This is a genomic window from Polyangium sp. 6x1, from assembly GCF_029946515.1.
Taxonomy (GTDB): Bacteria; Myxococcota_A; Polyangia; order Polyangiales; family Polyangiaceae; genus Polyangium.
In genome coordinates, this window is sequence record NZ_JARZHH010000077.1 from 1 (window position 1) to 52,833 (window position 52,833).

Here is a 52,833-nt window from a genome sequence, read left to right on the forward strand (position 1 = left end):
CGGGCGGCGCGGGCGGCCAGGGCGGCGAGGGCGGCGCGGGCGGCGCGGGCGGCGCAGGCGGCGCGGGCGGTGCAGGCGGTGGAATGGGGGGCAGCGGTGGAATGGGGGGATCGCCCGAGGAAAAGGTCGCCGAGCAGCTCGAGGCGGTTCGCAACGATCACGCTGCCCTCGTGGGGTTCTTGCGAAAAATGCCGAAGGGCGCCGATTTGCATAGCCACACCTCGGGCGCCGTGACGCCCGAGAGCATGATCGAGTGGGGAGCGGCGGACGGGGCCTGCTTCAACGCGACCACGGGTTTTGCCTCGGCCGGGCCTTGCATGGGCGAGGCCGTGCCCATGTCGAATGCGCTGAATGACCAGGCCCTCTACGACAGCATGCTGATGGCTTGGTCCATGGAGGGCTTCATGGGCACGCTGCTCCAGGGCCACCAGCACTTCTTCGATGCGTTCGGGAAGTTCGGCGCCGTCCTCAACGAGTCCCGCGGGGACGACATGCTCGCGCAGGTCCGCTCGACGGCGGGGCACAACAATCAGGTTTACATCGAGCTGATGCAGGGCTTCGGCTCGGGCGCCGTCGGCACCATCGCCGAGTCCAAGGTCATGCCGGGCGACGCGTGGGATGAGCCCTACCTCTTGCAGAAGCGAACCGAGATCCTCGCGGAGCCCGGCTTTCAGACGGCCATCAACAACGCGAAGGCGAGCATCGCGAGCGCGCTCTCCGGCTCCGACGTGCTGCTCAACTGCGGCAGCGCCATGGCCGACCCCGGCTGCAACGTCGAGGTGCGTTTCATGGTCGCCGGCACCCGCACCCGGTCGCGCGCGTACGTCTTTGGCCAGTGGGTCTTCGGATTCGAGCTCGCGCAGGTCGTCCCCGAGCTCGTGGGCGTCAACCTCGTCTCGCCGGAGGAGGATGCGAACTCCCTCCTTTATTACAACGACGAGATGCTCGCGGTGAGCGTCCTCCGCAAATTCAATGATCAGGATCCGAGCCGGAAGACGGTCCACGTCGGCTTGCACGCGGGCGAGCTCATTCCCCAGGTCCTGCCCATGACGCCGGCAGGACAGGCGGAGCTCACCTATCACATTCGCAGTGCCGTCGACATCGCGGGGGCGGAGCGAATCGGCCACGGGGTCGACGTGCTGGGGAGGACGGCAGGCGAGGGCGCCGACCAGCTCCTCGCGACCATGGCCGAGAAGGGGGTCATGGTCGAGATCTGCTTGACGTCCAATGACACGCTGCTCGGCATTGCGGGCAACCAGCATCCGTTTGGCGCGTACATGGCGAAGAATGTGCCCGTGGCGCCGTCGACCGACGACCAAGGCATCCTTCGGATCGAGATCACGGACGAGTATGCGCGCGCCGTGGAGGAGCACGGCCTCGGCTACGTTGCGCTGAAGAAGCTCGCCCGCACGAGCCTCGAGCACGCGTTCATCGAGGGCAAGAGCATCTGGAAGACGCGCGACGATTTCACCACGCGTGTCGACGAATGCGCGGCCGACGTCCCGGGGTCGACGGTGTCCGCCGCGTGCGACGCCTTCCTCGCGGCGAACAACAAGGCACGCGTCCAGTGGCAGCACGAGAGTGATACGGCCGCGTTCGAGCAGTCCATCGTGCAGCCGTGACGCCTGGCCTGCCGAGCCGCCTTTCCTGGGATGAGCTGATCATCCGCCGCGGAGAGGCGGCTCTCTCCCTCACCACGAAACGCACGCGAGCGGCACGGTCGCGTTGACGTTCGACACAAGCTGCGACGAGCCGTTGCTGCTCGTCACGGTCCATGTGTTCGCGTCCCCCGCGATGGTGAAATACGGGCTGATGAAGGCCGACCGCCATAGAGCGATCACGTCGAGCCGCGAGGCTGCCCGGAATCCAGCGCCAAACTCCGTCACACACGCCGTATCCTTCGACGCGTTCGTCAGCACGCTGTTGACGGTGCTGCGTGTGAACTGAATCGGTGCGGCCAATCGAACACACGCGAGGGGCACGGTTGCGTTGACGTTCGACACGAGCTGCGAAGAGCCAGTGGTACTCGTCACGGTCCATGTGTTCGCGTCCCCCGCGATGGTGAAATACGGGCTGATGAAGGACGACCGCCACAGCGCGATCACGTCGAGCCGCGAAGCTGCCCGGTAGCCAGCGCCGAATTCGGTCACACACGACGTATCCTTCGACGCATTCGCGAGCACGCTGTTGACGGTGGCGCGCGTGAACATCAGGTCGTTGCCCGAGCCTGCGGCGCCCGTCGGCCCCGCGGCGCCCGTGGGCCCCGCGGCGCCTTCCGGCCCCATGGGTCCCGTCGGCCCTGTGGGCCCGTCCGGCCCCTGCAATCCCATGGGACCCATGGGCCCCGCAGGCCCCGTGGCTCCCGTGGGCCCCGTGGCTCCCGCGGGGCCCATCGCTCCTGTCGGCCCCACCGGACCCGCCGGCCCCGCGAGCCCGGCCGGATCCCCGACCCATTTCCCATTTTCGTCGATCACCACGCCCACGCCGTCGATCGAGACCGACCGAGGCGTGATGTCCCCCGTCACGTTCCCCGCGAGCATGGCGTAGGGAACACTGCGGATCGCAGCCCGCGGCGACATCTCCGGGTCCGCGCCGACCTTGATGCCCAGCCAGCGGACGGAGCCATCGAACACATCGGCTCCGAATGTGGTGGTCTCCCCGAGCGCCACCGAAAAATAACCCTCGTCGAACGTGACCTCACGCGTCTCGGTCCACAGGGCGTTGGAGCTTGCCGGGTCGGAACCGTCGTAAATGGTGAAGACGATATCCAGCGTGCCGTTCACGGCCGTTCCCGCCGCGTCGTAGAGCCGGCCCTGCTGCGTGATCTGGGAAGGGACCGCGGCCGAGGCCGCGGGCGATACGAGCATGGCGCCGAGCGCCACGAGACCGACCGAACACCAATGCTGGAGGGTTCTGTTCTTCATTTCGAGCTCCCATTCGAGCCAGCGAGCCCGCCCTGCAAGCGGTGGCTCTGTCCCTTCATCGTTTCCTGGGCCAGCGATGGCTGGCCGAGCGTGAACACCATTTGATACCCCGGACTCTTGCTCACGGTACCCGCGTTGACGACCTCCACGGCCCCCGGCCCATTGTTGGCCATGGGCCCGCCTCCCGTGCCACTGCCACTGCCACTGCTCGCGCTCGAGCTACCACCGCTCCCCCCCGAACCACTGGTCGAGCTCGAGCTGCCTGCAATCCCGCCCGTGCCGCTCGATGTCGCTCCTTCCGAGCTACAACCTGGTGCACAAGCACTGGCCAGCAGGACGAAGCCTGCCGCCGCCCGCGCCAGGTATCGACCGTGGGGCCAGGACTGAATCGTCATTGCCACGATGCCTCCATCCCAAAGAGTCGAAGACGTCCTTGACGGGGATGTGCGCTCTTCAGGATTGAAGGAGGATACCCGCGACGGCGCCCGACCGAAAGGCCGGCCTTGCGTCGCTGTGGCATTGGTTGACCGATCACGCGCGGCTGCGACAGGGGAACGGGCCGGAGCCGCCGCTTCCACGGATGGATCCGACGGCGCTTTACGCCGCGGCTCATCCGTGGTGAATCGGGGGCGCCCAGAGCATGTCGCACGACAGCGCGCAGCAGCCCCCCACGGACGACATCGAGCGGGACGTGTCCGCCTTGAAGCCGGTCGGGCGCGGGCGTGTCGTCGCGCGGATTCTTGGTGGCATTGCACTGGTGTTGCTTGCCCCCGTTCTGATCCTCTTCGTCGCCGCGAACGGCGTGACGATTTTCACGCTGGCCCTCGGGGCGCTGTTCGTGGCGATGGGCCTGATGACCATGATCCGGCCTCCGCCTGCTGGACCCAGGCGGGTCGCATGGATCACAGCCACAGCACTCTGCTCGATGGGTGTCTCGACGTTCATCGTCGCGAGATTCGTCGTCGCGCCTCCGCCTCAGGAATTTCACTTCGTCGAGGAAGGCCGTCGTGATGCGTCGCCGCCATGGCTCAGCCGGCTCGTGGAGGAACGGGAGACGGTCCTGGCTGGATTGTACTTCTCGGATGCGCTGGGGCTCATCAAGGGGCCTGAGCGGGATCACCTCGATCAGCTCCTTCGCAACGCTTACGCGGAATCACCGCCTCCGTGGCCCAATGCTGTTCTCATCGAGTCCTCTTCCGATGCTTCGAGACACCTCGAGCATGTTCCAAAGGGCTCGATGGCCGTTCCGTGTTTCGTATTTCTCCACGGCTTCGGCGGTCAACTCACGGCCTATGTACGGGTGCTCCACCAGGCGTTCGGCGACCGGTTCGTGATCGTCGCGCCGTTCCTCGACTCCACGGGCGCATTCTGGACGCCGCGCGGCAAGGCGGTGGTGAGCGCTCTCGTCACCAAGCACTTGCCCCCCGAGGTCGATCGATCACGTGTCTTCCTCGTCGGCCTGTCGAATGGCGCGGTGGGGGCGACGGCGATCCTGCAAGATCCAGAACTGTCACGGCAGTTCCGCGGATTCGTCCTCGTCTCCGGGATCGGCGAGGTTGCGCAGCCGAGCGCGGGGGCGAATGTCCTTCTGATTGCAGGTACCAAGGACACGCGGTTTCCGCTGGACCACATGCAGAACACGGCCGAATCGCTGCGAGGGAGCGGGGCTCGGGTCGAGATCGAGACGTTTCCGGCAGACCATTTCCTGTGGTTGAGCCACGCACGAGAAATGACGGCGGTCATCGACGGGTGGCTATCAACGCAGTTGCGAGAATGATGCGCGGCTGGCCTTGTCCGTACCCTCGTGACGTCGTGTCCTGACGCAGCGTCCTCTCCTTATCAACGGCACGCATTCATCACCCCCAGCGATAGCGTCGTAGGTTTTCAACTACGCCCTCGTCGCACTCGCCGGATTGCCGCGTCCGTCATCCAAACGAACTCGCGTCAGAGACGGGCCCGTCTTCGGGGTGGTCCGATATCGCATGACGGCGGGTATCTCCGAGATCCCGGCCCACGTGTGCGTGGCTTGGCCCGGTGAGCCCGAGGGGCTTTCTTCTTCATGGCGGCGGCGGGGGGGAGGGCCAGGGTACGGGAGGTCGGGGACGGGGCTCAAGCCCCTCGACGCATGGCCGGATACATTTGCGATGGGCTGCCGCCTCCTGCCACGCGTCCGGGCTGTTGCCCGAATGTTGTGTATTTCGCTCCCGGTTTTTACGATGGCCTCATCGCAGAGGTGGGGGCATGAGAGCGCTCGTCGTCGGCTTGCTTTTCGTGTGGTTCGCCGTGCTCGGCCCGGCTTGCTGGGATCCCGAGTGCAAGAACCCGAAGAGGGGAGCGCCGAACGGCGAGGCGGGCGCCCGCGAGGGGGTTCTCGTCCAGTGCAACGTGGTGCTGACCTGCGCGCTGCCAGGCGGAGGTGACAGTCGATTCCCCTTGGTGGGAGTGGAGGACACGCAGATCATCGACCGCAGAAGCTCCGTCGACAACGAAGATGCGTGCATCGAAAGGACCAAGGAGCGCGGGATTCAGGCGCGGTGCGGCATCCTCGAAGTTGCACCCAAGGTCGTTTGCCTCGACCCACCAGGTTCGAATGGCTGTGGTTCGAGCCCGGGAAATGGCACCGTCATCATCGTCGGGAGTGCGGCCAGCGGCGATTTCAAGGGCGACCCGCCGGGCGAGGGAGGAACGGACGACTACGGTAGCGGGTATGGGGCGGGGGATCAGGGGGGGCTCTGATCTGCCACGAACGAAACATCAATCCCTGCGATCAGGCGGCAGATACCACTGCGTGCCGACGAGGGCCGGGCATCTCTTCTCCACCTCCACGTTGAGGCAACCGAAGTAGGCGTTGATTCCCGCCAACGTGTTCGTGTGACGAGCCAATGGCTCGCATAGACGCTCCGCCTCGAACTGGAGGCTCCAGAAGAGCGCCCCCTCTTCATCCTCGCACGGCTTGCACCAGATTGGATCGAGCTCCGTGCATGCCACGTGATTCGGGCATTTCGCCATCACGCAACCGGCCTGGCAGGCTTCCTCCTGCCCCGCGGGTGGCTTCTGGCAGATCTCCCCGCCCGCCTCGCACAACTCGAACACCGCGGCGAGGTCCTTGTCGCAGGCGTCCGCCCCGAGTGTGTCCGACGAGGCGCGCCGGACCTTCATGCCGACACCGACGGCCACGGCGATCGGCAAGGTGATCGCAGCGGCGAAGAGCTTTTTTTGGCGGGTCATGTGCCGTATCCCCCGTGTGCCCCTGGCCACTCTACAGGAGCCGACGCGCGTGCGCGAATGTTCCGCGTCTCTGGAAACACGCCCCCGTCACCCCCAGCGATGATCTCGTAGGCCTTTGTCCCCCGCCCACGCCGCCCTCCCCATCTTCGCCCGTCCCTCGCCCACACGACCGCCCCTCGCCTCCCCACCGCCCCCGACCCTCGCCGGCCGCGTCTCCTCCTCTCCCGCGCCACGCCCTCGTGTCTCCGGAGACTCGGCCCCGCCTCGTCCGCCCCTCGCCCCCATCCCCCCGCGCACACGTCCCCGTCGCCTTCTTGCTCGACCTCCATTCTTGAAGACACGGCCTCGTCCAACACGCGCACTGCAATCATGCAGCCCGACAATACAACCCTATACCCCCCGCATTCGGGGAGGAGTCTTCCGATGTCCGATCCCAAGCATCCCGAGCCGAACGATCAGATCATTGACGTCTCGGACCTTGCCCTCGTCGACATCACGCCCGACCACATCAACCGTCTGAGCAAGCTGCGCGAGGGGTACGACGTTGCCGTCAAGACCGTCGTGACCGCCTCGCCCCTCGCTCTCCAGCGCGCGGCCATCCATCCGGGTGAGGTCGCGGCGCTCGCTGCGAATTGGGCCGATGTCCAGCGCATCGACGAGGTCGTGCCCGCCGTGGAAAAGCTCCTGGAGCTCCTCCACGAGACGCGCCTCATGCGAGGTCACGAGATCGCCATGCGGCTCGGCGAGATGGCGCAGCAGATCCGTCGCCGTGCCGATCGCTCTCCCGGCGGCGCCGAAATCCTCGCGCCCTTCGAGGCCTTGCTTGCCTACCAGTCGGGCCCCGCGCTCAAGGCCGTCGCGACCAAGGAAAAGGCCCGCGCCAACGAAGAGGCGCCAAGCCCCTCTGTGGGTTGATGACCGAGGGCGTCTCGCTGGGGCGTTGCCCCAGGCCCCACCAGGAGCTGTCCGCTCCTGGACCTGGACCAGCGCCCGCGCTGGACTGAGGGTCGATGAACTGCGCTCCGCGCAGTTCATCGAACAGCCGGGGTCAAGACCACGAGCGATCCTGCCAGCCAAGACGGCAGCGCTGATGATTCAACCGGCGGGGCGGTCCCACCGGCCTGTGGGAAGAACTGCGCATCGCGCAGTTCTTCCCCAAATGGTCCAGGGCTGGCCCTGGTCCGGGTCGAGGGGCGGATAGCCCCCGCGGGGCCCGGGGCAGCGCCCCGGCGCTACGCCGCCACTGCCTACCGCAACACCCGCGACCGATGCTGGTCGACCCACGGGGACAGGCGGCCGCGGTCTTCCAGCGCTTGGCCCTCTGTCCTCTGCGCTTTCCGCTCGGCGCGCGCTGCGGCCACTGCGATGGCTGCGGCCAGGGTTGCTTCGTCTTCCTCGCGTACGTCCGAGTAGCCGAGCAGGGTTTCCTTGTTTTCTTCGATGAAGCCTGTCGTGTAGCGGCCTTCGATGAAGGCTGGGTGGGCGAGTAGCTTCTCGTGGAAGACGATGTTCGTCTTGATGCCCGTCACTACGTACTCCGAGAGTGCGCGGCGCATGCGGTGGAGTGCGGTTTTTCGGTCTGGACCCCATACGCTCACCTTCGAGACGAGGGGGTCGTAGTGGCTCGGCACCGTTGCTCCTTCGTAGAAGCCGCCGTCGTCGCGCACCCATGGGCCTGCGGGCGTGCGGAGTGCTTCGATCTTGCCGGGGCTTGGCAAGAAGCCGATCGGGTCCTCGGCGTAGATGCGGCATTCGATCGATGCGCCTCGACGCACGATCTCCTCCTGCCGCCAGGAGAGTTTTTCGCCTGCGGCCACGCGCACCATCTCGGCCACGAGGTCCGTCCCCGTGATCCACTCCGTGATCGGGTGCTCGACCTGCAGGCGCGTGTTCATCTCCAGGAAGTAGAAACTTCCGTCTTCGCCGAGAAGGAATTCGAATGTGCCGGCGGAGAAGTAGCCGACCGAGAGGGCGCCCTTCACGGCGACTTCGCCCATGCGGCGGACGAGCTCGGGGGTCGCGACGGGGCAGGGGGTCTCTTCGACGACCTTCTGGTGGCGACGCTGGATCGAGCAGTCGCGCTCGAAGAGGTGGACCATGTTGCCGTGGCGATCGCCGATCACCTGGATCTCCACGTGCCGCGGCCGGAGGATCGCTTTCTCGATGTAGACCGTGGGATCGCCGAAGGCGCGCGCGGCTTCGCTCTGGGCGCGCTCGAAGGCGCTCGGCATTTCGTCGGCGTTGTGCACGAGGCGCATGCCTTTGCCGCCGCCGCCCATCGCTGCCTTGATCAGCACCGGGTAGCCGACGCGCTCGGCTGTTGCGCGTGCTTCCTCCACCGTCGAGGCGTCGCCGCCGGGGGTGATCGGGACGCCTGCGGCGGCCATCTTGGCGCGTGCGGCTGTCTTCGAGCCCATCGCTGCCATCGCGCGGGAGGGCGGGCCGATGAAGGTGATGCCGGCGCGCTCGCAGGCTTCCGCGAACTCGCTCTTTTCCGAGAGGAAGCCGTAGCCGGGGTGGATCGCGTCTGCGCCGGATTTGCGCGCGGCGTCGAGGACACGTTCGATGTCGAGGTAGCTCTCTCGTGCGGGCGCGGGGCCGATGCAGTAGGCCTCGTCGGCGACCCTCACGTGGAGTGATTTGCGGTCGGCTTCGCTGTAGACGGCGACGGCGGCGATGCCCATCTCGTGCAGCGTGCGGATGATGCGGACGGCGATCTCGCCGCGGTTGGCGATGAGGACCTTGCGGATCACGGACGCCACGTAGCACGGCTCGGGGCGGGGCGGGTGGGGGTTCGGGGCGCAGGGCGCCGAAGGCGAGCTCGGTGCCCCGAGCGTCAAGGAAACGGGTTCGGGGCGCAGGGCGCCGAAGGCGAGCTCGGTGCCCCGAGCGTCAAGGAAACCCTTTCCCTCTGGCCAGTTACGAGCTACCTCTCGCCCCCCGTGGAGCGACGCGAATCGGGCCCTGCCCTCTCTTTTCACGGGGCAGGCGACCCCGACGAGGTGGCGGCCTACCAGCCTCGGGCGAGCTCCTTGGAAGGCCGCGCTGCCGCGGACGAGCCCGAGGTCCTCTCCGTGGCCGCGCTCGATCAGCGGCTCCGCCGCGCCGTCGAGCACGCGTCGCAGGACGCGCGTGTGCTCGGCGAGGTCGGGGGCTTCCGGCTGCATTCGAGCGGGCACGCGTACTTCACGCTGAAGGATGAGCGCGAGGACGCCCTCATCAACTGCGTCATGTACAAGACGGCCGCGCCGCGGGCGCGGAAGCTGCTCGCGGATGGGGTGCGTGTGGTGCTGACCGGGCGCGCGACCGTGTACGCGCCCCGCGGGCACCTCCAGTTCTCCGTGACGGACGTGCGGCCGGTCGGGCGCGGCGCGCTGCTCGAAGCGCTCGAGCGGCTCAAGCAGAAGCTCGCGGGCGAGGGGCTCTTCGCGGCCGAGAGGAAACGCGCGCTGCCCGCGGATCCGGCCGTGATCGGGGTCGTGACGAGCGGCAATGGCGCGGCCATCCACGACATCGTGACCGTGTCGTACCGGCGCGGCGCGCCGCGGATCCTGCTCGCGCGGGCGACGGTGCAAGGGCCGGGGGCCGCGCAGTCGATGGCACGCGCGCTCGATCAGCTCGCGCGCGTGCCCGAGGTGGAGGTCGTGATCCTCGGGCGCGGCGGCGGATCGGCCGAGGATCTCTCCGCGTTCAACGACGAGGCGCTCGTCCGTAAATTGGCGAGTTTTCCGGTGCCGGTCGTGAGCGCCGTCGGGCACGAGGTCGACGTGACGCTGACGGATCTCGCGGCCGACGCGCGCGCGGCCACGCCGTCGCAGGCCGCCGAGATGCTCGTCGCGGATCGGCTGGAGCGGCGCAAGCACCTCCGTCACCTGTACACGCGCATCGCGCGCGCCACGCGGCAGGCGCTCGAGCGGCGGCGCGTCGTCGTCGACAGGCTCGCGCGGTCGATCGGCTCGCCGGGGGATCTGCTCGCGGAGCGGCAGCAGAAGCTCGACGAGGCGACGATGCGGCTCGAACGCGCGATGGAGCGGGCGACGTCGCGGCGCAAGGAAGGGCTGTCGGAGATCGAGCGGCGCCTCGGCGCGCGGCACCCGCGGGCGGTGATCGCCGGGGCGCGCGCCGCGATCGGACCGCTCGAAGTGCGGCTCGTGGCGGCCGAGCGCCGGAAGGTCGAGGGGCTGCGGACGACGCTCGGGCGGCATGTGGCGCGGCTCGACGCGCTCTCGCCGCTCGGCGTGCTCGCACGCGGGTACGCCATCGCGACGACTGCGTCGGGGCGCGCGGTGCGGGCCGCGAAGGAGGTCGGCGTGGGGGAGTCCATCACGGTGCGGGTGCACGAGGGCGCGCTGCGCGCCGAGGTCACGGCCGTGCTCGATGCCGAGGGCGAGGGCAACGATGGCTGATGGAAAGGTCTTCGCGGTCCTCGGGCACCCGGTGGCGCACTCGCTCTCGCCGGTGATTCATACGGCCGCGTACGCTTCGCTCGGCTTGCCGCACGTGTACCGGGCGATCGACGTGCCGACCGCGGCCGAGCTCGTCGCGGTCGTCCACGAGGTGCGCGTGGGCGCGATCGGCGGGGCGAACGTGACCTTGCCGCATAAACGCGCGGTGCTCGATCTCGCGGACGAGGTCGACGCGAGCGCGACCGAGCCGGGGGCGGCGAACGTGCTTTGCCGCGGCGAGGACGGCCGGCTCCGGGCCTACAACACGGACGCGGACGCCCTCGCGGACGACATCGCGGCGCTCGCGCCCGACGCGTCGCGCAAGCGGGCGATGGTGATCGGCGGGGGCGGAGCGGGGGTCGCGGCCGTGGCTGCGTGCAAGCGGTTGGGGTTCAAACTGATCGCCGTGACGTCGCGCTCGTGGGCGCGGTCGGAGAACGTCGAGACGGCGCCGTCGGCCGAGCAGGTGCGGCGGATGGGGGCGTTGCCCTTGCCCTGGCCGGGGCCGGGCGAACCCGCGCCGGACAGCTTTGCCTCCCAGGCGTTGCGGCTCCAGTGGTGGGATCTCGCGCGTGGCGCCTCGCTCGTCGTGCAGGCCACGAGCGCGGGCATGCTCGGCAAGGATCCGGGCGAGTCGGTCCGGGATGTCGTTCCGTGGGACGATCTCGGAAGCGACGCGTTCGCCTACGACGTCGTGTATACCCCAAGAATGACGCCGTTCCTGCACGCCGCCGCCTCGCGAGGCCTCCGGGCCGAAGGGGGGCTCGGGATGCTCGTGCGACAAGCCGCCCGCTCGATCGTGCTGTGGACCGGGCAGGAGCCCCCGCTCGACGTGATGCGAAGGGCCGCCGAGGACGCGCTCGATCGAGGAGGGCACACGGTATGAGCGGGAGCGGAGGCGCCTCGGGCGCGTCGATCTGGCCGCACGTCGAGGTGAGGCGGGATCTCGGGCGCGCGATCTTCCGCGAGTGGGTCGCGAGCAACGGCGCCGGCACCTACGCGAGCTCGACCATCGCGAACATGCACACGCGGCGCTACCACGGCCTGCTCGTCGCCGCGCTGGAGCCGCCGCGCGCGCGGCACGTGGTGCTGTCGCACGTCGACGTGGCGCTGAAGTCGCTCGCGCCGCGCGGGCTGTGGGATCTCGCGACCCATCAGTTCCCGGGGATCAACCCGGAGCGCGGGCCGTTTTACCTCGATCGCTTCGATCAAGATCCGGTGCCGCGCTGGACCTACGCCGTCGGCGGCGGCGAGCTCGAAGTGTTGCTCGCGCTCGTGCGCGGCGAAAACGCGGCCGTCCTGCGCTACACGTGGCGCGGGCCGCATCCGGTCGTGATGACGCTGCGGCCGCTGCTCGCGATGCGGCACATGCACCAGCTCATGCGCGAGCACGGGGCGATGGAGCAGCGCGTGGAGCTGCGCGCAGGGGAGATGCGCGTGCGCCCGATGCGCGCGCTGCCGCGGCTCTGCTTCCGCTACGAGGGCACGTTCGTGGGCTCGCCGGACTGGTGGCGGCGTTTCGAATATCTGCTCGAACGGGATCGCGGGCTCGAGTTCCAGGAGGATCTCTGGACGCCGGGCGTGTTCGAGATCCGCGCGGATGGATCGGGCGCGCCGAGCTTCCTCGTCGTGGGCGTGGACAAACTGCCCGAGGGCAAACCCGAGGAGCTCCTCGCGGCGACGGTCGCGGCGCTCGAAGCCGAGGATCCGGGGCCCGAGCGGCCGGCGCTCGAGCGCAAGCTCTCGGTCGCGGCGGAGCTCTACCGCGCGGACCTCGCGCCGGAGCCGGCGATCATCGCGGGCTACCCGTGGGCCGAAGGCTGGGGGCGTGATGGGCTCATCGCGCTGCCGGGGCTCTACCTCGCGACGGGCAAGGTCGAAGAGGCGAAGCGCGTGGCGCGCGGGATCGTGGCCAGCATGGAGGGCGGCCTCGTGCCGAGCCGGAGGGCCGATGAAGACGGTCGCCCCGACACGGCGTCGGCCGACGCGACGCTCTGGCTCTTCGAGGCGGCGCGGTGCTTCGCCGAGGTGCTCGGCGCGTCGGACCCGTTCCTGCAAAGCGAGCTCGTGCCGGCGATGACGGCCGCGTTCGAGGCGATCCTGCGCGGAGACGCGCCGAACGGGATCCACGTGACCGCAGACGGGCTGCTCGCCGCGGGCAAACCGGGCGACGCGCCGACGTGGATGAACGCGCGCGCATTCGGGAGGCCGGTGACGCCGCGCGTGGGCTGCGCGATCGAGCTGTCGGCGCTGTGGTCGCGCGGCTGCCACACGCTCGCGCAGCTCGCGCACACCGCGGGCGCGGGCTCGCTCGCCGACCGGGCCGACATCGCTTGCCGGCGGGCGCGCGCGGCGTTCCACGCGCGGTTCTGGTGCGAGCAGACGTCGTACCCGTTCGACGTGATCTCGGAGGCTGCCTCGGGCGAGGGCGCCTTCCAGGACGCGTCGATCCGGCCAAACGCGATCCTCGCGCTGGCGATCGATCCGGCCTGCTTCTCGCCGGAGCACGCGCGCGCGACGATCACGCGAGCGCGGACCGAGCTCGTGACCCCCGCGGGGCTCCGGACGCTCGCGCCTTCGGATGCGTCGTACTGCGCCTACTACGGCGGCAACGTCGCCGAGCGCGACACCGCATATCACCAGGGGACAGCCTGGCCGTGGCTCCTCGGGTTTTACGCGCGCGCAGTGCGAAACCTTCTGCCGGCGGAGGATCCGCTCGTGGTCGAGATCCCGGACCTGATCGCCGCGGCAGCCGATCGGGAGATCGCCGTGGGGCAGGTGCCCGAGCTCGCGAGCGGCGCCATGCCGTTCTCGCCGAACGGCGAGCCGGCGCAAGCCTTCAGCGTGGCGGAGCTCCTCCGCGCCCTGAAGAACGTGCTCGGCTGAGCTCGGCGAGGCCCGCCTTCGCGAGCGTCTTCCACGGGCGCGCATCGAAGCGCAGGCCGAGGTCGATCGCCTTCCGCGCGAGCTCACGCGCCCTGCGTGGATCCGTGGCAAGGTTCGCCTCGGCCGAGCGCAGGTAGGCAAGGGCGAGGAAGCGGTCACGCCGCCGCGGATCCGCAAAGAACCGCGGGTGCCGCTCGACCATGATCTCGTGCGTCTCGTGGTAGCGGCGGTCGTAGCTCTTCGAGACCTTCGCGGCGTTGCCGACGCGGTAGCGGTAGAGGATCTCGCCGCAGTGATAGCCGCGTCGCCCGGCCTCGGCGGCGCCGATGAGGAAGTCGTAGTCGCCGTTGCCGCGCGCAAGCTCGGCCGCGTAACCACCGAGCTCGACCCAGAGATCCTTGCGGTAGGCGCAGGGGCCAGGCGTGGGTTGTCCCGGGATGAAGTCGTCCCACGTGACCTCGCGCCGGTGTTTGTGGACGAGCGCGTAGGCGCCGAAGCGCTCGTTGTCGCCGTAAACGAAGGCCGCGTCGGGGTGGCGCGCGAAGGTGTCGAGGACGAGCGCGACGCTCCTCGGCACGAGCTGATCGTCGCCGTCGAGGTAGAAATGAAACGGCGTGTCGGTCAGCTCGAAAGCTTTGTTGCGCGTCGGATACGGGCCCATGTTCGAGGGCATCGCGTACTTCACGAGGCGCGGGTGTTCGAGCGACGCGAAGATCTCACGTGTCCGCGCGTGCTCAGTGCCATCCATCACGAGCACAGCGCGCCAGCGAGGATCGGTCTGCGCAAGCACGCTGTTCCAGCAGTCGAGCAGCCAGTCGCCCTCGGCGTAGCAGGTGATGCCAATCGTGATGAGCGGCGCGCTCGACGCGGGATCGTTCATGGCGTGTCCTCGGGTTTCATCTGGGGGCGCCTCGCTGGGGCTTTGCCCCAGGCCCCACCGGGGCTGTCCGCCCCTGGACCCGGACCAGCGCAAGCGCTGGACTCGGGGTCGATGAACTGCGCGATGCGCAGTTCATCGAACGAGCCGGGGCAAGACCACAGGCGATCCTGCCAAGCAAGACGGCGGCGCTGACGGTTCCGCTGGCAACGCGGTACCAACGGCCTGTTGGAAGAACTGCGCGCAGCGCAGTTCTTCCCCAAATGGTCCAGGGGTGGCTCAGCAAAGAGGGGGCGGACAGCTTGAAAAATTTTCCCCGCATCGACTGCGCTTCGCGCAGTCGATGCCCAGAGGTCCAGGGCTGGCCCTGGTCCGGGTCGAGGGGCGGATAGCCCCCGCGGGGTCCGGGGCAGCGCCCCGGCGCGGCGGTTCAACACTAGACGCGCACGTGGGCGAAGGTCGCTTCGATGTTGAACCAGCCGATGGCCTGGAGGACTTCGGCGGCGAAGAGGCCGACGCGGGGGAGGGGGACGATGCGCTCGGCGACGTCGCGGCGCAGGTAGTCCCGCTTGAAATACCGGGGACGACGACCGCCGAGGTAGCCTTCGAGCTCCGCGTACGTGAGCTTCTTGTAGTTCGGCGTCCCTGGATCCTCGCGGCGGGTCATGAGGTCGTAGAAGAGCAAGGTGCCGCCGGGGCGGAGGAGTGACAGGCAACGCTCGACGATCTTCTGCTTCGTCTCGGCGTTCGTGACCGACGTGAGCACGGCGAAGAGCATCACCACGTCGAAGGGGCCGCCTACGTCCGTTTCGAGGATGTTGCCTGCGAGGAAACGCACGCCGGCGCATCGCTGCCGCGCTTGCTCGATGCGCTCGGGCACGAGGTCCACGCCCACGAGCTGCGTGGGATCGGCGCCCATTTCCACGAGCCAGGCGAGGTTCGAGCCGCCGCCGCAGCCGACCTCCAGCACCCGGAGCGCGCGGAGATCCTCGAACGTGGAGGTGCCGATCTCCTGCAAGCTCTGGCGAATGCGGCGCTGGCGTTGGCGCTGGCACAGGTATGCGTGCGGCAGGATGGGCCACCACGCGTTCTGCGGCAGGAAACGTTCGCGGTAGAAGCGGCGGATCTCCTCCGTTTCATCGCCTTCGGCCGTCGCGCGGGCCTCGTCACGCTGCACGGGGGCCCGAGTGCCACGCGCGCTCCGATGCGTCAAGTCACGAGGGCCCTCGCCGCGCGCGTGTGGTTGCATCGATCGGCGAGGGGCCCTATACCCGGCGTCGCTTATGTCCGCTGCCCGCGATTTCCTGCGTGCCGAGCTCGAACGTGAGTACAGCGCTTGGTTCGGCCTGCCGCCGCGCTCGTTCCTCGACGGCGTGGTCGATGCGTGGATGGCCGACGATACGAACTCGAAGCATCGCTTCGACGCGATCGAGGCCGCGCTGCCGTCGGCGAAGCGGATCCTCGACATGGCCTCGGGCTGCGGGAGCGCCGTGTTCTACGGCCTGCTCCACGGCTACGACATGGTCGGGATCGATCCCGAGGGGTGGAAACACACGTTCAACGGGATGAAGGCGAAGGAGCGTGGGTACCCCGCGGAGTGGATGAGCCGCTTCCACGACGGCGTGGGCGAAGCGCTGCCGTTCCCCGACGACGATTTCGACTGCGTGACGAGCTACCAGACGATCGAGCACGTGCAGGACGTGGACCGCGTGCTCGCCGAGATGGTGCGCGTGACGCGGGCCGGAGGCGGGATCCACCTGCGCTGCCCGGACTACCGCGGCACGTTCGAGGGGCACTACCGCGTGCCTTGGCTGCCGCTCTTCCCGAGGCCGCTCGCGCGCGCCTACCTGCGGGCGATTGGCAAGCCGACTGCGGGGCTCGATACGATCCAGTACGTCACGAAGGGACGCGTGCTCGGGATCTTGCGGGATCTCGAAGCGAGGAGGCCGGGGCTCCGGCTGCGGATCGTGGACCTCGATCGGCAGGCGTTCACGTCGGGCAAGCGGCGGCTTCCGGGCGAGTTTTCGTGGTGGAAGGCGAAGCGGTACGCGCGAGGACTCTTTCGCGAGGAGACGGGCATCAACCTCTTCGTGTACGTCGAGGCGAAGGGAACGAAGGGCCGGCCGTGAGCCGCCTTCGCGTGCTGATCACGGGCGCAGCCGGGTTCATCGGGGCGCACGTGACGCGCTCGCTCCTCGAACAGGAGGCGCGCCTGACGCTGCTCGCGCGGCCGAGCTCGGAGCTCGGTCGGCTCTGGCGCGTGGCAGGGAAGCGGCTCGATCGAACGGAGCTTCGCAGGGTCGATCTCGGCGCGGCGGAGGCCGTTCGCGCGGAGATGCAGCGGGCGCGGCCCGAGGTCGTGATCCACCTGGCGGCGGACCCGCGCGCGCGGGCCTCGGAGGACGAGGCGGAGGCGATGCGCGCGCTCCACGTGGATGCGACGCGTGTGCTCGCGGAGGCTTCGATCGAGCTTGGCGCGCGGCTCGTCGTGGTGTCGACGAGCGATGTGTACGGCAAGCTTCCGTCGCCGCACGATGCGGAAGGCGAGGTCGCGCCGCGCACGCCGTATGCGCGCACGAAGGCTGAGGCGGACGCGATGCTGCTTGGTCCTCTGCGCGAGCAAGGGCTCTCGGCGGTCGTGCTCCGGCCCTACCTCGTGTACGGCCCGGGCGCGAAGCCGCGGCAGCTCCTCCCGGCGCTCATCGCCGCTTGCCTCGCGGAGCGGGACTTTCCGATGACCGATGGCTTGCAGCAGCGCGATTTCGTGTACGTGGGCGACGTGGCTCGCGCGGTGACGCTCGCCGCGACGGCGCCCGAAGCCGTGGGGCACGCGATCGACATCTGCACGGGCGCGCCGCGGAAGGTCGCCGATGTCGTGCAGCTCGTCGTCGATCGGATAAAGCCCGCGCGCGGCGGACCCGTGCTCGGCGCGACGGCGCGCCCCGCGGACGAGCCCGACGCGCACTACGGCGATCCCGCGCCCGCGGAGGCGCGGCTCGGGTGGAAGCCCGAGGTCTCGCTGGAAGAAGGCGTCGATCGCACGATCGACGCGGCTCGGGAGGAGCGCTCCACGTGAGCGGCCCGGAGCCCACGCGCCCCGCCGTCGCGTTCCTCCTCGGGACGGCGTTCTCGTTCACCGAGACGTTCCTCTTCAACCAGATGCGCTCGCTCTCGCGGTACCAGGCGATCACGCTCTGCCACCGCGTCGCCAACGAGGAGCGTTTCCCCTGGACCGAACCGCGGATCCTCGGGCGCAGGCTCCCCGCGCGGCTCGGTCAGGCGCTCCGGCCGCTGCATGGAAGGCTCACGCTCGATCCCGCGTGGATGCAGGCGCTCACGGAGACACGCGCGACGGTGCTGCACGGTCAGTTCGGCACGAACGGGCTCGTTGCCGCGGTGTATGGCAAGCAGCTCGGGTTGCCCGTGGTCACGTCGTTCTACGGCGGCGACGTCGGCATCCTCCTCGAGCCGCGGAAGCACCTGCGCCGCTACTGGCACTACATCCTGGGCAAGCGCGCGCTCTTCGAAGGCAGCGATCTCGTGCTCGTGCTCTCGACCGCGATGCGCGACGATCTCGTGCGCCTCGGCTGCCCCGCCTCGAAGCTCCGCATCCACCCGAACGGCGTGGATCTCGAGCGCTTCAGCCCGGAGCCGCGCGCCGAACGAAAGGGGCCGCTCTCCGTCGTGATGTGTGGCCGCGAGATCGAGAAGAAGGGCTTTTCCCATGGCTTCCGCGCCGTGCATCGCGCGCGCGCCGCGGGCGTGGATCTGCGCGTGCGGTGGCTGCCGGCGCCCGGTCCGCTCGGCGCGCCTTTGCGCGCGTTGATCGAGGAGCTCGGGCTCGGGCCGCACGTCGAGATCCTCGATCCGAAGACGGATCCGGCCGTCGTGATGCGCGAGAGTGATCTCATGCTCTGCCCCTCGGTGACGGCGGCGGACGGCGACAAGGAGGGCGTGCCCACGGTGCTCGTCGAAGCCGCCGGGACGGGCTTGCCCGCGGTCGCGAGCCGGCACGCGGGGATCCCGGAGATCGTGGTCGATGGTGAGAGCGGTTTGCTCTACGCCGAACGTGACGAAGAGGGCCTCGCCGCGGGCCTCGTGCGCCTCGCGAAGGATCCCGCGCTCCGCGCGCGCATGGGCGAGGCGGCGCGGCAGAAGGCCCTCGCGACGTACGACGCGCAGAAGCTCGCCATCACGCTGGAGGCGCACTACGACGCGCTGCGCGCGCTTGCTCCGCGTCGGGCTCTCGATTAAACGCTTTCGGCCGTGTCGCGTGAAAAGGTCGTCATCCTCGCGGGTGGCCAGGGGATGCGTCTCCGAGAGGAGACCGAGTTTCGGCCGAAGCCGATGATCACGATCGGTGATCGTCCGATCCTCTGGCACATCATGAAGAGCTACGCGCACCACGGGCTGCGCGACTTCATCGTGTGCCTCGGCTACCGGGGCGAGGTCATCAAGCAGTACTTCCTCGACTACCGCGCCATGAGCCGCGACTTCACCCTCGATCTCGGCAAGGGCGGCGCGATCACGCTGCATGAATCGCCGGCCGCGGAGGAAGAAGACTTCCGCGTGACGCTCGCCGAGACGGGGCAGCGCGCGATGACCGGCGCGCGCGTGAAGCGCATCGAGAAGTACGTCGACTCGGACACGTTCTGCGTGACGTACGGCGACGGCGTGTCGAACGTGGACATCGGCCGTCTCCTCGCGTTTCACCGCGAGCACGGCCGCATCGGCACGGTGACGGGCGTCTTTCCGCAGTCGCGCTTCGGCGAGCTGCTCCGCGACGGATCGCGCGTCGTCGAGTTCAACGAAAAACCCCTGATGCACGACGGCTGCATCAACGGCGGCTTCTTCGTCTTCAGCCGCCGCTTCTTCGACTACCTCGAGGACGACGACGGCTGCGTGCTCGAAGGAAAACCGCTCGCGCGGCTGGCGAAGGACGGCGAGCTCATGGTCTACGAGCACCGCGGCTTCTGGCAGTGCATGGACACGATGCGCGATCTGGAGATGCTCCGGGGCCTGTGGACGGGAGGCGCGCCGTGGAAGGTCTGGTGAGGGACGAGGAGGCCGATCGCGCGTTCTTCCGCGATCGTAACGTCCTCGTCACGGGCGCGACGGGGCTGCTCGGATCGTGGCTCAGCGAGCGGCTCGTCTCGCTCGGCGCGAACGTCGTGGGCCTCGTGCGGGACTTCGTGCCGACGTCGCGGCTCTTCGGCAAGGGCGCGAAGGGGACGACGATCGCCGAGGGCATGACGCTCGTGAGCGGCGACATCCGCGACCGGGAGCTGCTCGAGCGCGTGATGGGCGAGCACGAGATCGACTCGGTCTTCCACCTCGCCGCGCAGACCATCGTGGGCATCGCGAACGCGAACCCGGTGAGCACGTTCGAGAGCAACGTCGCCGGCGCGTGGAACGTCTTCGAGGCGGCGCGCAGGTCGCCGAAGGTGCGCCGCGTGCTGCTCGCGTCGAGCGACAAGGCCTACGGCTCCCACGACACGCTGCCGTACACGGAGTCGATGGCCCTGCGCGGCGAGCACCCGTACGACGTCTCGAAGTCCTGCGCGGACCTCATCGCCCGGACGTACTGGGTCACCTACCGCCTGCCCATCACGATCACGCGCTGCGCGAACCTCTACGGCGGCGGCGATCTCAACTTCAACCGCATCGTGCCGGGCGTCATTCGCGACATCCTCGCCGATCGCAGGCCCGTCATCCGCAGCGACGGCACGCTCATCCGCGATTACCTCTACGTCGAGGACGCGGTCGACGCGTACCTCGACCTCGCCCGCGCGATGGAAGATCCCGCGATCCACGGCGAGGCCTTCAACATCTCCGCGGGCAACCAGCTCACGGTGCTCGAGATGACGCGCGCGATTCTCGAGCGCATGGGTTCGAGCCTGGAACCCGACGTGCGCGGGCAAGCCACGCACGAGATCGCACACCAGTACCTCGACGCCGAGAAGGCCCGGCGCGTGCTCGGCATCAAGCCTCGTTACGGCCTCGTCGCCGGGCTCGATCGCACGACCGCCTGGTACCGCGATTTCTTCGCGCGCGAAGGCCGCCGCGCCGCCGGATGAGCCTCCTACGGAGCGCGGCGCGAGGCGGGGTCGCGCTCGGGGCGAGCCAGACCTTCGCCACGGCCCTCGGCTGGATACGGACGCTCGTCCTGGCGCGGATCCTCGTGCCCGAGGATTTTGGCCTCGTCGGGCTTTGCACGGTGCTGCTCGGCTTCCTCGGCGCGCTGAGCGACATGGGCCTCACGGCCGCGACGATCCAGCGCAAGGAGCTTTCGGACGGCCACCGCGACGCGGCCTTCTGGATGAGCGTCTCCATGGGCGCCGTCCTCTTCCTCGCGAGCATCGTCGCGGCCCCGGCCCTCGCGGCGTTCTATGGCGAGCCGCGCGTCGTCTCGCTCGTCCTGGTCTCCGCGCTCCCGCTGCTCATCGGCCCCTTCGCCTCCACGCATGCGGCGCTCCTGCGTCGTGAGCTGCGCTTCGGGCGCGTCGCGGCCATCGAGGCCGGGCGCAACGTCGCGGCGAGCGCCGCCACGCTCGGGCTCGCGGCGCTCGGCGTCGGGTACTGGTCGCTCGTGTTCGGCCCGCTCGCGAGCCACCTCGTCGGCGTCGTCGCGTACACGCTGTCGAGCCCGTTCCGGCCGCGCTTCCGCGCCACGTGGACGCACGTGCGCGAGCTCTTCTCGTTCAGCGCGTACGTCGCGGGGGCGAGCGCCATCAACTACCTCTCGGCGAACATGGACTACATGATCGTCGGCAAGCGGCTCGGGACCGCGGCGCTCGGCACGTACACGTTCGCGTACGAGACGATGACGTTCCCGCTGACGCGCATCGCCTCGCTCTTCGCCCAGGTGATGTTCCCGGCGTTCGCGACGATCCAGGACAAGCTCGACGAGATGCGCGAGACGTACCTGAAGATCTCGCGCGCCGTGGCGATCGTGAGTTTTCCGATCCTCGCGTGGGTCGCGGTCGTCGCGCCCGAGCTCGTGACGTTGCTCTACGGGCCGCGGTGGTTGCCCGCCGTGGGGCCGCTGCGCGCGCTCAGCGTGGCGGGCGCGTTGAAGGCCGTGGGCACGCTCGTGGGCATCATCTTCAAGTCCCGCGGCAAACCCGCGGTGGAGCTTTACTGGAACATCGCGTGGCTCGTGGGGCTCACGGCGGCGCTGCTCATCGGCGTGCGCTGGGGGGCGTTCGGCGTCGCCGTGAGCATCTCGGTCCTCTGCGTGCCCGGCACGCTCTTCACCGAGTGGCTCGCGTGCCGCTACATCGAGATGAAGCTCTCGCGGTTGCTCCGTGTGCTCGTCGAGCCGACCGTGGCCGTCGCGCTCGCGACCGCGGCCGGCGCGATCGCGCGGATCGAGCTGGCAGCGCTCCTGCCCGCGGGCCTCGTCGGGGACGTCGCGCGGCTCGTGGGGCTCACGCTGATCATGTTGCTCGTGTACGTCGCGACGCTCCGCGTGATCCACCCGCCCATCACGGCCGAGGTGCGCGCGTTCCTCGGGTACTTCCGGCGCGAGAAGAAGGCGCCCGCGAAGGCCCCGCCGCAGACCGAGGTGCCCGCCGAGGAGGCCGCCCCGAAGGAGGCGCTCTGATGCCCACGCTCGTCGGCGTGTACGCACCCGCAGAGGCCGAGCGCGAAGGCGCCGCGCTGTTCCGCGAGCTCACGCGTGACCTCGGGAGCGCAGCTTCTTCGCTGCACGAAGGATCTCTCCACGCCGCGGTGTTCCCGCAGCATGAAGGCGAGTGCATCGTTTGCCCCGATGCACCGGGCGCTCTGGGCCCCGCGATCGGCTTCGGCGGTGACGACAGAAAAACCCCTGCCGCGCGCCTCGTCCCGCCGTGGCTCTTCTGCCGCTGGGATGCCGCGCGGCGCGTGGCCGTCGTGGAGACGGATCGCCACGGCTTCGCGCTCGTCTACGTCCGCACCGTGGGCGCGTGCGTCGTGTTCTCCACGTCCGCAGCGCGCCTCGGCCGGCTCGCGCCGCGATCATCGCTCGATCCGCACGCCCTCGCCGAGCTGCTCGCCTTCGACCACCTCCTCGGGGAGCGCACGCTCCGCCGCGAGGTCACGGCCGTTCCCCAAGGCGCGGCCCTCGAGATCGGCCCCGCGGGCGCCTCGTTCTCGCGCCGCTTCCGCTACACCGAGCTTCCGCTCGATCGCGGTTCGTCCCCGGCCGCGGCCATCTCCGCGCTGATCCCGCTCTGGCGCGAGGGCCTCGCGGACGCGCTCGCCACGCGCGGCGATCAGCCCCTCGTCGTTCCCCTGAGCGGCGGCCTCGACTCGCGGCTCCTGCTCGCGACCGCCGTCGAAGCGGGCGCCAGGGCCGAGGCGTTCACCTTCGCGCGTACCGGCGAGCGCACGCCCGACATGGGTATCGCCGACGAGGTCTGCCGCACGCTCGGCGTCCCATGGCGCGCGCTCGGCCTCGACGACGATTGGCTCGTCGATCACGCCGCTCGCGCGTCGCTCCTGACCGACGGGCAGCTCGACATCCTGCATTCCTACGGCATCAGCCTCACGGGCTCGTTCCCCGAGGGACACCTGCGGCTCGACGGGTTCGCCGGCGACGTCGTGCTCGGCGGCAGCTTCCTGCGTCGCGAGCACCTCACCGCGCAGAGCTCCGAAGCGCGCCATCGCTTGCTCTGGGCTTCCCGCGCGCGCCTCGAACGTGCTCCCTGGCAGGAGCTGCTCGTGCCCGAGGCCCGCGGCGAGATGCTCGATCTCGCCCGCGCTGCCCTCGCGCAGAGCCTCGAAGCCGAGCCGCTCGACGATCCTCGCTGGTCCGACTTCTGGATCCTGCGGCACCGCATCCGGCGCTTCACGGTGAACGGCCCCTTGCTCTGGCGCAGCGTGGCGCGATCGGTCTTCCCGTTCTTCGCGCCGAGCTTCATCGATCGGCTGCTCGCGGTCGCTCCCGAGGCGCGCCTCGACGCCGCGCTCCAGGCCCCCTTCTTCTGGCAGGGGTTTCCGCGCATGGCCGCCATCCCGTGGCAGCGCATCGGCTGGCCGGTTCCGCGCGGCGGCGTGATGGAGGCGCTCCTCCGCCGCGTCCGCAAGCCGCCGTATCCGCCCGCCCAAGCCTTTTTCGATCACGACGCCGTCTTCCGCAAATCGGCGCGTCTTCGCACGTTCCTGCGCGATCTGCTGCTCGACCCGCGTACGGGCGTCGATCGTTTCGGCTGCTTCGACCGTGCCTCCGTCGCGCGGCTCCTCGCGGGCGTCGAGGCCGGCTCGCGCCGCGGCATGCCGCAGATCTCGCTGCTCGCGAGCCTCGTGCTCTCCGAGCGCACTTGGTCGCCCGGTTGAGAGCGTGTTCTTTTGCATCGACCGCATCGCGGTCGATGCACCTGAGGTCCAGGGCTGTGCCCTGGTTCGGGTCCAGGGGCGAAGAGCCCCTGGTCGGGTCCGGGGTGAAACCCCGGCGCGACGGCACGCTCTGAGAGAGCGCGTCAGCCAGGCTTTCGCGCGAGCACGCATGCGATCTGCCACGGCGAGAAGATCCGCCGCAGCGCGCGCTTCCATCCTTGGTAATGCTCGGGCGCGCGGATCGTGAGGACCTCCTGCCGCAGCACCTCGGGCCAGCCGAGCAGCGCCACGAGCTCCGCCGCCGTCGGTCGGTAGCCCGTGTCGATCGGATCTCGGTGAATCGGATAACGCCGCGGTACCGTGAGCACGAGCAGCCCGCCGGGCGCGACGACACGCGCCACGTGCCGCAGCGTCGCCTCGCGATCGGTCACGTGCTCGAGGAGGTTCGTGCAGAGCACGAGATCGAACGTGCGCTCCACGCCCTTCAAGTTCGTCACGTCGGCGACGATGTCCACGCCCGGCTCGGGCCGCGCGTCGAGGTGCAGCACCTGAAGGCCGCGCGCGCGAAGCGGCGCGAACACGTTCCGATCGAGGTGCGGCTGCACGACGGTGCGGAAGTGAAGGGTGGAGGACCCGATGTCGAGCACCGTCGCGCCCTTGGGGAACTCTGTTCCCGCGAGCACGTCGCGGATCCACGCCGACTCGTCGACGAACACCCGAACCCCTTGTCACACGAGCCCGCCTCCGCGCAAGCGCGAGCCTCCGGATCGGGTATACAGGCCCCGGCGCGCCGATGTCCTCGTGTTACCTCGCCCTCCGCCCGAAGAACCCCCAAGGCCTGCCCGAGGGCCTCGAAGCGCGTCTCGATCGCGCCTTGCCCTTCGTGCCCGAGGCGCGGTTCTCCGCCTCGCGCGCCGGCATCAAGCTCTGGGTCTTCCTTCGCGACGAGGGCCTTTGGCCCGAGCCCCGCTGGCACGAGGATCCGAGCGGCGCCGCGGTGATCACGGGCTACGGCATGGCCGACGCCCGTCGCCTCCTCGGCGCCGCGGAGGTGCTGCGCGCACCGGACGCCCTTTCGCTTCGTCGCCTCTTTCACGGCGAGTGGTCGATGTGCAAGCTCACGGACGAGGGGCTCGTTGCGGCCTCGGATCCCGTCGGCACCGAGCACGTGTACGTGACGGAGCAGCCAGGGTTCACCGCGGTCTCGAACCGCGCGCGCTTGCTCTGGGAGCTCATGAAGGCGCTCGGCCCGCGTCCCGCGCCCGATTTCGAGGCCCTCGGCGGGCTCATCTCGCCCGGCTACATCGTCTGCACCGAAGGCACCGCCGTCCGCGGCGTGCGCCTCGTCGACGGCCACGCGGCCGTCGTCCTGCCCCGCGACGCAGGCCCCGCCGAGATCCGCACGCTCGGCGGCGGCGAGCCCGCGAGCCGGGGCGCCTCGCCCGATTGGGACACGCTCGCGGATCATTTGCGCTCGAACTTCGCGTGGCTCGCGGGCACGAACAAGCCGATTCTCGCCGCGCTGACCGGGGGCAAGGACAGCCGGCTCGTCCTCTCGACCTTGAAGAGCGTAGGCCTCGAGAAGCGCGCGAACCTCTACATCAGCGTACCGCCCGAGCACGCCGATCATCTCGCGGCGCGCCGCATCGCCGATCGGTTCGGCCTGAACCTCGAACGCATCAACCCGCCGCCGCGCACGCGCATCCTCGAAGACATGCGCCGCCACGTCGCGCTTACCGAGGGCGCGCTCAACGCGTGGGACATGACCGGCGCCGTCACGTATCACTCGCGCCTCGGCCTGCACGGCCTCTTCGGCGAGCTCTACCGCAGCCGCGGCGCGGCCTCGGCCGATCCCGAGGCCGCCGCGCGCTTCTGGTTCGGCTCGTCGAACCTCGGCGGCGTCCTCCGCCCCGAGGCGCTCTCGCCGCAGATCACGCGCACGACCCGCTGGATGAAGGGCGAGCTCGATCGCGGCACGGCGCCCGAGCACCTGCACGAGGCCTACTACGCGGCGCAATACGTCCGGCGCTGGATCGGGCAGGCGCGCCTCGGCGACGGCATCACCGCGCTCGTCCTGAACCTGCTCTACCACCCCGCGATCCAGCGCGCGTTCGGCGGCCTGCCGCTCGCGGATCGCACGAGCGACCGCGTGCACTTCGAGCTCATGTCGCGCCTCTGGCCCGAGCTCGTGGAGTTGCCCTTCGCGAACGCCTCGTGGAAGGCCGACATGGTCGCGCGGAGCACGAACCCACGCGCGGCGATCACGACCGAGCCCGTGCGGCACGCGCGTCCGATCCTGGGCTCGGGGTGGCAAGAGCCCGCGCTCGTGGGGCAGTGGCGCGTGATCCGCGAGCGCCTCGAAGACGCGACCTCCGTGCTCGAACCGCTCGTCGTCCCGGCGCGCCTCCGCGCCTTCCTCGACGTCGCCGCGGTCGTGCTCGGCGTCCCGCAGCCCGTGTCTTCCCGCGCGCAGACGGCCCTCCGCTCGCCGCTGCTGTTCCTCCACGCGCGCTCGCACAAGGCGGGCATCTTGCGGATCGTGCTCGGCCTGCTCACGATCGTGGAGCTCGAAGCCGAGCTCCGCGCCGAAGCATCGACGATCGTCCGCGTGGAGTGACGCGCGTCAGCGCCGCTTCACGCGGTCGAAGATCGGCATCCGCGCGATGACCGATTGCGCTGCGCGCATGCCGGTGAGCACGACCTCTTCCGTCGGCGTGCGCTTCCGAACGGGCTTCTTCCGCGCGTCGAAGACGGCCATGTACGCGTCGAACTCGGGCTCGATGCCCGTGATGTTCTTGCGCACGTCCTTGTACCTGCGCGACTTCCAGATGAACTCCCGCGCCGATCGGCAGTAGTCGTGCCGCATGATCATGCCCGGCGCGTAGAGTGAGCGCAGCGCGGGGAAGGCGCGCTTCATGCGGTAGGCGAGGTAGAGTCCTTCGCCGCCGTAGAGATCGTCGCGGAAGCCGCCGATCGCGAGGTAGACCGCGCGGCGGATCAGCATGTTGCCCTCGGTCGAGACGTTGTCCTCGTCCCAGAGGTCGTCGCCGCGGTCGTAGTGCCCGGCCCAGACGTTGTACCAGGGGTGGCGGTGCGGGACGATGCGGCCGCGGGCTGCGCCGATGGTCTCGTCGCGGAAGAGGTTCACCCCGTACTCGAGCCAGTCGGGCACGACGAGGCCGTCGTCGTCGATGTAGGCCAAGAGCTCGCCGCGCGCCCAGCCCGCCGCCGCGTTCCGCGCCACGTTGAGCGGCAGCCCGTCGCGCAGCCGCAGCTCGACGTCGACGAGGTTGCCGTACCGGCCACGCAGATGGTCGAGCCCGCCGCTGTCGGCGAGGAGGATCTCGTACGGCAGATCGAGCGCGACGGTTTGTCCGCGGAGGTGACGCAGGCAGTCGAGCAGGTAGTCGCCGGCGCGGTAGGAGATCACGACGAGCGTGACCGCGGGATCCTTGACCTCGCGGCGCACGACGAGCTCGCGGAACTCGGAGGCGTAGCGCGCGCGAAACGCCTCGCCGAGGCGCTTTTCTTCGTCACCGAGCCCTGCGCGGTCCGGCAGCGTCGGGAGGTTCGTCGGGGAGGGCTCGTGGGGCGTCTGCATCGTTCAAGCGGCGCCCGCGCTGGGCTTCTTGCACACGAGGAATCTGCGCGGGTGGATGCCGTAGCGCGCCCGCGTCGCGTCGTCGAACGCGCGCTCCACGTCGACGATCTCGACCTCGAAGCCGAGCTTTCGCAGCCGATCCGGAAGGTCGTTTCCGTAACGGCGGCGGTGCATCGCCTCCTCGGGCCGCGCCCGGCCGTACTCCTCCGTGGGCGCGTTCCAGTTCATCGCGTTGTCGAGCAGGCCCATCCCGCCCGGCGCGAGGATGCGGTAGAGCTCGCGCATCGCGCTCTCGTCGTCCTCGATGAGATCGAGCACGTGGAAGCAGACCCAGAGGTCGAACGAGCCTTCGGCGAAGGGCGCGGAGACGAGGTCCCCGCGCACCATCGCGTGCGGCGCGTAGAGGTCGAACGAGACGTAGTCGATGTCGTCCGGGAAGAAGCGGCGCGAGTTCGAAAGCGGCCCGATGTCGAGCACGCGGCGCCGCTTCTCGCCGAAGAAGTCCGCGAGCGTGCCCCGGCAGAAGAGCGGCAGGAGGCGGACGCGATCGGTCGAGCCGCACGCGTAGCAGAGCGTGTTCTCGCGGTAGGTGTCGAAGTAGTAGACCGGGCCGAAGCGATCGCCCGTCCAGCCGCAGAGCGTGCAGGCCCGATCGCCCTCGCGGCCCTGGAGCGCGCCGCCGATCTCGCGGCCGAGCGCGCGGAGGGCGCGGACGCCGTTCTCGACGCCGTCTCGGCGCCCGCGCCCGGCGAAGCGGGCCATCGTGACGCCGATCGAGGCGGCGCGGCCGAGGTAGGCGCGCGCGCGCACGAGCGGGCCCGGATCGGGGAGGGGGTTGGGGCCCTCAGCTTGTCCGAGCGTATCCCCAAGCGTCGAACCGGAGGTGCGAGTCATGGCTGCGCCGTCTACTCAATCGGGCGCCGCGCGTCGACGCGTTTTCTCGACGCTCAGGCGTCGCTCTTCTGCCGCTCGTCGTGGAGCCGCCGCGCCGCCGCGAGCAGCCGGTCGTGCTCGTTCTCGGCTGGATCGTCGGTCACGACCTCCACGAGCGCCGCGAGGATCTCGCCCACCACGCGCCCGGGTGGGAGGCCGAGCTCCCGCATGAGCTCGTTGCCACGGATCTTCAGATCCTTCGTCCCGAGCGCCGCGCCCGCCGCGAGCAGGCTCGTCGCGCGCGCCCGCAGCCGCTCGATCGCCTGCACCTCGTCCGTCGCGTCGCGCCCCTTGCCGCGCACGTCCGAGAGCGCCAGCGCATACAGATCCGGCGCGAGATCCGGCGTGACGCGACGGATCCAGCGACGCACGGCCGCGTCGGTCCAGCCCTCGTCGTAACAGATGAGGTGGTGGCGGACGAGCGCGGCGATCCGATCACGCTCCTCGTTCGAGAAGCGCAGCCGGCCGAGGATCTCCGTCGCCATCTCCGCGCCGATCTTCTCGTGGTCGTAGAACGTGTAGTCGCCGGTCTTGTCGGAGAACGCGCGCGTCCGCGGCTTGGCGATGTCGTGGAGCAGCGCCGCCACGCGCAGGAGCGGTACGGGCTCGCTCGCGTCGAGGCTGGCCATCACGTGGCCCCAGACGTCGAACGCGTGCCACTTGTTCTGCGTGCAGCCGACTGCTTCGAGCAGCTCCGGGCACGTAATTTCGAGGACGCCCGTGCGGCGCATGGTCTCGAACGCTACGCTCGGCCGCGGCGCGCGCATGCTCTTCAGCCACTCGTCACGTACGCGCTCGGCGCTCACGCGGCGGAACGTCACGAGCGAGCGCGGCTCGCCCATCGCACGCTCGGTGTCGGGATCGATCGAGAACCCGAGCGTCGCCGAGAAGCGCGCGGCCCGCAGGATCCGGAGCCCGTCCTCGCCGAAGCGCTCGCGCGGATCACCCACCGCGCGCACCACGCCGGCGTCGAGATCACGCTTGCCGCCGAACGGATCGATCAGGTGGCCGTCCACGGGATCGAGGGCGATCGCGTTCACCGTGAAGTCGCGCCGCGCGAGATCCGCGCTGATGTCGTCGACGAACTCGACCGAGTCGGGGCGGCGCCCGTCGCTGTACGCGCCTTCTCCGCGCAGCGTCGTCACCTCGTAGTGCACGCCGCGCAGGAGCACGGTGACCGTGCCGTGCTGCAGGCCTGTGGGGATGACCTTGCGGAACATCCGCATGACCTCCTCCGGCCGCGCGTCGGTCGCGACGTCCCAGTCCTTCGCGGGCTCGCCGCGCAGGAGATCCCGCACGCAGCCGCCCACGATCCAGCCCCGCTTGCCGTTCTCGCGCAGGCGGCGGCAGATCCCGAGCACGTCTTCGGGGACCTTCTCGATGAGGTGAGCGACGCCTTCCACGGCGCTCGGCTTTACCACGCTTCGGGCGCGGAGACGCCCTTCACGGCTTGCTCGTGCCGCCGTGGTAGATGTCCACGATGTCTCCGCCGCTGCTCGCGGCGTTGTTGCCCTTCTTCGTGGAGGGCAGGGGGCCCACGTGCGAGCCGCCCTTCGTGGTCGGCGGGCGCGCGGTCCCGGCGTCGGTCGTGGCAGGGGTCGTCCCGGCGATCGCGACGAGCTTGACGGTCTGCTTGTCCTGCGAGCCGTCGATCGTGATCTTCTGCGCGTTGTACCCCTTGGCGTTCACCTCGAACGTCACGGGTTTGCCCGGCTCGACCTCGAAGTTTGCGGGGAACGTGAGCAGCTTGCCGGCGTAGGTCGTCGACGCGTTCGCGTCGCGCGGATCCACGTCGACGAGCACGACCTTCTTCGCGGCGGCGGCCGTGGGCGCGGGCGGCGCCGTGGCGGCTTGCGACGTGACCGCGCCGGGATCGGGCTTCTGCGTCGGGCCGCTCAGCAGGATGAGCACCGTGCCGAGCGTCGCGCCCATGACCACCGCGCCGACCGCGATGAACCGGATCCAGGGCGATTTCTTGGGTTTGTCCGCGACCCCGTCGGGCACGGAGGCCGAGAGTCCGTCGGGCCGCGAAGCCATCTCCGCGACGGCCTCGGGCACGTGGCCCTGCTGGAAGCGCTGCAGATCGGCCGCGAGCGCGGCCATGTCGGGGTAACGATCCTCGGGCACCTTCGAGAGGCACTTGAAGATGATCGCCTCGAGATCGGGCGGGCACGGGGGCTCGAGGCCGAGCTTCGCCAGCGGCGTGGGCGGCTGGTACATGTGCTGGCTCAGGATGCCCATGAAGTTGTCTGCGACGAACGGGAGCTGATTGCTCACCATCTCGTAGAGCATGATCCCGAGCGAGTAGATGTCGGTGCGGTGATCGAGCGGCGCGCCCGCGGCCTGCTCGGGCGACATGTAGTGCGGCGTGCCGAACACCGCGCCCGCGCGCGTGAGCTTGTTGTCGCCGCTCGTCGCGACCTTCGCGATGCCGAAGTCGAGGATCTTGACGAACTCTTTGTCGATCCCGCGCTGGATGATGAAGATGTTCTCGGGCTTGAGATCGCGGTGGATGATGCCGCGCTCGTGCGCCGCGGCGAGCCCGTTCGCCATCTGGATCGCGATCTTCGCGATGAGCTCGGGCTCGAGGCGCTTGGCCTTGTCCTCGTTCAGCTGGATGAGGCTCTTGCCGTCGAGGAACTCCATCACGAAGTACGTCGAGCCGTCCGGCAGATCCCCGAAGTCGGAGATGTCGATGATGTGCGGGTTGCCGATGCTCGACGCGGCGCGCGCCTCCTGCAGGAAGCGCTCGAGGATCTCGCGGTCGCGCGCCATGTCCGAGCGCAGGACCTTCACCGCGACCTTCTTGTCGATGACCTTATGGCGGGCGAGGTAGACGAACCCCATGCCGCCTTCGCCGAGGAGCTTTTCGATCTTGTAGCGGTGATCGAAGGTCGTGCCGATGTACGGATCCTTCGAGCCCGGCGCGCGCTCGGCGTCGACGTGTGTCGGCGGCGGGATGTCCGGGTCCTGCTCGCCGCGGCGCGACGCCGGCAAGAGATCCTCGAACGAGCGCCGCGACGTCGGCTGCGGTTCGTCCGGGTTCGAGCTGAGCCGGCCGCGCGGGCCGTCGCCGTCCGGCGTCGAGATCCGGCTGCGCCGCGCGCCCGCGTCGAGCTCGGCCTGCGACTTCGCGATCGCCACGAGCTCCGGATCGAGCGTGGCTTCTTCTTCGATCTGGATGACCGGCGGCGGCGCGGGGATCGAAGGCGACTTCGGCATCCCCGGCGGCGGCACGCTCGGCTTCGGCGGAGGCACGCTCGCAGGGTTCGTCGCGGCGACGGCGGGCGCGGCCGGCGGGAGCGACGGCTTTTTCAGCGACGGCAGCGTCGCCGGGCGCGGGATGGCAGGCACCGAGGGACGCACCGATCCTTTCGGGGGAGCGGGCGGCTTCGGCGCGGCAGCGGGCGCGGGCGGCGTCGCTGGAGCGGCGGGTTTCCCGCCCCCGGGTTGGGGCGAGCTCCCCGCTGCGACGCGAGGAACCGCAGGCGGCTTGGGCAGGGCAGGGGGCTCGTTGTCCGGGGGCGACATGCAGGAGATCGCAGATAGTTCGGGAAGCTAGGGGTCATCGTAGCAGGACGCGGCGAGCACGAGAAGAGCGTGGAGGACGTCTGTCCGGTCCTGGCTTGATGGGCGTTCGGGGTTTGGGGCGTAGCTCGGCTTGCCGAGCGCAGCCCCAAGCGTTTCGGAGGTTTGGGGCGTAGCTCGGCTTGCCGAGCGCAGCTCCAAGCGTCGGGAGGGAGCGTGTTCGGGGGTTCCCCGAAGGCCCCCACGCGGTCCTCCCGACGTGTTTGCATGTTCGCCCCGAAGCTCCCGCGTGCTGCACAGCGCCCGTTCTGCTAGAGGCTCCGCCAGATGGGCTACCCTCTCGAGGTTGCGCTCCGGTACCTGGGGAGCAAAAAGCGCGCGTTCATTTCGGTCGGCACGGCCTTCGCGATCCTGGGCGTCACGCTCGGCGTGGCCGCGCTCGCGACCGTGATGAGCGTCACCGGCGGCTTCCAGGCGCAGTTTCGCGAAAAAGTCCTCGGCGTGAACGCCCACGTGCTCGTGCTCAAATACTCCACGGATTTCCGGGAGTACCGCTCGATCATGGAGCAGGTCGCCAAGGTGCCCGGCGTCAGCGCCGTCGCGCCGTTCAGCATCAACCCGATGATGTTGACCCACGGCGACGCGACGGCCACGGGCGTGCTGCTGAAGGGCGTCGATCCCGCGACGAGCCTCGGCGTGGGCATGCCGGAGGGCTCGCCGTTCGTGCTGGATCTGCCGAAGCAGGTGAAGTTCGGCTCCCTCAACGGCCTGCGCCTCCCCGGCGCGAAGCCGCCCGAGCGGAAGAGCGGTGGGCCCGACCTGCCGCCCGTGCCGATCCTGCCGGACAAGCGCCCGCTCGAGCAGGACGCGGGCGCCGATGGCGGCGACGGCAAGCAGGGGTTGCTCCGCGCGATCGAGGACGAGCTTCGCGAGAAGGCCAAGGCCGCGAAGGAGCCCGAGAAGATCGAGCCGAGCGGCGGGGGCATCGAGGAGATCCTCGCGATCGAGGCCGGCAAGCTCGGCGGCCCGGACAAAGGCGAGGCCGACAAACCCGGCTCGGACAAACCGGCGGACGAGAAGGTCGCTGCCGCGGGCGACGTCGCGGACCCGAAGGTCGCGGACGGCGCGCCCGTCGGCTCGGTCGAGCCGGAGGGCGGGTACGCGAGCAAGCTCCCCGACGACGACGACGTGCCCAAGGAGATCGATCCCGACCTCTGCGCCGATCCTGCCGAGGTGGCGAAGCTCCCGGGCATCGTCGTCGGCGTCTCGCTCTCCAAGACGCTCAAGCTCGAGCTCGGCGACTGCGTCACGGTCACCTCGCCGACGATCGGCTACTCGTACTCGGGCGGCTCGCTGAAGCCCCCCGTGGCCAAGCGTTTCCGCGTCATCGCCCAGTTCGAGGCCGGCTTCGATCAGTACGACTCGAAGCTCGTCTACACCGATCTCTACGAGGCGCAGGCGTTCTACGACCAGGGCGACACCGTCACCGGCGTGGAGATGAAGGTCGACGACATCGACCAGGCCAAGCCCATCGCCAAGCAGATCAGCCTGAACCTCGCGAGCGGCCTCTATCACACGATGGACTGGGAGGAGCTGAACCACGGCCTGTTCACGGCCCTGCTCATCCAGCAGATCCTCATGAGCGGCGTGCTCGCGCTGATCATCGTCGTCGCCGCGTTCACCGTCGTGGCCACGCTGATCATGGTCGTGCTCGACAAGACGAAGGAGATATCCGTGCTCAAGGCGATGGGCGCGACGGACGGGGAGATCCTGCGCATCTTCCTCTACCAGGGCGGGATCATCGGCTTACTCGGCACGACGTTCGGGCTCGTGCTCGGCGTCGCCGTCTGCAAGGGCCTGTTCGTCTACGGCTTCCCGCTCGATCCGAAGGTCTACTTCATCTCGGAGCTGCCCGTGCAGGTGCGGCCGCTCGAGTTCATCATCACGGGCGCCATCGCGATCGTGATCTGCCTCGTCGCCACCATCGTCCCGAGCCTCTACGCCGCCCGCCTCCGCCCCGCCGAGGGCTTCCGCGCCCAGTGACGATCAGCCGCCGATCGGCAGCGTGAACAAGAACGTCGTCGTCTTGCCGGGCTCGCTCTCGACCCGCAGGAGGCCGCCGTGCGCCTCGACGAGGCCGCGGCAGATGTAGAGGCCGAGCCCGAGCCCCTTGATGCGCGACGTCCCCGCGCTCCCCCGCTGAAAACGCGAAAAGAGCCGCGGCATGAGCTCGGGATCGATCCCCGGCCCCTCGTTGCGCACGCAGAGCACGACCTCCTCCGGCAGCGCACGCAGCTCGATCGCGATCGGCGTCCCGGGCTCGCCGTACTTCACCGCGTTCGAGACCAGGTTCTCCACCACCTGCTGGATGCGCGCCGCGTCGACGTGCACGAGCGGCATGTTCCGATCGATCGAGAGCCGGACGCGCCCGCGCGCCGCCTCGTCGGCGATGTCCTCGACGATCTGGCGCAAGAGGCCCGGCAAGTTCGTCGGGGCCCGGACGAGCTCGAGCCTGTGCGTGTCGAGGCGCGAGAGGTCCGAGAGATCGTCGGTCATGCGGATGAGCCGCTCGGCGCTCGCCCGGATCCGCTCGGCCTTGAGCTTCGTGGAAGGCTCGACGACGCAGCGGACGAGGTGCGCCGCGGTCGCGAGGATCGTCGTCACGGGCTGCCGGAGGTCGTGCGCGACGATGCTCGTCCACTCCTCCCGCAGCCGCGCGAGCTCCTTCATCGCGGAGATGTCGCTGAAGAGGACCACCGCCCCCTGGATCGTGCCGTCCTCGTCACACACGGGGGAGGCGTTGACCAGCGCGTGCAGGTCCGTCCCGTCGGGTCGCTTCACGATGACCTCGCGGCCGAGGCTCACCTCGCCGCGCATCGCGCGCTCGACGCTCAGCTCGCCGGCCCCGATCGACGAGCCGTCCGGCCGGGAGACGAGCGTTCGCAGGTAGTCGAGGTTCGGCAGGGACGCGGCGAGGCCGCCGAGGAGCTGGTCCGCCATGCGGTTCTGCGTGACCTGCGGCGATCCCACGCCCTCCCAGAGCTGGATGCCGACCGGCGAGCTCTCGATGACGGCCCGGAGCCAGCGGCGCTCGTCCGCGAGGGCCCGCCGTCCCGCCTCGCGCTCGCGCTCCGCGCGGCGGAGGTCGGTGATGTCTTGCACGACGCCGAGCACGTTGAGCGGCCGCCCCGCTTCGTCCCGCGTGAGCTCGGCCTCGACGCGCACGATCCGGTGTTCGCCGTCCGGCCGGAGGACCCGGTGCTCGCACGAGAAGGGCTCGCCTCGCTCGACGAGCGCGCGGAAGGCTTCGAGGATCCGCGTCCGCTCCTCGGGAGGGAGCACGCTCGCGAGCGTCTGCGGTGGCTCGGGGCCGGTGCGCGGCGGGAGGCCGAAGATGCGGTAGACCTCCTCCGACCAGCACGACTCTCCCGCCTTCGCGTCCCACTCCCAGTGGCCCACGTGCGCGACGCTCTGCGCGCGCGCGAGGCTCTCGCGGCTCCTTCGGAGCGCCTGCTCGGCCCGGCGCTGCTCGGTCACGTCCTGGATCGTGCCGACGATCCGCACGGCCTTGCCCGCAGCGTCGCACTCGATGTCGGCCTCCTGGTGGAGGAGCCGCTCCTCGCCGTCCGGGCGGCGGATGTGGAGGTCGACCGAGAAGCTCCGGCCGCTCTCGAGCGCTGCCTCGTAGGCCGCCCGCACGCGCGCTTGCTCCTCGGGGCTCATCCGCGCCGCGAGGAGCGCGCTCGCGTCCTCGAGCGTGCGCGGGGTGGGCGTCGGCTCGAGGCCGAGCAGGCGGTAACACTCGGCCGACCAGCGGACCTCGTTGTCTCGGATGTCCCAGTCGATGCTGCCGACGCGCGCGATCCGCTGCGCCCGCGTCAAGCTCTCGTGGTCGCGCCGCATCCGCGCGGAGGCGCGGCTCTGCTCGGTCATGTCGTGCAGGCCCGCCACGTGGCAGCCGGGGATCACGTTCGCCCGCGCGTGGTACTCGACGTCGATCGTGCTGCCGTCGCCCCGGACGAACGTGAAATGGCCGGTCTGGATCCCGTCGCTCAGGAAGGTTCGCCACAGCTCGTCGAACCTGGCATTGCCGTGGGCCGGCGTGATTTCGCGGATCGTGAGGCCGACGATCTCCTCGCGGCTCCGGCCGAGCAGGCTGCAGGCGGCGGCGTTCGCTTCGAGGAGCCGGCCGTCGTCGTTCGCGACGAGGATGGATCCCATCGCGGTGTCGAAGAACGTTCGGAACGCGTATTGCCAGGCCGAGGCGCTCGCTTCGGCCTCGCCGCGCGCGCGCTTGTCCTCGAGCACGCTCGCCGCGAGGTCGGCCAGCGCTTCGAGCGCGCCGCGGGTCTTCAGGCTGTTCGGTCGGGTAAAACCCGCGACGAGCGCGCCCGTGCGTTCGCCGTGCAGGGCGACGGGCGCGGCCATGAAAAACCGCACGCCGCTCGCCGCGTGGGCCATGCGGACGTCCTCGGGTGCCGCGGGCGCTTCGGCGTCGGCGCTCTCGATCGTGCCGCCGCGGACGGCCCGAGCGACGAAGCTCTCCGCGACCGGGGAGATGCGGTGGAGCGGCGCGGGCCATTCCGGCGGGCCGCCTCGATGGGCGACGAGCTCGAGCGCGCCCCTCGTGTTCGGCAGGTAAAGCAGGAGAAAATCGGCGTCGAGCGCGCAACGCGCTGTCGTGTACAGGCGCTCGAAGGGCTTCGCCACGGATTCGCGCGTCCAATCACGCGCGGCAGAGCCCTCCGTGGCATGCGGCCCGAAGCCTTTGCCCATCCACGCAGGCCAGGTTGTTCCCCTCCACTCGTTGCTCACGTGAGCGCCGCTAGTTTGCTGAACGAACCATGAAGCTAACACAAGCTGAATCGTTCGAGGACGATCCGTCGCGCCTGCGTGTCGAAGGTTTGCGCGAGGCACGGCCGAGCGCGGACGGCGGCGGACGCGCCGCGGACGGCGGCTCGGCGGGCGCGGGGGAGGGGCGCTTCAGCCGGGTCGGTTGTAGTTCGTGTCTTCGAGCAGGATGACGTTCGTCTTCGAGCGGGTCTCGCCGACGTTCGTCACGTAGACGGCGGGCTTGTCCTGAACGGGACAGACCTTTTCGCACGCGCCGCAGCCGATGCAGAGCGAGGGATCGACGTGCGGGCGCTGCACGTGCACGGTGGTCATCCCGGGCTCCTTGCCGTCCTCGCCCGCCATGGGCAGGCGCTTCGGGATGTCGACCTCCTCGACCCAGATGGCCTTGGGCGAGGTGGGGCAGAACTCTTCACAAACGATGCACGGCGTGGCCATGGCCCAGGGCAGGCAGCGGCCCTGATCGTAGAATGCGGTGCCGATCGAGACGGGCTTCTGGCCAATGCCGAGCTTCTGATCCTCGGTGATCTTCTGGATTGCACCGGTCGGACAAACCTGGCCGCAGAGCACGCAGGAGTGCTCGCAATAGCCGATGCGGGGGATGAGGATCGGCGTCCAGATGCCCTCGACGCCGGCCTCGAAGAACGCCGGGTGCAGGGCGTTGTTCGGGCAGACCTTCATGCACTCGGCGCAGCGGATGCAGCGCTCGAGGAATTCGCGCTCCTCGACCGAGCCGGGCGGCCGGATGACGCGGTGGTCGTAGTTTGCGTCGATGACGTCGGCGATGCGCATCGCCGGGATGACCACGGCGCCCGCGGCGGCCGAGGCAATGGCGGTGCGGCGGCCCGTGTCCGGCTTCGAGATCGTGCTCTTGCGGCTCGGGAGGAAGCGGAACTTGATCACGTCCTCCGGGCAGGCATTCTCGCAGTTCAGGCACATGTGGCACTCGTCCTGGCGCCACTTCACGCCCCCCTGCGGCGAATCCGCGCCCTGGCAATGCACGAGGCACAGATTGCAATCGGTGCACTTCGCGTGGTCCTTCTCCATGCCGAAGAGCGCGAAGCGGGCGAAGACGCCGAGGAACGCGCCGAGCGGACAGAGGACGCGGCACCAGAACCGCGGGATCACGCGGTTCATGAACAGGATCGCGACGAGCAGGATCCCGATGAACCAGGTCTGGTGGAAATAGAACTGCTTCGATTGCCAGACGGTCTGCGCCAGGAAATCCTGGGCGCTGTCGGCGGCGGCCTGCACGGGGCGCACGCCGGTCTGGCCCGTGGCCATGCTGGTGACGCCGGTGACGTACTGGAGGGCCGGAATGACGGCGAGGCCGATCGCGCGGACCGCGACGCAGATCGGATCGAAGAGGCCGCCGATCGCGCTGCCGGCGACGCTCGCCGCGAGGAAGGCGTAGAGCAGGAAATATTTTACCTGCTGGCGCGTCGCGGTCTTGTTCGATTCGACGCGCTTATTTCCGCGCAAATACCGAGACGGAAAAATCCAGCCGAAGAAATGGTGGAGCGTGCCGAACGGGCAGATCCATCCGCAAAAGACGCGGCCGAAGACGAGCGTCACCGCGAGCAGGCCGACGGACCAGGCGAGCCCGCGGTAGACCGTGTGCGTCGAGAGCAACGTCATCGCCGCGACGAACGGGTCGGCGAGCAGGTACGCCTCGACGGGCAGGGGCAGGCGCACCGCGGTCTCGGCGGACGCGAACGAGCCGCGGAATGCGGTCTGGAAGAGGAAATAGAGAAACAGCGCGAGGAAGCCGGCCTGCGAGACGCGACGCACCCAGACGAGGATGCGGATCGACAGACGCGCCTCGATGCCCGAGCCGGGGCGTCCTTTCACCTTGGCGGGCTTTTTGGCCGGGGTTTTGGCCGTTCCGACGAGAGCGGGAGCGGCCATCGTCAGACCTCCACCCAGCGCAGGTCTTTCCAGTGCATCGTGCCGAGCCCGCGCTCGTGGCCCATGCGCAGGTACGGGATCTCCTCGGGCGAACGGCCGATGAGCTGGCAGCCGTAGGCGTCGACGGCGACCTGATCCGTCGAGGCGAGCAGCGTGCGCATCTCCTTCGCGTCGGCGATGTTGCCGCCCTGCGGGCCGTTGCGCACGAGCACGCGCCAGGCGTCGACGATCGTGAGCGTCGGCTGCATGAACGTCGCGAGATCCGCGATGGAGACGTCGATGTTCTGGTGGAGCCGATTTCTGCGCCCGCCGAGCGAGCCGTACCAGTTCTTCATCGCCCCCGTGTACTTCGAGAGGTTGTGGTGCTTGGCGATGGGGACGTTGATGACCTTGTCCGCGTTGATGAGCGGCGTGTAGACCGGCCACTCGTCGAGGACCTCGCCCTTGAGGCGCATGCCGCGGAAGCGATGCGCCGCCGGGAGCACGACCTCCGCGCCGACGTCGTACGCGGCCTTCCAGATGCCTGAGCGCTGGAAACAGCGGTTCGGCTCGTTGCACGAGGCGTCCGTGACGACGACGCGCTTCGCGCCCGCGTCGTAGGCGAGCTTGACCACCTCGGCGACGACACGCGGGTTCGTGTTCGCCGCGTGGATCGGGGTGCGATCCCAGCCGACGTTCGGCTTCACGACGACGATGTCGCCGCGCGAGATGAAGCGGTTCATGCCGCCGAGCGCGGCGACCGCCTTGCGCACGAGCGCCTCGGGCTCGGCCTCGTTCTTCGCGACGACGAGCTTCGGCAGCTCCGCCGGCGCGTCCTTGAGCCGGTAATCCCGCGTCTGGGGCCGCTCCTTCGAAGGGCCCTCCACGATCGTGCCGCGATCGAAGCGCGTCTTCGCGAGGGCCGCGGCCCCGCCGAGGACGAGCCCTGCGGCGGCGAGACGCTCGATCATCTCACGGCGCGAAATGTTACGCATCGGAAGCTTTCCTACGGATAGCAAGGCCGCGCCGGAGGAACAAGCGGGCCACGCGTCGGAGAAAGCTAGTGGGCGTGGGAGGGAGCGTCGACGAGGATCGACAGCACAAACGGTAGCTATCGGCTCGGCGCGGGCGGCGGCGGCGGAGGCGGCGGAGGTGGCGGAGGCGGCGGAGGCGGCGGAGGCGGAGGGGGCGGGCCCACCGACGCGCTCGGCCCGGCCGCGGGCGAAGGCGAAACGGAGGCGGATCCCGCGGGGAGCGTCGCGCCCGACCCGGAGGACTTCACCTCGGCGCGGAGCTTTTCCCGTTCGTCGCTGCACGCCTTCTGTTCGGCGACGCAGCGATCGCGCTCCTCGGTGAGCTTCTTCAGCTCCTCGGCCCTCTTCTCGGCGAGGGCCTTCTGCTCGTCGCGCTCGTTTCCGAGGGCGACGCGCTGCTTGTCCCACTCGGCCTCGCGGCGCTTCCACTCGGTCTCGGCCTTCTCGGCGGTCTCCTCGCACGTCTGCAGGCGCGCGGCGCCCTGATCGCGGAGCTTTTTGATCTCGATCGCGCAGTCGAGCTCGCTGCCCGACTCGCAGAGCTTCATCTGCGCGTCGAGCTGCTCCTCGCAGAGTTTTTTGTCTTTGCTCGCGGACGCCTTGCACTTGTCGACGTCCGTCATCGCGGTTTTGTAGGAGGCGTTGCAGATCTCGATCTGATCGAACTGCCGCGCGCCCTCGGCCCGCGCGCGCTCGAGCTCGGTCGCAAGCTTGAACGTCTCTCGCTTGGAAAAGGCGACGAAGGCGCCCGCGGCGGCGAGGAGCAGGAGCGCGCCCGCCGACACGCGGAAGGCCTGGAGCGAGGCGCGTTGCTTCTGCCGCTGTCGCTCCTCGGCCCGGGCGATCTCGCGCTCCGGTTCGAGCAGGACGTCGAGCTCCTCGGCGAGCTCGCTCATCGCCGGCCGCTCGCGCGGATCGTGCGAGAGCCACCGCGCGAGCGCCCGATCGATCATCCCGCGCGCATCGCCCCGCACCTCGGGGAGCGTGCCGTCGGGCAGCGGGTTTTTCGCGCGGACCTCGAGCGCCTGTTCGAGGTCGTCCATCGTGTTCGCCGTGGAACCCGGATACCGATCCTCGCCGACGAGCGAGACGAGCAGCGTCGCGGCGAGGCAATACGTGTCCATCTTCTCGCTGATGGGCAGAGCCGCGAGGTTGCCCCGCATCGCGGCGAGCTGCTCGGGCGAGGCGTAGAGCGCCGTGCCCGCGACGAACGTGCCCTCGCGCTCCGCCGCGACGCCGAGGTCGAGCAGGATCGGGTGCACGCGCCCGCCGAACGTGGCGAGGAAGATGTTGTCCGGCTTGATGTCCTGATGCCGCAGGCCCGCCGCGTGCAGCGCCTCGAGGCCGCGGGCGATGGCGAGGACCACGTCGTGGGCCTCGCGCAGGCCGAGGGGGCCACGTTCGAGCCGCTCGGCGAGCGTCTCGCCGCGGTAGACGGGCATCGTCAGCCACACGTACTCGGGCGTCGTGCCGTGGTCCTTCATCTGGACGACGTGCGGGTGGCCGACGGTCGCCAGCATGACGAGCTCGCGCTCGACGTTGCGCCCGGCGAAGTGCGATCGGGGCAGGATCTTCAGCGCGACCTGGTGCTCGGGTACGTCCTCGCGCTGGGCGACGTAGACCTTGCCGAACATGCCGGCGCCGAGCAGGCGCTTCAGGCGGTAGACGCCGCCCACGACGTCGTCGATGGTCGGCATGACGACCACCGAGGGCGGGCTCGCGCTCTCGTGCGGCAGGGCACCGGCTCGCTGGGAGTCGTCCACGACGGTCACGGCGTAGGCGTGCACGGTGACGGTGGCGCGGAGGTTCGAGCTCTTCACGGCGAGGACGAGCGTACCGCGATGCCTCCCCGCGCCGCGAGAAAGCAGCAGCGCGCCCCGCGCTGGCTCGGCGCGTGCAAGCCCCTCGGGCAGGACCTTGCAGCCGAGCAGGGAGGTGCCGCTCGGGGACGAGATCTCCCTGGTTGCGCGGCTCGGGGTGAGCCTGCAACCTGCGCTCCCCAAAGGAAAAGGAGCATTCATGACGACGGGAGCGAACGAGAAACTGCTGGTCCCCATCGACTTCGAAGCCGCCTCGGTGAAGGCGCTCGCGCTGGCCAAGGATCTTGCCGCCCGCCTCGGCTACCAGGTCGTGCTGGTGCACGCCTACCAGCTTCCGGTCTACACGTACCCGGGCCTCGAACCGACGCTCCTGCCGGGGTTCCACACGGAGGTGATGGCGGCGGCGCAGCGCGCCGTGGATCAGCTCGCGCAGCAGGAAGGCGTGTCCGCGGTGCTGCGCGAGGGCGATGCCGCGACGGAGGTTCTCGCGGTGGCGGAGGAGCTCGGCGCGAAGATGATCGTCATGGGCACGCACGGGCGCACCGGCGTCGCGCACCTGATCCTCGGCAGCGTGGCGGAGAAGATCATCCGGAAGAGCCCGGTCCCCGTAGTGACCGTGCGGGCGGACTGAACGACCCGGGGGGGCTTCATGCCGCAGTACCGCGTCGCTGATCTCGGTCTCTTGCCGAACATCCTCAGCGCGCTCCGCCTGCCGCTCGCGGCGATCTTCCCGTTCGTCGTGGACGACGCGCGGGCCGCGCTCGCCGTGCTCTTCGCGGCCGCGCTGACGGACGTGCTCGACGGGTGGCTCGCGCGGCGCCGGGGCCAGCTCACGGCCGTGGGGGCGGTCGTCGATCCGATCGCGGACAAGGTCTTCGCGGGGACCGTGGTGGTCACGCTGCTCTACACCCGGCGCATGCCCCTGTGGGCGCCCTTTGCCTTGCTCTCGCGCGAGATCCTGGAGGCGCCGCTGCTCGTGTGGGTGCTCCTGAGCCCGCGGTTCCGCGGGGCGCGGCGTGCGGGGGCGCGGTCGAACGTGCCTGGCAAGCTCGCGACGTGCGTGCAGTTCGTCGCGGTGGTCACGGCGATCACGGCGCCGGAGCTCGTGGAGGGCGTTCTCGTCGCGTCGGCGTGCGCGGGGACCTTGGCGGGTGTGTCGTACTGGGCGCGTGAGATCGAGCGGGCGCGGAGGCTCGCGGGCGGGGCGCCGCGCGGCACCTGAGGCCCGAGGAGCCCCTTCGCGCGTGGCGCCCGCCCATGTAACGTTCGCTTCGACTTCCGAAGCGCCTCCTCGGCCAGGACGAACGATGCGACCGAACGTGATCCTCGCGCTCTCCAGCGTGATCCTCGGGCTCTTGCCGGCTTGTTACGCGGGCGCGCATGCGCGGTCCTACGAGCCCGCGCGCTCCTACGCCGACATGGACAGGGAGAGCGCGAACGAATCGATCGTGGTCGCCAGCGGCGCGGAGTCAGTTGAGGAGTCGCTCACGCAGAGCGGCGGCGATGAAGACGGCATCTCGCTCGCGAGTACGCCGGGCAGCCTCGCGCTCGGCCTGCGCCCGGCGGAAGCGAACGCGGCCCCCGCGCCGCCCCCGCCGCCGCAGTCGCCGCCCGGCAAGAAGAACGAGGCGCCCGCGAAAGAGGCGCCCGCGGGCGGGGAAGGGAAGCCACGCGCCGAGACCACGGGCAAGCAGCTCGAAGGCGACGGCACGGTGGCCGTCATGCGCGCGCCGATGCTCGTCTACACGGCCCGCGTGAACATGGCGGTCTACGAGGTGAAGAGCTCGCTCGGCGAGGTCGAGTCGCTCGCGCGGAGCCTCGGCGGTTTCCTCGCGCGGAGGAACGATACGTCGATCACGATCCGCGTGCCGGCCGCCCGTTTCGACGAGGCGATCCGGCGCATCGAGAAGCTCGGCGACATGCTCTCGCGCGACGTGCAGGTCGAGGACGTGACCGAGGAGTACCACGACACCGAGATCCGCCTGAAGAACGCGCGCGCCGTGCGCGAGCGGCTGGAGCAGCTCCTCGCGAAGGCGACGAAGGTCGAGGAGTCGATCCAGATCGAGAAGGAGCTCGAGCGCGTCGCCGAGACCATCGACCGGCTCGAAGGGCGCATGAAGTTCCTCCGGGATCGAGCGGCGTTCTCGACGATCACCGTGACGTTCCAGCCGCAGAGCTCGGCCGAGCTCGGCAAGCGTCGCTTCAACCTGCCCGTGCCCTGGATCTACGAGCTCGGCCTCGGCCGGTTGCTCAGCCTGTGACGGAGCCCCAAGTGCGATCTCGATTTGCCTGCATCGCGGTGTTCGCCCTGCTCTTCGCCTCGGCCTGCCGTCCCTTCGAGCCGGCCACGCCGCCCGGCTTCGTGGAGCTCGAGGATCGGTACGGCCGCAGCGAATACCGCGCCACGACGGCCGACGGCGTGGTGCTCGGCGTCCGCGCGTTCGACAACGATCCCAAGGGCGAGCGCGCCTTCTGGGTGCGCGCGCTCGAGAACCGCATGCGCGACATGGGCGGCTACGCGCTGCTCGAAAAACGCGAGGTCAAGGATCGCGCCGGCCTGCCGGGGACGCAGCTCCGCTTCGGCCACGACGAGGGCGACGAGCCGTACCTCTACTACCTCACGATCTTCGTGACCGACGGCCGCGTGTTCGTCCTCGAAGCGGGCGGGGCGCGGCCGCAGATGCAGCGGCTCGCCGAGCAGATCGACTGGTCGGTGAAGAACTTCCTCCATCACTGATGGGGCCTCCCGCGCGCGCGCGACGCGCCTTGCTTGCGCTCGGCCCCTTTGCTACCTCGCGTCTGGTGCGTCACCTCCACTCGTACGGCCGAAGGCTCCTTCGCCCGCGGCCAAGGTCGCTCGCCGGCGCCGCGTTCCTCTTGCCCGCGCTCCTCGCCGCGCCGGCCTTCGCGCACGGCGGGGCCGTGGCGGGCCCGCCGATCGAGGTGCCGGCGCCGCCGCCGGGCGACGGCGCGACGGCGCTCGGCATCCTGAAGGACGTCGAGGCGAAGGCCCAGGATCCGCGCTCGAAGAAGGCCGTCGCGGACGCGATCACGCGCGCGAAAAAGTCGCTCGAACGGGCGCACGGCGCGCGCGCGTCGGGGGACGCCGCGCACGCCCGGATCCTCGACGGGGTCGCGCTCGAATGGGCCGAGACGGCGCGGGATCTGCTCCGCGCGGCGGAGGCCGAACAGGCGGGCGCGGCCGTGGCCGAGAAGGCGAAGGAGGCCGGGTCGCAGGCCGAGCGCGCGCGCGCGCTGCTCGAAGAGACGCAGGCCCGCAGAGGCCGCGCCGAGGCCGAGCTCGAGCGCGCGACGGCCGAGGAGAAAGAGGCCCGCGAGGCCGCCGCGAAGGCCGAGGAGGCGCGCGTCGCCGCCGGCAAGGGCAAGGACAAACCGGCCAAGAAGGACGACGCCAAGGCCCCGAAGAAGGCCGGCGGCGCGGCCGCGGTCCCCAAGAAGGGGAAGGGGAAGTGATGAAGCGAATGCTCCTCGTGGCGCTCGTCGCGCTCGCCTCGGCGTGCGCCCCGGTGCCGCGCCCGCCGATCCTCTCGGAGGTCGATGCCGTGCAGCAGGGCGCCGCGGCGAAGGAGGCGCAGGACCTTGCGCCGCTCGCGTATGCGCGCGCCGAAAAACACAGGAAGGAAGCGCACGCCGCGTACGAGGCCGGCGACGTCGCGGGCGCGCAGCTCCACGCTGAGTGGGCGCTCGCCGCGTACGCGCACGCCCACACGCTGGCCCGCATCGCGCGCGCGGAGACCGACGCGAAGAGCACCGAGGCCGAGCTCGCGGCGCGACAGGCCGAGCTCTCGTCGCTCGACGGCGAGCAGACCCGCGCGACGGCCGAGGTTGCGGCGCTCGAAGCCCGCATCAAGGTCGCCCGCGACGCGCAGCCCGTCGCGCCGTCCGGCCCCGCGGATGCAGCGCGCGAAAAAGCCCGCGTGGCCGCGGCGCGCTCGCTCGCCCTCGAAGCGCGCATGCTCTGCACGGCGGCGCGCCTGCTCTTGCCCGAGGTCCCGGCGCCGAAGGCGGACACGCCCGCGCCGATCGGCGCGCCGACCCGCGAGGCGCTCGTGACCGAGCTCGACGAGGCGGACCTCATCGTCAAGAAGCTCGACGAGTCGCTCGCGCAATCCGGCCCGGCGCCGATCGATCTCGCGACGCGCGCCCGCTCGAGTTGCCTCTCCGCGCTCACGGGCATGCGCCGCGCGATGACCCCGGTCACGCGCGCGCCCGGCGCGGGCGACGCGCTCCTCGGCGAGATCTCCGCCACGCGTGCGTTCTCCCCGTCGCGTGACGATCGCGGCATCGTGGTCACGCTGCGCAACCTCTTCGCCGGCGACAAGCTCACGCCGGCGGCGACCGAGCAGATCACGCGGCTCGGCAAGCTCGCCGCGGCGAACCCGCGCTTCCCGCTCGCGGTCGTCGTGCACCAGGACAAGGAGCCCTCGGCGAAGGAGCAGGCGGCCGTGAAGGCGCGCGCCGACGCCGTCGCGGCGGCGCTCAAGGGGGCGAACGCGCCGCGGGTCGACGTCGTCCTCGCGGGCGCGGCCTCGCCGGTCGTCGATCCTGCGGGCAGCGATCGGGCGCGCAACGCGCGCGTCGAGATCGTCTTCGTCACCCCCGAGACATTCTAGTAGCATGCAGCCGCGCGCGTCGTTTTCGCGCATGAGGTCCCGATGCGTTCGAGCTGGCTCGCTTCCCTGATCGCCCCCGCCGCCTTCGTGGCGACGCTCGCTGCGTGTGAAGACAACAGCAAGGAGCAGGAGCAGGCCGCGGGCTACGTGCTCGAAAAGCTCGTGCCCGTCGCGAACGAGGACGCCGCGCAGGTGCGCCGTGGCCTGCCCGAGGGCGCGAAGAAGCTCGGCGAGGTCGTCGACGCCGATCCCGGGGCGAACCTCGTCGCGCTGCAGAAGGCCATCCGCGGCGCGCGCGCGTCGGTGAAGGATCTCGACATCGCGAAGAGCACCTTCTTCACCTTCGTCGACACGACGGGCATCGCGCTGCGCAGCGAAGCGGATCCGGATCTGCTCGCGCAGAAGTCGGTCCTCTCGTCGTTCCCTTCGCTGAAGAAGGCCCTCGATCCGAACGCGGGCGTCGTCGAGGCCTGGGGCGAGATGCAGGAGATGCGCGGCGTGCGCACGGGCCCCGACACGCAGTGGGTCGCGGCGCATCCGGTGAAGGACAAGGAAGGCCAGGTGAAGGGCATGTTCGTCACCGGCTGGTCCTTCCGGCGCTTCGCGCTCCGCCTCGAGGAGACGGCGAAACGCGAGCTGCTCGACCGCGCCGCGCGCGAGAAGCAGAAGAGCGTCCCGATCGTCTACGTCTTCCTCGTCCGCGACGGGAAGGCCTACGGCGCGCCCGTCACGCCCGACGTCAACGCGCAGGCCGTCGAGGGCCTGGATCTCGCGAACAAGACGCAGAGCGGCCCCTTCCGCGGCCCCGTCGAGATCACGAAGCGCTCCTACGGCGTCGCGGCCCAGCGCGTGCCCGATCTCGGCGAGGGCACGATCCTCGCCGTGATCGCCTCCTCGGTCTGACGCTTGGTTCGTCGTGGCGAGCGAGCCTCCGCCCGCGCCTCCGGCCCGTGATCCCACGGCGAAGCCGCCGCGCCGTCCGCGCTCGCGTCGCCGCCGCATCGCGGCCCTCGTCGTCCTCGCCCTCGCGCTCGTCCTCGTCCTCGATCAAGTCGGCGTGCGTGAGCTCTCGGGCCGCGATTTTCCGCAGACCGACGCGCTCTCGCCGACGCTGCGCGCGCACGTCGAGGCGCTCGCCGCGCCCGCGTGGGGCGGCCGCGTCCCTGGCAGCGAGGGCAACGCCGCGGCGGCGCGGTACCTCGCCGACGCGCTCGCCGCCGCCTCCGTAAAACCGTTCCCTTCGCTCGGCGGCTATCTTGCGCCGCTCGCGGAGCCGAGCTCGCCGCTCGGGCACAACGTGCTCGGATGGATCCCTCCCGAAGGCCCGGGTGAGCCGCGCGGCACCATCGTCCTCGGCGCGCACTTCGATCATCTCGGCAAGACCGACGAGGGTCTGCTCCTCGGCGCCGACGACAACGCCGCGGCCGTCGCCGTCCTCCTCGGCGCGCTCCCCTCGCTGCTCGCGCAGCACCCGCGCCCGTACGGCATCGCCGTCGCCTTTTTCAACACCGAAGAGGCGCCCTACTTCGGCACGCCGCGCCAGGGCTCGCAGCGCTTCGTCGCCGCGCTCCCGAAGGAGATCGGCGGCCTCTCCTCGGTCCGCCTCGCCGTCGTCCTCGACCTCATCGGCGGCGTCGTCTGGCGCCGCACCGCCGACACCGTCTTCGCGTGCGGCGCCGAGAAGACGCTTGGCCTTCCGGCGATCGTCGACGGCGTCCGCGAGCCTGGGCTCGACGTTCGCCGCCTCGGCATCCACACGGTCGAGAACATCCCTGGCTACCCGCCGCAGCCCTTCTCCGACTACGACGTCTTTCGCGACAGCGGCGTCCCGTTCCTCTTCCTCTCCAGCGGCCGCACGCCCCGGTATCACCGCGCCTCGGACCTGCCGGAAGCGCTCCACTACGACCGGATGGCGCGCACGTCGCGCTGGATCGCCTCCCTCGTCGCCGCGCTCGCCACAGCGCCTGCCGCGCTCTCCTTCGACCCGCGCGGCGAGGACCTCGCGGCCGAGCGCGACACGCTCCGGTTCGCCTTCGACGCGGCTTCCAAGCCTTGGAGCTCCATCCCTGGCACGGGCCCTGTCACGGCGGCGCGGATCCTCGGCGATCGCGGCCGCCTCGAAGCCATGGCCGAGCCGGGCCACGTGTGGACCCCCGAGGATGCCCGGGCAATCGAGCGCGCGAGCTTCCGCCTCCAGTGCTTGCTTTATCGCTTCCCGGTCTGCTTCACGCTTTGACGCATCGGGCCGCGGTTGTTGCGGAGCCAACCCTCGTCGCGGCCGGACGAACGTGCAGAACGCCTCTGCGCGCGCGAGGCCGCTTCATGCTACGTTCGGTCCCGGAGATTGCTCGAGACGATGCCCGCGAACATCGATCAGATGCTCAAGGTTTGCCGTGAGGTGATCGCTCCGCTCGTGCGTGCGGACCAAGGCGAGTTGTACCTCGTGGCCGTGGAGCCCGACCAGATCACGCTCCACCTCGCGGGGATGTGCGCGGGTTGCCCCGGCGCGAACCTCACGGCGAAGGGCGTCATCGAGCCGGCCGTGCATGCGGTCGCGCCCTCGGCGCGTGTCGTCGTGACGAGCGGCATCCGCATCCCCGAAGGCGCGTCGCTCGTCACCTGAGCCGACGCGCCCCCGAAGGCGACGCGCCCCGCGTGCCGGCCTTGGTTTGTCCTGGAGAGGGTGCGGGCGCTCGGCCCTGAAAAGCGAAGGGCCCCGCGTTTGGCGGGGCCCTCGTCGGCTCACTTCTTCTTCTTGTTGTCGGCGGGCGGAGGCGGCGTCGGATCGGGGTCGGGCCCGCGGATCGCGGCGGCCACCGCAGGATCGATGGCATCCTCCTGCTTCGGCTTGTTCGGGCGCAGCGATTCGATGTTCTGCAGCGTCGCGTTGTCCTCGTACGCGATCGCGATCGCGGTCTCGCCGCGCTCGATCAGGCGCACGTGCGTCGTCGCGTCCTTCCAGTCGATGACGGTGGCGAACCACCCGAGGTCCGGGTTCGGTGGGATGATCCGACCCGGCGTGCCGTACTGCGTGGAGAGCTTGACTGCGGACTCCTGGAAGTTCGTGCCGAGCGGCCCGCCCTTGGCGAGCTTGATCTCCTCGATGATCTTCCAGAGCTTGTCCTGGATGAAGAAGAAGTGGCGCGTCGGCTTGTCTTTGCGCGACAGCGTCAGGATCCACTCTTTGTTGAGGTAGCTGTATTCACCGCGGAGCGGCGTCGAGTCGAGGGCGACCGGCAACTTGCCGAACTCGATCTTGCTGCGGCGGAAGCTGTTTTTCTCTTCCAGGAGCGCCGCGTCGAGCTCGCGCATCTTCACGCCGGGCGAGACCTTCTGGTAGAGCGGCTTGTATTCCTCGTCGAGCTGCTTGTCGATCGCCTCGCCGACCTGCTTCGTGGTCATGCCCCACTTGATCGAAGCCGGATCGAGCGCGATAGGCTTCTTGGTGACCGCCGGGCCCGTCATGGCGGGCGCTGCCGCCGCTTTTTTCTTCGCCTGCGCCTCGACCACCATCGGGGTCACCGTCGCCGCGAGGCCAAACGTCGTCGCCAGGAGCGCCGCCCAAAGCTTGTTCACCTTCATCTCCAATCCTCCGCCCCGCCGGCCCACGGCCGGCAACCGGGATCTACCAGATTCTGCGGGAAAAGGGGCCCGCCGAGGTCTTCGGGGCGTTGGACGAAGCCCGGGCCCGATCGATGGAAAGGGATCCGATCGAGGCAGGAGGCTGCCAGCACTGACAGATCGGAGGGGACGTGCTAGGTGCAGGCCCAATGGCGCAGCTCTCGACGCGGACGGCCAGGCGGGCCATGGCGGTCGCGTTCGGCGCGGCCCTCGGGGGGCTCGTGTCCGGGTGCGGCGCTGCGAGCGTCCCGGGCGACACGAACACCACCACGCACGCTCCGTGGCTCGGGCACGACCGCGAGCTCTTCGACGACGTGGTCGATGCGGCCGCCCTCGGCCTCGGCGCGGACGTCTCGAACGCCCAGAAGGATCCGCTGCTGAAAGAGCGGGCGCGCGGGTCGGAGCTCGTCTCGCGGCTGCGGGTGAGCACGGTTACTGTCGAGTCGCTCGAACAGGTGCGCACCTACCGCCTCGTCCTTCAGGTCGTCCCGCCGGCCTTCAGCCCGCCGGCCTTCGAGCAGACGGCCTTCGAGCTCGTCATCGGGCCCACGGCCCCGTCCTACGGGGTCGCACAGGCCTTCGACATGCGCCTCCGTGGCGCGTCGTTCATCGGCTTCCTCCATCGCTTTGCCGGCGAGGGAGACGAGCCGAGCAGGCTTCACTGGCACCTGTCGCCGGACACCGCCGAGGTGGCGGCCGCCGTGACGGATGCCCTCGCCCTCGCGGAGCTGTCGGGATCGTGAGCAACGTCAGCATCAAAACGTTGAAGGAAGTCGAAGGGATGCGCGCCGCGTGCCAGATGGCCGCGGAGACGCTGCTCGCCGTCGGGGAGATGATCCGCCCGGGCATCACCACGGAGGACATCAATCGTTTCGTCCACGACGACACGGTGCAGCGGGGCGGCTGGCCGGCGCCGCTGAACTACCACGGCTTCCCGAAGAGCGTGTGCACCTCGGTGAACGAGGTCGTCTGTCACGGCATCCCGGGGCCGCGGGTCCTCGAGCCCGGCGACATCATCAACGTCGACGTCACCACGATCTACAACGGGTTTTACGGCGACACGTCGGCGACGTTCTACGTGGGCAAACCCTCGTCCGCGGCGAAGCACGTGACCGAGGTGTCGCGGCGCTCGCTAGACCTCGCGATCGCGCAGGTGCGCGAGGGCGCGCGGCTCGGAGACATCGGCGCGGCGATCCAGGAGTTCGCCGAGGGCGAGGGTTGTTCGGTGGTGCGTGCGTTCGTCGGGCACGGCATCGGCCGCGTGTTCCACGAGGCGCCGCAGGTCTCGCACGTCGGCAAACGCGGGACGGGGATGCGCCTGCGCGCCGGGATGTGCTTCACGATCGAGCCGATGATCAACCTCGGCCACCACGACGTGGAGGTCCTCGCGGACAAGTGGACGGCCGTCACCGCGGATGGCTCGCTCTCCGCGCAGTTCGAGCACACGCTCGTCGTGACGAAGAACGGCTGTGAGGTGCTCACGCGTCGGAGCAAGAAACTCGCGAACAGCGAGATCTTCGCGGACGTGTTTTCAGTCGCCGCCGCGGCCACGACGCGCTAACGGACCCATCGGTCCCATGTCTCTCGATGAAGCTGCGCGCGGCCGGATCGCGCCGTACGTCTCCAGCCTGAACGACGACGTTTTCGCCCTCTCGGGTTTGCCCGAGGAGGTGATCGCCGTCCTCTTCGCCTACTACTCGCGCAGCCGCGACGATCTGCGGACGAACCTCGCGCGCCTGCTCTCCGACCACGAGCTCGACGTCGAGGAAGGCGTGACGACGCGCCCCTCGTTCGGGCTCGCGACGGAGAAGGCGCGCGCGTTCCACGAGAAGTGGGTCGTCGGCTACGGGCACGCATCGGTCGCGGAGCACGCCGTCGTGCACCTCGCGATCGAGAACGTGAGCATCGTGGCCTCGAAGGTGATCGAGGACCTCCGGCTCGGCTCGTACACCGAGAAGAGCACGCGCTACGTGGTCTTCGATCGAAACAGCTTCGTGAACCTGCCCGAGCTCGAAGGCCCGCTCGGCCAGACGTACCGCACGAGCGCAGAGCGGCTCTTCACGACGTACGTCGATCTCATGGCGCGCGTGATGGATGCGCTACGCGTGCGCGTGCTCCGGCCGCCGGGCGCGTCGGAAGCAGCGCACGCGGCAGCGATCCGCGCGCATGCGTGTGATCTCCTGCGCGGTCTCTTGCCGGCCGGCACGCGGACGAACCTCGGCCTCACCGCGAACGCGCGCGCGCTCGAAGCGCTGCTCACGAAGATGCTCTCGCATCCGCTCGCGGAGGTCCGCAACGTCGCAACGTCGATGCACGCAGCGGCGCGCACCGTCACGCCGACGCTGGTGAAGTACGCGGCGCGGAGCGAGCATCGATCGGCCCAGCGCAGCGACGTGGGGGACAAGCTGCGATCGATCTACGATCCAGGCCCCTGGGACGCCGCCGCGACGAACGTCGTCGGGCAACCGGTGCGGCTCGTGCGTCACGACAAGGACGCGCTGGAGCGCATCGTGCTCGCGCTCGCATACGAGAGCAGCGAGCCAAACGTGCACGCCCGCGGGCTCGCGGAGGCCATGCGCCACGCGACGTCGCGCGAGCTGGAAGACGTGGTCCGCGCGTCGGTCGCGCGGCGCGGCGCGCACGATCCGGTGCCGCGTGGCTTCGAGGCGACGACGATGACGTTCGAGCTGATGCTCGACTACGGCGCCTACCGCGATCTGCAGCGGCACCGCATGCTCCTGCCAGCGACGCAGCGTCTCACGTGCCGGCTCGGCTTCGAGACGCCCGCAGAACTCACGGAGCTCGAGCTCGATCGGGCCTACACCGAGGCGATGGTCGCAGCATGCGACGCGTGGGAAGAGCTCGAAAGCAAGCGCCCCCTCGAAGCGCAGTACGCAGTGCCGCTCGGCTTCCGAATCCGCACGCTCTGGACCCTCAACCTGCGCGAGCTCTTCCACGTGGTCGAGCTGCGATCAGCGCGGCAAGGGCACGCGAGCTACCGCCGCATCGCGCAGGGGCTCTTCCGCGCGGCAATCGCCGTGCACCCCTGGCTCGAAGGCCTCGTCCGCGTGGACCTCGGCGACTACTCGCTCTCGCGCGCCTGACTGCGTAGCGCCGGGGTTTCACCCCGGACCCGACCAGGGGTTGTCCACCCCTGGACCCGGACCAGGCGCGGCCTGGACCGGGGGTGCCAAAACCGCGCATCGCGCGGTTTTGGCAACGGCCCGTGGCAAGACCGGCAAC

The 52,833-nt window shown here is 69.9% G+C and carries 44 protein-coding genes; 28 read left to right on the forward strand and 16 right to left on the reverse strand.

Going from position 1 to position 52,833, the window contains the following annotated elements:
• Positions 1–1,622 (forward strand): hypothetical protein (locus QHF85_RS41990; RefSeq protein ID WP_281333084.1); only part of this gene is annotated, 1,622 nt, incomplete at its 5' end.
• Between the two features lie 69 nt (positions 1,623–1,691).
• On the opposite strand, the gene QHF85_RS41995 is transcribed toward QHF85_RS41990, so the two are convergent.
• Together QHF85_RS41995 and QHF85_RS42000 are read right to left on the reverse strand one after the other, a co-directional pair.
• Positions 1,692–2,924, reverse strand: coding sequence for a hypothetical protein (locus QHF85_RS41995; protein WP_281333085.1), 1,233 nt, complete (start codon positions 2,922–2,924; stop codon positions 1,692–1,694).
• Positions 2,921–3,097: a hypothetical protein gene (locus tag QHF85_RS42000; protein WP_281333086.1), complete on the reverse strand. Its 177-nt coding sequence runs from the start codon at positions 3,095–3,097 to the stop codon at positions 2,921–2,923. The genes QHF85_RS41995 and QHF85_RS42000 overlap by 4 nt, the downstream gene beginning before the upstream one ends.
• A gap of 518 nt (positions 3,098–3,615) precedes the next feature.
• On the opposite strand from QHF85_RS42000, the gene QHF85_RS42005 reads away from it, so the two are divergent.
• Both QHF85_RS42005 and QHF85_RS42010 read left to right on the forward strand, forming a co-directional pair.
• Entirely contained in the window at positions 3,616–4,701 is a 1,086-nt protein-coding gene (locus tag QHF85_RS42005; RefSeq protein ID WP_281333087.1) for a hypothetical protein, read from the forward strand.
• 464 nt (positions 4,702–5,165) lie between these two features.
• Positions 5,166–5,660, forward strand: a complete 495-nt coding sequence (locus QHF85_RS42010; protein ID WP_281333088.1) for a hypothetical protein — start codon at positions 5,166–5,168, stop codon at positions 5,658–5,660.
• An 18-nt stretch (positions 5,661–5,678) separates the two neighbouring features.
• Here the strand turns inward: QHF85_RS42010 and QHF85_RS42015 are convergent, their stop codons facing one another.
• Positions 5,679–6,152, reverse strand: coding sequence for a hypothetical protein (locus QHF85_RS42015; protein WP_281333089.1), 474 nt, complete (start codon positions 6,150–6,152; stop codon positions 5,679–5,681).
• Between the two features lie 423 nt (positions 6,153–6,575).
• Between QHF85_RS42015 and QHF85_RS42020 the strand changes: the two genes are divergently transcribed.
• Positions 6,576–7,067 carry a hypothetical protein gene (locus tag QHF85_RS42020; protein ID WP_281333090.1) on the forward strand — a complete coding sequence of 164 codons (492 nt, stop codon included), beginning with the start codon at positions 6,576–6,578 and terminating at the stop codon, positions 7,065–7,067.
• A gap of 332 nt (positions 7,068–7,399) precedes the next feature.
• Here QHF85_RS42020 and accC read toward each other — a convergent pair whose 3' ends face one another.
• Complete coding sequence (gene accC, locus QHF85_RS42025; RefSeq protein ID WP_281333091.1) at positions 7,400–8,905, reverse strand: acetyl-CoA carboxylase biotin carboxylase subunit; 1,506 nt, start codon at positions 8,903–8,905, stop codon at positions 7,400–7,402.
• Between the two features lie 189 nt (positions 8,906–9,094).
• Between accC and xseA the strand changes: the two genes are divergently transcribed.
• The 3 genes from xseA to QHF85_RS42040 are packed head-to-tail and all read left to right on the forward strand — an operon-like array spanning position 9,095 to position 13,483.
• A complete protein-coding gene (xseA, locus tag QHF85_RS42030) occupies positions 9,095–10,558 on the forward strand; it encodes an exodeoxyribonuclease VII large subunit (protein ID WP_281333092.1) in 1,464 nt (487 codons plus the stop codon).
• Positions 10,551–11,483 carry a shikimate dehydrogenase gene (locus QHF85_RS42035; protein WP_281333093.1) on the forward strand — a complete coding sequence of 311 codons (933 nt, stop codon included), beginning with the start codon at positions 10,551–10,553 and terminating at the stop codon, positions 11,481–11,483. Before xseA ends, QHF85_RS42035 begins: the two co-directional genes overlap by 8 nt.
• Positions 11,480–13,483, forward strand: coding sequence for an amylo-alpha-1,6-glucosidase (locus QHF85_RS42040; RefSeq protein ID WP_281333094.1), 2,004 nt, complete (start codon positions 11,480–11,482; stop codon positions 13,481–13,483). The genes QHF85_RS42035 and QHF85_RS42040 overlap by 4 nt, the downstream gene beginning before the upstream one ends.
• Here the strand turns inward: QHF85_RS42040 and QHF85_RS42045 are convergent.
• Both QHF85_RS42045 and QHF85_RS42050 read right to left on the reverse strand, forming a co-directional pair.
• A complete protein-coding gene (locus QHF85_RS42045; protein WP_281333095.1) occupies positions 13,437–14,363 on the reverse strand; it encodes a glycosyltransferase in 927 nt (308 codons plus the stop codon). The genes QHF85_RS42040 and QHF85_RS42045 overlap by 47 nt on opposite strands.
• 433 nt (positions 14,364–14,796) lie before the next feature.
• Positions 14,797–15,537 carry a class I SAM-dependent methyltransferase gene (locus tag QHF85_RS42050; RefSeq protein WP_281333096.1) on the reverse strand — a complete coding sequence of 247 codons (741 nt, stop codon included), beginning with the start codon at positions 15,535–15,537 and terminating at the stop codon, positions 14,797–14,799.
• Between the two features lie 106 nt (positions 15,538–15,643).
• Between QHF85_RS42050 and QHF85_RS42055 the strand changes: the two genes are divergently transcribed.
• The 7 genes from QHF85_RS42055 to QHF85_RS42085 are packed head-to-tail and all read left to right on the forward strand — an operon-like array spanning position 15,644 to position 23,681.
• Positions 15,644–16,489 (forward strand): methyltransferase domain-containing protein, encoded by an 846-nt coding sequence (locus QHF85_RS42055; RefSeq protein ID WP_281333097.1) that lies wholly within the window; start codon positions 15,644–15,646, stop codon positions 16,487–16,489.
• Complete coding sequence (locus tag QHF85_RS42060) at positions 16,486–17,436, forward strand: NAD-dependent epimerase/dehydratase family protein (RefSeq protein WP_281333098.1); 951 nt, start codon at positions 16,486–16,488, stop codon at positions 17,434–17,436. Before QHF85_RS42055 ends, QHF85_RS42060 begins: the two co-directional genes overlap by 4 nt.
• Positions 17,433–18,614: a glycosyltransferase gene (locus tag QHF85_RS42065; protein WP_281333099.1), complete on the forward strand. Its 1,182-nt coding sequence runs from the start codon at positions 17,433–17,435 to the stop codon at positions 18,612–18,614. Before QHF85_RS42060 ends, QHF85_RS42065 begins: the two co-directional genes overlap by 4 nt.
• 12 nt (positions 18,615–18,626) lie before the next feature.
• Entirely contained in the window at positions 18,627–19,415 is a 789-nt protein-coding gene (rfbF, locus tag QHF85_RS42070) for a glucose-1-phosphate cytidylyltransferase (protein ID WP_281333100.1), read from the forward strand.
• Positions 19,400–20,437 (forward strand): GDP-mannose 4,6-dehydratase, encoded by a 1,038-nt coding sequence (locus tag QHF85_RS42075; RefSeq protein WP_281333101.1) that lies wholly within the window; start codon positions 19,400–19,402, stop codon positions 20,435–20,437. Before rfbF ends, QHF85_RS42075 begins: the two co-directional genes overlap by 16 nt.
• Positions 20,434–21,966 carry an MOP flippase family protein gene (locus tag QHF85_RS42080; RefSeq protein WP_281333102.1) on the forward strand — a complete coding sequence of 511 codons (1,533 nt, stop codon included), beginning with the start codon at positions 20,434–20,436 and terminating at the stop codon, positions 21,964–21,966. Before QHF85_RS42075 ends, QHF85_RS42080 begins: the two co-directional genes overlap by 4 nt.
• Positions 21,966–23,681, forward strand: coding sequence for an asparagine synthase-related protein (locus tag QHF85_RS42085; protein ID WP_281333103.1), 1,716 nt, complete (start codon positions 21,966–21,968; stop codon positions 23,679–23,681). The genes QHF85_RS42080 and QHF85_RS42085 overlap by 1 nt, the downstream gene beginning before the upstream one ends.
• Before the next feature lie 143 nt (positions 23,682–23,824).
• Here QHF85_RS42085 and QHF85_RS42090 read toward each other — a convergent pair whose 3' ends face one another.
• Positions 23,825–24,397 (reverse strand): methyltransferase domain-containing protein, encoded by a 573-nt coding sequence (locus QHF85_RS42090; RefSeq protein ID WP_281333104.1) that lies wholly within the window; start codon positions 24,395–24,397, stop codon positions 23,825–23,827.
• A 77-nt stretch (positions 24,398–24,474) separates the two neighbouring features.
• Here QHF85_RS42090 and QHF85_RS42095 point away from each other — a divergent pair, with 77 nt between their 5' ends.
• Complete coding sequence (locus tag QHF85_RS42095; RefSeq protein ID WP_281333105.1) at positions 24,475–26,298, forward strand: hypothetical protein; 1,824 nt, start codon at positions 24,475–24,477, stop codon at positions 26,296–26,298.
• A 6-nt stretch (positions 26,299–26,304) separates the two neighbouring features.
• Here QHF85_RS42095 and QHF85_RS42100 read toward each other — a convergent pair whose 3' ends face one another.
• From QHF85_RS42100 to QHF85_RS42115, 4 genes are read right to left on the reverse strand one after another with little or no spacing between them, the layout of a single operon-like run.
• Entirely contained in the window at positions 26,305–27,282 is a 978-nt protein-coding gene (locus QHF85_RS42100; RefSeq protein WP_281333106.1) for a glycosyltransferase family A protein, read from the reverse strand.
• A 3-nt stretch (positions 27,283–27,285) separates the two neighbouring features.
• Positions 27,286–28,176, reverse strand: a complete 891-nt coding sequence (locus tag QHF85_RS42105; RefSeq protein ID WP_281333107.1) for a methyltransferase domain-containing protein — start codon at positions 28,174–28,176, stop codon at positions 27,286–27,288.
• Between the two features lie 53 nt (positions 28,177–28,229).
• Positions 28,230–29,618: a CCA tRNA nucleotidyltransferase gene (locus QHF85_RS42110; RefSeq protein WP_281333108.1), complete on the reverse strand. Its 1,389-nt coding sequence runs from the start codon at positions 29,616–29,618 to the stop codon at positions 28,230–28,232.
• Positions 29,619–29,658: 40 nt separating this feature from the next.
• The gene (locus QHF85_RS42115; protein ID WP_281333109.1) at positions 29,659–31,569 is read right to left on the reverse strand and encodes a serine/threonine-protein kinase; all 1,911 of its coding nucleotides are present in this window, start codon (positions 31,567–31,569) and stop codon (positions 29,659–29,661) included.
• 501 nt (positions 31,570–32,070) lie between these two features.
• On the opposite strand from QHF85_RS42115, the gene QHF85_RS42120 reads away from it, so the two are divergent.
• On the forward strand, positions 32,071–33,786 hold the full coding sequence (locus QHF85_RS42120) for an FtsX-like permease family protein (protein ID WP_281333110.1): 1,716 nt from the start codon (positions 32,071–32,073) through the stop codon (positions 33,784–33,786).
• A 3-nt stretch (positions 33,787–33,789) separates the two neighbouring features.
• On the opposite strand, the gene QHF85_RS42125 is transcribed toward QHF85_RS42120, so the two are convergent.
• The 4 genes from QHF85_RS42125 to QHF85_RS42140 form a co-directional block, all read right to left on the reverse strand.
• Positions 33,790–36,558, reverse strand: a complete 2,769-nt coding sequence (locus tag QHF85_RS42125; RefSeq protein ID WP_281333111.1) for a sensor histidine kinase — start codon at positions 36,556–36,558, stop codon at positions 33,790–33,792.
• 168 nt (positions 36,559–36,726) lie between these two features.
• Positions 36,727–38,502: a 4Fe-4S binding protein gene (locus tag QHF85_RS42130; protein ID WP_281333112.1), complete on the reverse strand. Its 1,776-nt coding sequence runs from the start codon at positions 38,500–38,502 to the stop codon at positions 36,727–36,729.
• Between the two features lie 2 nt (positions 38,503–38,504).
• Positions 38,505–39,476 (reverse strand): DUF362 domain-containing protein, encoded by a 972-nt coding sequence (locus QHF85_RS42135; protein ID WP_281333113.1) that lies wholly within the window; start codon positions 39,474–39,476, stop codon positions 38,505–38,507.
• Between the two features lie 116 nt (positions 39,477–39,592).
• Positions 39,593–41,335 carry a protein kinase gene (locus QHF85_RS42140; RefSeq protein ID WP_281333114.1) on the reverse strand — a complete coding sequence of 581 codons (1,743 nt, stop codon included), beginning with the start codon at positions 41,333–41,335 and terminating at the stop codon, positions 39,593–39,595.
• A 199-nt stretch (positions 41,336–41,534) separates the two neighbouring features.
• On the opposite strand from QHF85_RS42140, the gene QHF85_RS42145 reads away from it, so the two are divergent.
• From QHF85_RS42145 to QHF85_RS42185, 9 genes are all read left to right on the forward strand, one after another.
• On the forward strand, positions 41,535–41,966 hold the full coding sequence (locus QHF85_RS42145; protein ID WP_281333115.1) for a universal stress protein: 432 nt from the start codon (positions 41,535–41,537) through the stop codon (positions 41,964–41,966).
• 18 nt (positions 41,967–41,984) lie between these two features.
• A complete protein-coding gene (locus QHF85_RS42150; RefSeq protein ID WP_281333116.1) occupies positions 41,985–42,557 on the forward strand; it encodes a CDP-alcohol phosphatidyltransferase family protein in 573 nt (190 codons plus the stop codon).
• 85 nt (positions 42,558–42,642) lie between these two features.
• Positions 42,643–43,596 carry a DUF4349 domain-containing protein gene (locus QHF85_RS42155; RefSeq protein ID WP_281333117.1) on the forward strand — a complete coding sequence of 318 codons (954 nt, stop codon included), beginning with the start codon at positions 42,643–42,645 and terminating at the stop codon, positions 43,594–43,596.
• A gap of 11 nt (positions 43,597–43,607) precedes the next feature.
• A complete protein-coding gene (locus QHF85_RS42160; RefSeq protein WP_281333118.1) occupies positions 43,608–44,072 on the forward strand; it encodes a serine/threonine protein kinase in 465 nt (154 codons plus the stop codon).
• Between the two features lie 65 nt (positions 44,073–44,137).
• On the forward strand, positions 44,138–44,809 hold the full coding sequence (locus QHF85_RS42165) for a hypothetical protein (protein ID WP_281333119.1): 672 nt from the start codon (positions 44,138–44,140) through the stop codon (positions 44,807–44,809).
• Positions 44,809–45,969 carry a hypothetical protein gene (locus tag QHF85_RS42170; protein WP_281333120.1) on the forward strand — a complete coding sequence of 387 codons (1,161 nt, stop codon included), beginning with the start codon at positions 44,809–44,811 and terminating at the stop codon, positions 45,967–45,969. Before QHF85_RS42165 ends, QHF85_RS42170 begins: the two co-directional genes overlap by 1 nt.
• Before the next feature lie 42 nt (positions 45,970–46,011).
• Positions 46,012–46,872, forward strand: a complete 861-nt coding sequence (locus QHF85_RS42175) for a hypothetical protein (RefSeq protein ID WP_281333121.1) — start codon at positions 46,012–46,014, stop codon at positions 46,870–46,872.
• Positions 46,873–46,885: 13 nt separating this feature from the next.
• Positions 46,886–48,205, forward strand: coding sequence for a M28 family peptidase (locus QHF85_RS42180; RefSeq protein ID WP_281333122.1), 1,320 nt, complete (start codon positions 46,886–46,888; stop codon positions 48,203–48,205).
• 120 nt (positions 48,206–48,325) lie between these two features.
• Positions 48,326–48,592 carry a NifU family protein gene (locus QHF85_RS42185; RefSeq protein ID WP_136929302.1) on the forward strand — a complete coding sequence of 89 codons (267 nt, stop codon included), beginning with the start codon at positions 48,326–48,328 and terminating at the stop codon, positions 48,590–48,592.
• Between the two features lie 119 nt (positions 48,593–48,711).
• Here QHF85_RS42185 and QHF85_RS42190 read toward each other — a convergent pair whose 3' ends face one another.
• Positions 48,712–49,551, reverse strand: a complete 840-nt coding sequence (locus QHF85_RS42190; RefSeq protein ID WP_281333123.1) for a hypothetical protein — start codon at positions 49,549–49,551, stop codon at positions 48,712–48,714.
• 188 nt (positions 49,552–49,739) lie between these two features.
• Between QHF85_RS42190 and QHF85_RS42195 the strand changes: the two genes are divergently transcribed.
• The 3 genes from QHF85_RS42195 to QHF85_RS42205 are packed head-to-tail and all read left to right on the forward strand — an operon-like array spanning position 49,740 to position 52,694.
• Positions 49,740–50,333: a cobalamin ABC transporter substrate-binding protein gene (locus QHF85_RS42195; protein ID WP_281333124.1), complete on the forward strand. Its 594-nt coding sequence runs from the start codon at positions 49,740–49,742 to the stop codon at positions 50,331–50,333.
• A complete protein-coding gene (gene map, locus QHF85_RS42200; protein WP_281333125.1) occupies positions 50,330–51,151 on the forward strand; it encodes a type I methionyl aminopeptidase in 822 nt (273 codons plus the stop codon). Before QHF85_RS42195 ends, map begins: the two co-directional genes overlap by 4 nt.
• Before the next feature lie 16 nt (positions 51,152–51,167).
• The gene (locus QHF85_RS42205; RefSeq protein ID WP_281333126.1) at positions 51,168–52,694 is read left to right on the forward strand and encodes an FAD-dependent thymidylate synthase; all 1,527 of its coding nucleotides are present in this window, start codon (positions 51,168–51,170) and stop codon (positions 52,692–52,694) included.
• The last annotated feature ends 139 nt before the right edge of the window (positions 52,695–52,833 follow it).

What these genes read in the sequence shown, in the direction of transcription:
- QHF85_RS41995 (WP_281333085.1), bottom strand. Translation starts at nt 2,924, where the DNA reads ATGAAGAACAGAACCCTCCAGCATTGGTGTTCGGTCGGTCTCGTGGCG.
- QHF85_RS42000 (WP_281333086.1), bottom strand. Translation starts at nt 3,097, where the DNA reads ATGGCCAACAATGGGCCGGGGGCCGTGGAGGTCGTCAACGCGGGTACC.
- QHF85_RS42010 (WP_281333088.1), top strand. Translation starts at nt 5,166, where the DNA reads ATGAGAGCGCTCGTCGTCGGCTTGCTTTTCGTGTGGTTCGCCGTGCTC.
- QHF85_RS42015 (WP_281333089.1), bottom strand. Translation starts at nt 6,152, where the DNA reads ATGACCCGCCAAAAAAAGCTCTTCGCCGCTGCGATCACCTTGCCGATC.
- QHF85_RS42020 (WP_281333090.1), top strand. Translation starts at nt 6,576, where the DNA reads ATGTCCGATCCCAAGCATCCCGAGCCGAACGATCAGATCATTGACGTC.
- QHF85_RS42035 (WP_281333093.1), top strand. Translation starts at nt 10,551, where the DNA reads ATGGCTGATGGAAAGGTCTTCGCGGTCCTCGGGCACCCGGTGGCGCAC.
- QHF85_RS42040 (WP_281333094.1), top strand. Translation starts at nt 11,480, where the DNA reads ATGAGCGGGAGCGGAGGCGCCTCGGGCGCGTCGATCTGGCCGCACGTC.
- QHF85_RS42045 (WP_281333095.1), bottom strand. Translation starts at nt 14,363, where the DNA reads ATGAACGATCCCGCGTCGAGCGCGCCGCTCATCACGATTGGCATCACC.
- QHF85_RS42055 (WP_281333097.1), top strand. Translation starts at nt 15,644, where the DNA reads ATGTCCGCTGCCCGCGATTTCCTGCGTGCCGAGCTCGAACGTGAGTAC.
- QHF85_RS42080 (WP_281333102.1), top strand. Translation starts at nt 20,434, where the DNA reads ATGAGCCTCCTACGGAGCGCGGCGCGAGGCGGGGTCGCGCTCGGGGCG.
- QHF85_RS42085 (WP_281333103.1), top strand. Translation starts at nt 21,966, where the DNA reads ATGCCCACGCTCGTCGGCGTGTACGCACCCGCAGAGGCCGAGCGCGAA.
- QHF85_RS42095 (WP_281333105.1), top strand. Translation starts at nt 24,475, where the DNA reads ATGTCCTCGTGTTACCTCGCCCTCCGCCCGAAGAACCCCCAAGGCCTG.
- QHF85_RS42100 (WP_281333106.1), bottom strand. Translation starts at nt 27,282, where the DNA reads ATGCAGACGCCCCACGAGCCCTCCCCGACGAACCTCCCGACGCTGCCG.
- QHF85_RS42105 (WP_281333107.1), bottom strand. Translation starts at nt 28,176, where the DNA reads ATGACTCGCACCTCCGGTTCGACGCTTGGGGATACGCTCGGACAAGCT.
- QHF85_RS42120 (WP_281333110.1), top strand. Translation starts at nt 32,071, where the DNA reads ATGGGCTACCCTCTCGAGGTTGCGCTCCGGTACCTGGGGAGCAAAAAG.
- QHF85_RS42130 (WP_281333112.1), bottom strand. Translation starts at nt 38,502, where the DNA reads ATGGCCGCTCCCGCTCTCGTCGGAACGGCCAAAACCCCGGCCAAAAAG.
- QHF85_RS42135 (WP_281333113.1), bottom strand. Translation starts at nt 39,476, where the DNA reads ATGCGTAACATTTCGCGCCGTGAGATGATCGAGCGTCTCGCCGCCGCA.
- QHF85_RS42145 (WP_281333115.1), top strand. Translation starts at nt 41,535, where the DNA reads ATGACGACGGGAGCGAACGAGAAACTGCTGGTCCCCATCGACTTCGAA.
- QHF85_RS42150 (WP_281333116.1), top strand. Translation starts at nt 41,985, where the DNA reads ATGCCGCAGTACCGCGTCGCTGATCTCGGTCTCTTGCCGAACATCCTC.
- QHF85_RS42155 (WP_281333117.1), top strand. Translation starts at nt 42,643, where the DNA reads ATGCGACCGAACGTGATCCTCGCGCTCTCCAGCGTGATCCTCGGGCTC.
- QHF85_RS42170 (WP_281333120.1), top strand. Translation starts at nt 44,809, where the DNA reads ATGAAGCGAATGCTCCTCGTGGCGCTCGTCGCGCTCGCCTCGGCGTGC.
- QHF85_RS42175 (WP_281333121.1), top strand. Translation starts at nt 46,012, where the DNA reads ATGCGTTCGAGCTGGCTCGCTTCCCTGATCGCCCCCGCCGCCTTCGTG.
- QHF85_RS42185 (WP_136929302.1), top strand. Translation starts at nt 48,326, where the DNA reads ATGCCCGCGAACATCGATCAGATGCTCAAGGTTTGCCGTGAGGTGATC.
- QHF85_RS42190 (WP_281333123.1), bottom strand. Translation starts at nt 49,551, where the DNA reads ATGAAGGTGAACAAGCTTTGGGCGGCGCTCCTGGCGACGACGTTTGGC.
- QHF85_RS42195 (WP_281333124.1), top strand. Translation starts at nt 49,740, where the DNA reads ATGGCGCAGCTCTCGACGCGGACGGCCAGGCGGGCCATGGCGGTCGCG.
- QHF85_RS42205 (WP_281333126.1), top strand. Translation starts at nt 51,168, where the DNA reads ATGTCTCTCGATGAAGCTGCGCGCGGCCGGATCGCGCCGTACGTCTCC.